Consider the following 50293-nt stretch of genomic DNA (forward strand, 5'->3'; position numbering starts at 1 on the left):
GGGCCCCCGCCCCGGGCCCCCCGCTCCCCCAAGTCCCTTCGGGGGGGCCCCCAATCTTGTGGCGGGGGGCGTAGCTGCCCGGGCCGGATCATCTGCGCCACTGCCATACTCGCGTCGACGGTGACGCGTTAGGGCTCGCAGAGAATCAAGGTGTTGCTTCGCGTGATTCGGCTGGTTGTTGTGCCGCGAGCGCCGCTGATGGGATTCGTGGCCAACCTGCTTTGAGGTTTCGGGTGTTGTTCACACATCTGGGCGAGTGACAGCGGCGGTTGATCACGGAGGCCGAGGCCCTGATTCTGGGGTCCGGCGGAATCCGGGCGGACGCGCGGGTGGCTCCGGTCAGCGAGACGACGGTCCGCAAGAGCATGGACGAGTTGGAGACCGGCGAGGGAACTCTGGGCCGGGTGCGCAGGCCTGGCGATGGTCGGAAGAAGCGCGTGAAACCTTGATCCGAGACTGCGACCCGCACTGCTGGCCCTGGCGGCTGGAGTCCGCCATTGGCAGACCGGTTGCTCATACCGGGGAGACCGAGGCGGACTCGCCAATTTTGATCAGGTACGCCGACAATGTGGTGGCTCTCTGTCACAGCCGTGGCAAGGCCGAGCAGGTCAAGGCTCGGCCTCGCCACGGCTGGCGCCGGGGCTGGTCTTCAACGAGAACAAGGCGCACAGCGCACCTTGATGACGGCTACGACTTCCTGGGGTTCAACGACTGTCAGCGGCTGATCTGCCTCACCACACCGGGCATGCTCTCAGTTGTGTTCAGCGTGTGTTCCTCGCCTTTCGAGAGCGGGAGATCCGGGAGCTGGTGAACGCGTCGATGCTGCCCGCGCCCTTTCCAGGTTGGCTGTCCCAGCTACGGATGCGGTCAGCCAGCGCTTCAAGGCGCCGATCGCCTGGTGGGGTGGCGATGTGGAAGTGGGACTGCTTGAGCGGGTCGAGCTCCCCGCCCCACGCTACGACCTCGCCCACGTCCGCGAGGATGTCCTCCACCACCGTCACCGCCAGCTCGCTCATGCCATTGGCGGCCGTGCCGCCCAGCGGGTAGAGCATGGGTTGAATCGCCACGGCTGTACCGGAAAGGTAGTTCGACTCAAATGCCGCTCCCACCTCGCGGTCGGTGGTGTGTCCGGTCAGCTCTTCGGGCCGGAGCATGTCGATCTCGTAGGCGTAGCGGCGCACCACGTAGAGCAGCACGGTCGCGGCCGGACCCTCCGCGAGCTTCACGGTGAGCCTTTGTGTGCCCTGGACCCGGTGCTCGGTGGCCTCGGCCAGGATGGCCCAGCCGTTCGCGGAAGTCCGTCCGGACCATCTTTTGTCTTCCGGTAGCTCTGTCTGCTTGGCCTTCGGCAGTGGCTTCGGCCGGGCCGCCGCCCGCGCGGGGCTCACGGCGGTGGCGAGAGCTAAACCGGCAGCGGTAGCCGCGCCCGCTCCGAGCAGACTCCTACGGCTGGTTATACCGCTCACGAGGAGACCAACTCCTTTCTGTGGAGGATCGCAGAAGCGATCCGGAAGAGGGCAAGAACAAGAGCGCCGATGGCGAGGACAGCGAGAATGAGGATCGCTGGATTCACCCATGCCGGCACGAGACTGACATGCTCGTTGCACGCATCGGACAACGGGAAGTACGACGTGCCATCCGCACCTGTACGGTCCCGCCACGCCTGGTCGTAGGTGGTGTGGAGGGTGAGCTCACAGGTTTCCTGAACGTCCAGACCGCCCGAGAAGACGCCGAAGCCCCACACCATGGCCGCGAGACTCCCGGAGATCAGAGCGGCACCGAGGAGTGCGACAGGCTGCCTGTGCCACGGTGGAGGCCGCTTCGCGCCACGGCGCAGCATCAGCAGCCCCGCCGGGATAGCCAGGACAAGACCTGTGAAGACGAGGTTGAACATCAGGACTCGGCGCCGACTCTTGCGACGATTGCGTCGGTGAACCCCTGACAGAAGTTCTGCAGCTTGTCGAATCCGCCGATTTCGTTCGACACCGCTATTGGGCTCTTCGCGCCCGCGGCTACGATCAGCACACCGCGCGCGGTATCGAACTTCGGGTGCTGAACCGTCAGATCGTTGTACGCCTGGTCCTTGCAGTCTGCTGCGGTGGAAAAGCGCTTGTTGAAATACTGCGTGAACCGGGTGAGATGGCCGCCACCATTTCCGTAATGCTCCCGCACGATCTGGTTGATCGGGGTTCCGGCAGCGCATGCGCGGGCGATCAGGTAGCCATCGGCATCCTCGATCAGGTCGGTGAATCCGAAGGAAGAGGGCACACCCGGTTTGGCGAGTTTCGCGTCGCAGTACGCCTTGCCGGACGCGTACTTTTCCTCGTCGTTACACCAGTTGGCGTAGAAAGTCATCCAGTCGCCGCCCCATCCAGCGATGTCCCCGCTGTTCACGGACTTGGGGTTCGTGGGCTGGGTGATGAGCAGGTGCCCGTTAGCGGTGGCCATCAGGTGCTCGGCGCCGAGCTCGTAGCCGGAGTTGGGGTCGGTAAACCCTTTCTTCACCGTGTGGCCCTTGCTCTTGGCATAGGCAACCCAGTCCTTGTCATAGGAACCGATCAAGATTTTCCAGTCAACGCCACCGTACTTTGCGTGGCGAACGAACTCCATCACCAACTGGGACGGGCTGCTACTGGTGGAGTGAGAAGCAATATAGTCCTGAGCGGTGCCATATAGCTGGTCAATGTAGACCATGAAGTCCGCCGCAGGCGACGCAACGGCGGTCAGGGAGGACACGCCGGGATCGCTGTCCGGGCGCCACACGTCGTGGTCCAGGTCGATCTTCCCTCCCTCTCCGCCGATCTCGATGCCGCTGATCTCCTTGATCTGGTTCAACGACCAGTTCGCCGGCAGGGGGAAGCCGAGGTTCCCGGAGAAGCCCCAGGACATACCGGAGACGAACGAGTACCGGGCGTAGGTCTTCTCGGTGGCGTTGATGCACACATTCCGCGACCCATACACGCCGTGGATGTACTTCTTGCCCTGGTCCGCGAGGCCGGCCACCACACCGTTGAAGTACTTCACGATGTAGGGGTCCATCTGGTCCTGGGTGGCGTCGTAGTCCACCGCAAAGTAGATTACCGACCCACGCGGAATACCGAACTTGGTCGCCTGATCATGCGCTATCAGAGCGTGCTGGAAACCGGTGGTGTAGTTGTACTCGGTCACGTCCCGGCCATGAACCTGCATAATCGGGAAGAAATTCAGGCCAGCGGCGAGAATGGTCTCGAGCTCGCCGGGCTTGATCTCCTTCTCAAAGTTGGGGTCCGGGCTGTACAGGTACCGGCCGACGATCTCGCAGCGGTTGTTCTTGAGCCACTTGGCGCGGTCGGCGTTGATGACGAACCGAGTGTCAGCGCCGGTCACATCACGGTCGGGGTTGCCCATGGACACAAGCAGCTGGCACCAGGTGTCGTAGTCGCCCTTGCCCGCTTTTTGAGGGAGATACGAGAACTCCTGGAACAGCTTCACGTATTCGGTGATGTTCGAACTGAAGGTGGAGGTGAAGGTGGTACGTACCCCGTCACCGAAAGGCACCGGTTCATTGAACACGCACGCGGCGGTGAACAGGTTCACCATGATGCCAGTCGCACCCTCGGCGAGCGTGTGGTTCTTCAAGGCGGCTTGGGTGCCGGGCCCGAATTGGCCGTTCGGAGAGGCGATGCCCATCTCGTACTGGAGGGCGATCACCAAAGACTTCTGCACATCGCGTGAGTACAGGCCGTCGCACGGGCCTATGTAGTAGGCCGACTTTTCCCAGTAACGGCCGTTGAGCCATTGCTGAATTCCGCGGACCTTCTCCGTACCGCCGGCAATCACGACATAGGCGTCCATCGTGAGCAGGGCCTTGAACACCTTGGCCTGCACCGATCTGTTCCAAGCGTCCTGGCCAGTTTGCCAGATACCCATGTTCTGCTTCATCGATTCAAGCGCGTCGGCATTGAAGGTGTCCCCGGATTCACCCCAGTAGCCCTTGCAGAACAGGCCATAGCGGATGATGTCGCGAATGTTCTTGTTCTGGTCCGCGTCCGATATGCTCTTGTACGCCTCAAGCTTGCTCATGGTCGTCTCCCCGAATGAGGCGACCACGGGACTGATTCCCAGCTCGTGCTGCAGACCCATGATGAACGAGTACATGGTCGACCAGCCGGTCTGCCCATTCTCTGGGCACTTCACGTACCCCGACACCCCGGCATATTTGGCATTGACCCACTTCTGGCCCTCGAGAACCTTCGCATCAGCCACGAACACCCACCCCCTAAACCTTATTCGAATGAATACTCGTACGCCGCGGTCGACAATGGCGAGCGGCCCGACGACCCGGTGACCGTAACTGCTGTGGCCCACGCCGAGCCAGACCGAAGATGGCCAATCTGAACCACCTTGGCCGAAATCAAACCATGGGACTCGGATCTCGATATTCCAGGAATGGACGCCCCGTGGTCATGCAGCACTACTGAAATTGCATATGTGATTTCGGCCCGGTCACGGGCAGTCGTCCGCAGGCAGGCCAGGGCGATCGGGTCGTAGTCCCGCCTGTATTCCTGGACAAATCGAAGTCCGACCAATGCGACCCCAGGTCATAGCCCGCGACGGCCCCCAGGACCAACCAGCCCCTCATCGCACTCGATCGCCCGAGCCAATGGGCACGAACACGCACAAGGCACCTCGGGCGCAATTCGCCAAGCAGGCCTGGCGTGGGTGGACCAATGCCTTCCCGCTCCGAAGCACCGAAACGACCCGTCGCAGAATCCGTCGGACCATCACGAAATTTTGAGGCCGGAGCCCCAAGTGGCGCCGACCGGGTACCGGCGAAGGGGGTCAATCGGGAAGCCGGGCACACCCAAGACGGACTACGAGGCAACGTCGATCCATTCACCAATCAAGAGGAGAGGCTGGGCGCCTGCCAGGACGGCCACTGCGGCTGTATACAGCTGGGGCAGCAGTGAATACTGCCCCCAGCAAGCCGCGCGAATCGCGCACCAAGGCAAGGAAGTGTCACGGATCAGCAGTGCCCCGAGCAGTGATTCAGAACTCGGGAGGGCCCAGAGACACAACCGCCTCGCACACGAGGCAGGCAAACCGAACGAATCACCACTACGCAATAACCCTGGCCATGCTCGGACCTGACGAAAAGACTACGGACACTTCTTGGCCACGTAGAATTTCATCGACCCTGCCACATCAAGTTTCGTTCCACCTTCCGGGTTCTGCGCACACACCCGCCAGTTTGCCAGCGGCCGAGGAGGGACCGACTTCGAGGAATCTCCGATTTTGAATACCTGAAGGCGCTTCGGGTAGTACCCACTCAGCAGAGCCTCGAGGAGGGACTCCTCAACACGTCCCCCGGTGAGATCGGGGGCTTTAGGCACTGAGACGGATACCCCCGGACGAGCAGGGCACCTCTCTGTCACGGGAACGACATATATGTCCACAGCCCGGAACTCAGGAACCTCCTTTTCGAAGCATGCCGAATAATGCTGCACTCGGCCCTCGTATATGTATCTCCCGAGGCTCGTGGCATCCTTCAGGCTGAACCCCTTCCCAGCATCAGCCGTTTCCTTCATGACGGTCATGAGCTCCCTCCCCCCGAGGGAGAAAGTACCTTTTCCGCCATCGCTTGCCGCGCCGACACTGCCCGCATCATGCCCCTCGCCAGGGGCACACGAAACCATCATTACTGCCACCGCAGCGGTAACAGCCAATCTGGCCACAATACGTAATTCACCCATAAATCCCCCGCTCCAGAATAACTGAACAGCAAACCCCGTAAAGGACATCTCCACCGAAACGGGATCCAGTAAGCCCCTCACTAAGCCGTCGCCGCGAAAAGGAACAGTACCTTCCGCGAACACACAATGTTACCATCCGAATGCACAACGATTCGATAGGGAGAATGCCGCATGAGATTACTCGTACGTGCTGCCATCATCGGTACCACGGCCGCAGTGCTCGCCACTACCGCGTCCACGAGCGCCATGGCCGAGGATGCAACCGTTTATTCGGCCGGCCTAGGCGCAAAAGTCAAGTGGGTGGCATATGGGGACCATTTGTACATCACCGATCAGGTAGCGGACGGGAGCTCCGCCGTCGCGACCTACCAGATGGGCTCTGGCACCCAGTACTTCTACTGGAATTCAAAAGGAAAAGGTACTACCCGGCACGTCGACCTCGACGTTCCTGAGAACCGCCTCATAGCGGTCGGAGCCATGTCGGGTGAATGGCAAGGCACACCCACTGGCGGACTGGACTGGAACAGCATTAGCACCACTACTGTCTCGACCTCATAGACGCTGGGAACCAATGAGGTGTTCCTCCATTCAGAAATGGAGATCGAAGGCACCGCAACGCTGGTGGGCAAGGTCCTGGACGACACGGCCCGCGAGCGGATAGTGGGGAGCATTTCGGCCATCTGCTGGACGGTGTGAGCGCCTCGGTCCTGGAGCACGCGCTGTAGCACTGGCACAACGTGGGCAAGGGCCTCGGCGACGAAGTCGCCAAGAAGGTCAACGGCAACTGACCCACAGGAAAGAGGTCAGGGGCGGTGCCGGCCGGCACCGCCCCTGACCCATGTGTTCATCGTCGGCTCAGGCGCTCAGCGCGCGGGTGGAGCGTTGTCGACGATGTTGTTCTCGTTGCCGTCCCCCGGCTTGCCGGCGCCACCGCCGCCCGGCAGCCCCGGGGACTGGCTCGGCGGCGGTACGTCCGGGGACTGGCTCGGCGGCGGTACGTCCGGCGACTGGCTCGGCGGCACGTCGGGCGAGTGGGACTGGCTCTGCGAGGGCTTGTCCGGCGTCTGCGACGGGGTCGTGTCGGTGCTCGCCGACTGCGAGGGCGTCGTCGACGGCGTGGTCGGCACGGTGACCTCGCCGCGCTCGACGTCCTCCAGGTCGAACTGGGCACTGGAGCCGCCGCCCAGCGCACCGAGCGTGTAGTCCGCCCAGATCTGCGCCGGGAAGCCGCCACCGTTGGCCCGGCCGGAGTTGGCCGTGCCGGTCAGGCTGACCTGGGCGCCGCCGGCCGGGGCCTCACCGAAGAGTGCGACGACCGTCGTCAGGTCTGGGGTGTAGGCGGCGAACCAGGCTGACTTGTTGTTCTCCGACGTACCCGTCTTGCCCGCTGCTTCGTACGCCGAGGTATTGGCGGCCTGGCCGGATCCGCTGTCCACGACGCCTGTCAGGACGGAGGTCACGGTGTCGGCGGACTTGCGGCTGATCACCTGGCTGCCGATGCCCTCGACCGGCTCGACCGTCCGCTCACGGTGCTTGGCCGACTTCACGATGAACGGGGTGACCTTCTTGCCGTGGTTGTCGAGCGTGGCGTACGCGCCCGCCATGTCCCAGGTCGAGGCGTTCATGGTGCCGAGCGTGATGGCGGGGCGCTCGGGGAAGTTCTTGTCCGGTACGCCGAGAGCCAGTGCGGTCTTCTTCACCACGGGCGGGCCGACGTCGACGACCATCTGCGCGAAGGCCGAGTTGATCGACGCGTTCATCGCCTTCTGCACGGTGACGTTGCCATAGCTCTGGTTGTCCTCGTTCTCCGGGGCGAACGGGGTGTCGCTGCCCACTACGGGCCGCTTGCTGGTGCCGTCGTAGCGGGTGTTGACGCCGATCAGGTGGCCGTCCTGGGTCTTCGAACCGTTCTCCAGCGCAGAGGCAAGTACCAGCGGCTTGAAGGTGGAAGCAGGCTGGTAGTCCTGGCGGGTGGCGTTGGACCGGTAGTGCTCGACGTAATCCACCCCGCCGTACATCGCGACGACGGCGCCGGTCTTCGGGTCGACGGAGGTGGCGCCCGCCTGGACGGTCGCGTCGACCTTGTTGCTCTTGCGGTCCAGCTTGGACTCCAGCTGGCGGTCGACGGACTGCTCCAGCTGCTTCTGCCGCTTCTTGTCGATGTTGAGCGTGAAGGTCCAGCCGCCGGCCTCCCGCATTCCCGCGGTGATGCCCTGCTTCTCCAGCTCCTGGTTGGCCGCCTCGACGAGGTAGCCGGTCTGGCCCTCCATGCCCTTGGCGGGCTTGGGATTGTCCGGAACCTGGAACTTGAGCTTGTCGCGCTCGGCCTGGTCGAGCCAGTGCATCTCGACCATGTTGTCGAGGGTGTAGGCCCAGCGGTCCTTGACCAGCTTCCTGCCGGTCTCGCTCGCGGTCTGCCAGTCGTACTGGCTGGGGGCCTGGAGCACGGAGGCCAGGTAGGCGCCCTGGGAGACGTTGAGGTCCTTGGCGTCGACCCCGTAGTAGGCCTGCGCGGCGGCCTGGATGCCGCTCGCGCCGCGCCCGTAGTACGCGGTGTTGATGTACCCGGCGAGGATGAATTCCTTGCTCTTCTTGCTGTCGACCTTGAGGGAGATCACCAGCTCCTTGAGCTTCCGGCTGACCGTCGGGTCCTGCGTCAGGTAGTAGTTCTTCACGTACTGCTGGGTGATGGTCGAGCCGCCCTGCTTGCCCTTGCCGCTGAGGGTGTTGAGGATGCCCCGGGTCGTGCCCTTCAGGTCGACGCCCTTGTCGTCGTAGAACGACTTGTTCTCGGCGGCGACGAAGGTGTGCTGCACCTCCAGGGGCACCTCGGCCAGATCCACGATCTGGCGGTTGACCCCCTTGCCGGTCCGGGTCAGCAGCGACCCGTCGCTGTACTGGTAGACGTTGCTCTGCCGCTCGGCCAGGGCGTTGGCCTTCGGGACGTCCACGTACATGTAGAGCGCGACGAAGGCGCCCATGATCAGCAGGCAGAGTCCGAAGAAGGCGCCCAGCATCTTCTTCCAGGTGAAGAGTCTGCGTATGCCGCCGCTCTTCGCGGCCCGCCGCGCTCCGCGCCGCTGGGCTCGTCGCGCATCCGCTCGACCCATCGCTGTGTTGCTCCCGTTTCTCTGCTCGACCAGATCAGCTCAGCCCAGCCAGCTAACACCGTCGGCAAGGACAAAAAGCGAGCGATGCGGTCTTTTACGGACGTGACAATCAGCACCCGTTCCCAAGGGAACCGACTCATGAAGGGCGCCCAAGGTTGCGAACACAGGTAATGTGTAATCACATTGCTAGCACCGAGTCAGTCTTTCGAAACGGGGGATCCCATGTCCGACCACGACATTCCGCACGCCGCGACCACCCTTGCCGCCGACCTCACGCCCGACACGCCGCAGATGCCCGAACCGCAGGTGAGAGAGGTGACGGCGCACAGCATCCCCGGCGGTCTCGGCCTGCTGCTGACCGTGGTCGGTGTGATCGCCGGCATCGGCCTCGCGATCATCGGCGGCGTCGTCGGCTCGAACGGCAACAACGGCCTGGGCATCCCGGTCTGCATCTTCGGGGTGCTGCTCGTCATCGTCTCGTTCTTCTGCATGACGGGTGTGAAGATGGTCGCACCGGGCGAGGCCCGGGTGATCCAGCTCTTCGGCCGGTACGTCGGCACGATCCGCGCCGACGGGCTCCGCTGGATCAACCCGCTCACCAGCAGCCGGAAGATCTCCACCCGGGTCCGCAACCACGAGACCGCGGTCCTGAAGGTCAACGACGCCTACGGCAACCCGATCGAGCTCGCCGCGATCGTCGTCTGGAAGGTCGAGGACACCGCCCAGGCGCTCTTCGAGGTCGACGACTTCCTGGAGTTCGTCGCCACCCAGACCGAGGCGGCCGTCCGGCACATCGCGATCGAGTACCCGTACGACGCCCACGAGGAGGGCGGCCTCTCGCTGCGCGGCAACGCCGAGGAGATCACCGAGAAGCTGGCCGTGGAGCTCACCGCCCGGGTGCAGGCCGCCGGCGTACGGATCATCGAGTCCCGCTTCAGCCACCTCGCGTACGCCCCCGAGATCGCCTCCGCGATGCTCCAGCGCCAGCAGGCCGGCGCGGTGGTCGCGGCCCGGCAGCAGATCGTCGAGGGTGCGGTCGGCATGGTCGAGATGGCGCTCACCCGGATCGCCGAGCAGGACATCGTCGAGCTCGACGCGGAGCGCAAGGCGTCCATGGTCAGCAATCTGATGGTGGTGCTGTGCGGTGACCGAGCGGCGCAGCCGGTCCTGAACACGGGCACTCTTTACCAGTGACCGAACAGACTCCGCCGGCCCGCAGGACCCCGCCGCAGCGCAAGCAGATGCTGCTGCGGCTGGATCCCGCGGTGCACGACGCGCTGGCCCGCTGGGCCTCCGACGAGCTGCGCAGCGCGAACGCCCAGATCGAGTTCCTGCTGCGCAGGGCGCTGGCGGAGGCGGGCCGTCTGCCCGGCTCGGCGGGTCCGATCCGCCGCCGGGGGCGGCCCCCGAAGGACGCTCCGGGCCCGCCCGGAACCTGAGGTCCGGGGTTACGGAGGCCGGGGTTACGGAGGCCGGGGTTACGGAGGCCGGGGTTCCGAGGACGGAGCCCCGGTATACACCGGAGGTATACACGCCGTGTACAGTGCTCGGCATGTCAATCGGTCACACCCTGCTCGGACTCCTGGAGTCCGGCCCCCGCCACGGCTACGACCTCAAGCGGACGTTCGACGAGAAGTTCGGTCACGACCGCCCCCTGCACTACGGACAGGTCTACTCGACCATGTCCCGGCTGCTCAAGAACGGCCTCGTCGAGGTCGACGGCGTCGAGAGCGGCGGCGGCCCGGAACGCAAGCGGTACGCCATCACCGAGGCCGGGATCACCGATGTCAGCTCCTGGCTCGCGCAGCCGGAGAAGCCCGAGCCGTACCTCCAGTCGACGCTCTACACCAAGGTCGTCCTGGCCCTGCTCACCGGCCGCAGCGCCGAGGCCCTGCTGGACACCCAGCGCACCGAGCACCTGCGCCTGATGCGGATACTCACCGACCGCAAGCGCAAGGGCGACCTCGCAGATCAGCTGATCTGCGACCACGCCCTCTTCCACCTCGAAGCCGATCTGCGCTGGCTGGAACTGACCGCCGCCCGGCTCGACCGGCTCGCCGCGGAGGTGGCCGCGTGATCCCCGACGGCTCCCTGCTCAGCGCCGACGGCCTGCACAAGGCGTACGGCCGGACGCCCGCGCTCGACGGCGCGTCGTTCTCCATCCACCCCGGTGAGGTCGTCGCCGTGATGGGCCCCTCCGGCTCCGGCAAGTCGACCCTGCTGCACTGCCTCGCCGGCATCGTCACTCCCGACCGGGGCACGATCACCTACGCGGGCCGTGAGCTCTCCGCGATGTCGGACGCCGAACGCAGCGCCCTGCGCCGTACCGAGTTCGGCTTCGTCTTCCAGTTCGGCCAGCTCGTCCCGGAGCTGACCTGCGTGGAGAACGTCGCCCTGCCGATCCGGCTCAACGGCGCCAAGCGCAAGGATGCCGAGCGCACCGCCCGCCACTGGCTGGAGCGCCTGGAGGTCGAGGCCGTGGGCGCCAAGCGTCCCGGCGAGGTCTCCGGCGGGCAGGGGCAGCGCGTCGCCGTGGCCCGCGCGCTGGCCGCCTCGCCCAAGGTGATCTTCGCCGACGAGCCGACCGGCGCCCTGGACTCCCTCAACGGCGAACGGGTCATGGAGCTGCTCACCGAGGCGGCCCGGTCGGCCAATGTCGCCGTGGTCCTGGTGACCCACGAGGCCCGGGTCGCCGCGTACTCCGACCGTGACGTCACCGTCCGAGACGGCCGGACCCGCGACCTGGAGCACACCGTATGACCCTGCTCGACCGCAAGAGCGCACCGGCCGCCGCCCCGCCGGGGCCCACCCCGCCCACCGGCATCGCCGCCTGGTTCCGCGACCTCGGCCTCGGCATCCGGCTCGCCGCCGGCGGCGGACGCGAGGGCTGGATCCGCACCGCACTGACCGCCGTCGGCGTCGGCCTCGGGGTGGCACTGCTGCTGACCGCCGCCTCCGTACCGCATCTGCTGGAGGAGCGTTCCGCGCGCGACCAGGCCCGCGTCGAGAGCCGCATCCCCGGCGGACCCGACGCACAGGCCGAGAAGTCCGACACCTCGGTACTCCGGATCAGCAGGGAGACCGAGTACCACGGCCGCGCCGTCAGCGGCTATCTGATGCGCGCGGACGGCACGCACCCGGTCGTCCCGCCGGGCGTCGCACGCTTCCCCGGCGCCGACGAGATGGCGGTCTCCCCCGCGCTGAAGAAGCTGCTGGACTCCCCGGAGGGGCGTCTCCTCAAGGAGCGGGTGCCGTACCGGATCACCGGCACGATCGCCGACTCCGGCCTGGTCTCGCCCGGGGACCTGCTCTTCTACGCGGGCAGCGACACCCTGACGTCCGCCGACGGCGGTCACCGGATCGCCGCCTACGGCAACCCGGACGGCGGCAAGGAGATGCCGCCCGTCCTCATCGTGCTGATCATCATGATCTGCGTGGTGCTGCTGGTGCCGGTCGCGATCTTCATCGCGACGGCGGTGCGGTTCGGCGGCGACCGCCGCGACCGCCGCCTCGCCGCACTGCGCCTGGTCGGCACGGACATCCGGATGACCCGCCGGATCGCGGCCGGCGAGGCCCTGTTCGGGGCGGTCCTCGGCCTGCTGATCGGTGGGGCGCTCTTCCTGGTGGGGCGTGGCTTCGTCGGTCACATCGAGATCTGGAACGTGAGCGTCTTCCCGTCCGACCTGGTGCCCTCCGCCGGGCTGACGGCACTGGTCGTCGTCTCCGTTCCGGCGGCTGCGGTGCTGGTCACGCTGGCCGCCCTGCGCTCGGTGGTGATCGAGCCCCTCGGCGTCGTACGGGGCGGCCGCAACCGCAGGCGCCGGTTCTGGTGGCGGCTGCTGATGCCGGTCGCGGGTCTGGTGGTGCTCCTGCTGAGCGACAAGGTCGAGCCGTACGCCCCGGTCAACCCGTACCCGATCGCGGGCGGTGCCGTGCTGGTCCTGGTCGGGCTCGCGCTGCTGCTGCCCTGGCTGGTCGAGGCGTGCGTGAACCGGCTGCACGGCGGTCCGGTGCCCTGGCAGCTGGCCACCCGCAGGCTCCAGCTGAGCAGCAGCGCGGCCTCCCGCGCGGTCAGCGGAATCACCGTCGCGGTCGCGGGCGCGGTGGCGCTGCAGATGCTGTTCGCCGCGGTGGGCGACGAGTTCAACAGGTTGACCGGGCAGGACCCTTCGCGGGCCCAGTTCTACACGTTCTCCGAGAAGGTCGACCCGGAGGCGGCCACCCGGACCATCCAGGAGTTCAAGGCCACCAAGGGAGTGACGGCCGTCATCGGCAAGGTCGAGGTGTACGTCACCCGGCCCGGCAAGTACACCGAGGAAGAGGTCCAGCCGACGACCAGCCTCATCGTCGGCGACTGCGGAACCCTGCGCGAACTGGCCCGGATCGGCTCCTGCACGGATGGCGACACCTTTGTGGTCCACCCCAGGAACGACAAGGAGATGTCCGACTGGGTGGACCGGACGGCCCGCAAGGGCAAGGAGGTCGAGATCGACCCGGGCGCCGGGCGGAAACCGATGCGGTGGACGCTGCCCGCCGACTCCCGGACGGTCGTCGCCCGCCACGATCCGCTGGGCGAGGACTCCTGGGGCATCATGGCCACCACCGGCGCGGTCGACCCGAGCACGCTGCCGGGCGCGACGACCCAGACGCAGATCCGGGTCGACGAGAGCGTCGAGGACGTCGCGGAGTACGTACGGAACACCGCGGCCCGGATCGACCCCGGGATGCGGGTGGCGTCCCTCAAGTCGGTGGCCCGTGACGAGAAGTACGCCAGCGTGCAGCGCGGCCTCCAGGTCGGTGCGACCGCGACGCTGCTGCTGATCGCCGCCGCGATGGTGGTCTCGCAGCTGGAGCAGCTGCGCGAACGCAGGCGGCTGCTGTCGGTGCTGGTCGCCTTCGGCACCCGGCGGTCCACCCTCGCCTGGTCGGTGCTCTGGCAGACCGCCGTGCCGGTGGTCATCGGGCTGATGGTGGCCGTGGCGGGCGGACTCGGTCTGGGTACGGCGCTGATCGCCATGCTCGGCAAGAAGGTCACCGACTGGTGGCTGTTCCTGCCGATGACCGGCGCGGGCGCGGCGCTGATCCTGCTGGTCACGCTGGTGTCGCTGCCGCCGTTGTGGCGCATGATGCGCCCGGACGGCCTGCGCACGGAGTGACGGGGACGAAGAGGCTCTGAAGGGGTGCGGTCCTGCGGGACCGCGCCCCTTCAGTCGTTCTGCCGGCCGTCCGTCACCCGTACCGGCAGCACCCGCATCGCCTCCCGCAGCGCCGCCGCGAACTCCTCGAACTCCTCGTGCCGCGCCGCCCCGGTCCGCATCCCCAGCGCCACCCGCCTCGACGGTGCCGGCTCCGCGAAGTACCCGGTGGCCAGCGCCTCGTTGCGGCCGGTCTCCACCGTCACCGCGGTGCGCGGCAGCAGCGTCACCCCGAGCCCGCCGGCGACCAGCTGGACCAGTGTGGAGAGCCCGGCCGCGGTCGTGGTGACCGGCGCGCCCTCGGTGCGTCCCGCCTCCCGGCAGATGTCCAGGGCCTGGTCGCGCAGGCAGTGCCCCTCGTCGAGCAGCAGCAGCGGCAGCTCGCGCAGCGCCTCGCGCGGGATGTCGGCGCGCCCGCCCAGCCAGTGGTCCTGCTCCATCACCAGCACGAAGTCCTCGTCGAAGAGCGGGAGTTCGGTGACCCCCGGCACCCCGAGCGGCACGGCGAGCAGCAGCAGATCGAGCCTTCCCGCGGCCAGCCCCTCCAGCAGCGAGGAGGTCTGCTCCTCGTGCACCTGGAGGTCGAGCTCCGGGTAGCGCTCGTGGACCAGCCGCAGCACCGTCGGCAGCAGATACGGGGCGACGGTCGGGATCACGCCGAGCCTGAGCACCCCGGTGAACGGCGCCCGGACCGCCTCGGCCTCCTCCATCAGCTCACCGACGGCCTCCAGCACCGCCCGCGCCCGCACCGCGAGCCGCTCCCCGGCCGGCGAGAGCAGCACCTTGCGCGTCGTACGCTCGATGAGCTGGACACCCAGTGCCTCCTCCAGGGTCGACACGGCCCCGGACAGCGCCGGCTGACTCATCCCGATTGCTGCCGCCGCGTCCCTGAAGTGGAGATATTCGGCGACGGCCACGAAGGCGCGAAGCTGCGACAGGCTGGGTTGTTTGGGGCGACTGCCCTGATTGCCCTGAGCCACTGATAGGCACCTCCGATCATCACGGCCGAGTGTAGCTATTTCCGTGATCAATGCACTCTGTGCCAAGGTGGACTCCGTCCAACCCTCAGGAAATCCCCCATAAGGGAATTCCTACGCTACAAGGAGAGCGCGTGCTCACTGTCGGTGACAAGTTCCCCGAGTTCGACCTGACTGCTTGTGTCTCGCTGGAGAGCGGCAAGGAGTTCGAGCAGATCAACCACAAGACCTACGAGGGCAAGTGGAAGATCGTCTTCGCGTGGCCGAAGGACTTCACCTTCGTGTGCCCCACCGAGATCGCCGCCTTCGGCAAGCTGAACGAAGAGTTCGCCGACCGTGACGCCCAGATCCTCGGCTTCTCCGGCGACTCCGAGTTCGTGCACCACGCCTGGCGCAAGGACCACCCGGACCTGACCGACCTGCCGTTCCCGATGATGGCCGACTCGAAGCACGAGCTCATGCGTGACCTCGGCATCGAGGGCGAGGACGGCTTCGCCCAGCGCGCCGTCTTCATCGTCGACCAGAACAACGAGATCCAGTTCACGATGGTGACCGCCGGTTCCGTGGGCCGTAACCCCAAGGAGGTCCTGCGGGTCCTGGACGCCCTGCAGACCGACGAGCTGTGCCCGTGCAACTGGACCAAGGGCGAGAACACCCTCGACCCGGTCGCGCTCCTCTCGGGCGAGTGAGCTGACAGCGACATGGCACTCGACGAACTGAAGGCCGCCGTTCCGGACTTCGCCAAGGACCTGAAGCTGAACCTCGGCTCGGTCATCGGCAACAGCGAGCTCCCGCAGCAGCAGCTGTGGGGCACCGTCCTCGCCTGCGCGATCGCCTCGCGCTCGCCGAAGGTGCTGCGCGAGCTGGAGCCGGAGGCGAAGGCCAATCTCTCCGCGGAGGCGTACACCGCCGCGAAGTCGGCCGCCGCCATCATGGCGATGAACAACGTCTTCTACCGGACCCGGCACCTGCTGTCGGACCCCGAGTACGGGACGCTCCGTGCGGGTCTGCGGATGAACGTCATCGGCAAGCCCGGCGTGGAGAAGATCGACTTCGAGCTGTGGTCGCTCGCCGTCTCCGCGATCAACGGCTGCGGCCAGTGCCTGGACTCCCACGAGCAGGTGCTGCGCAAGGCGGGCGTGGACCGTGAGACCATTCAGGAAGCCGTCAAGATCGCCTCGGTGATCCAGGCGGTCGGCGTGACCCTCGATGCCGAGGCCGTGCTCGCCGAGTAGGACCAGCAGTACCCCCTGTACGAGAAGGGCCCCGTGGACGACCGACCGTCCCCGGGGTCCTTCTCCCTTTGTGCCCGTGGCCCTAGGAGGAGCCGGCCTTCGTACCGCCGCCGTCCTCGCCGTCGCCGTGGTCGCCGTTCTCGGGCGGCGAGCCCGGCGCCGGGGTCGGAGCGACGTCGACCGCGGTCGCCCCGCGCGGGGGCGGCGCGTATCTCAGGGCCTGTTCCTGCCCGTACGTGCGCAGATAGCCGACCACCGTGTTGGTGACCGCGACCAGCGGCACCGCGACGACCGCACCGCCGATGCCCGCGATCATGCCGCCCGCGGCGACCGAGAGGACGACGGCGAGCGGATGCACCCGCACCGCGCGTCCCAGGATGAACGGCTGGAGCACATGGCCCTCGATCTGCTGCACGGCGAGGACCACCGCCAGCACCATCAGGGCGGTGAACACGCCCTGAGTGACCAGCGCCACGACCACCGCCAGCGCCCCGGAGATCACGGCACCGACCAGCGGGATGAAGGCGAAGAGGAAGATGAAGACGGCCAGCGGCACCGCCATCGGCACATCGAGGAAGAAGATCCCGAGCCCGATGAAGATCGCGTCGATCAGCGCCACTATGACGGTGCCGCGCACATAGGCGGTCAGCGTCCGCCAGGCGCGCGGACCGGCGCCCGCGACCCCCGGCCGGGCCTGGGCCGGCACCAGCTTCAGCACCCAGTGCCAGATGCGCCTTCCGTCGTACAGCAGGAAGAGCGTCGAGAACATCGCCAGCAGTATCCCGGTGAGGACCTCCACCATCACGGTGACGCCCTCCAGTCCGGCGGAGGTGATCTGCTCGGTGTTGGTGCCGATGGTGTCGCTGAGGTTCTTCGCGATGTCGTTGATCTGCTGCTCGGTGACATGGAAGGGGCTGTCGAGCAGCCAGCGCTTCAACTCCTCGATACCGTCCCGCACCTTGTCGGAGAGGGTGTCGATGTTGTCCATGACCTGCCAGACCACGAACCAGCCGACCAGGCCCATGATGACGAAGCCCAGGATCGCCGTGACGGCGGTGGCCAGGCCGCGCGGCAGCCCGTAGCCGCGCAGCCGCGCGACGGTCGGCTGGAGCATCGCGGTGACGAGCAGCGCGGCGACGAACGCCAGCACCACCAGCTGTACGGCGCTGATGACCCGCATCAGCACCCAGAGGGTGCCCGCCAGGACCAGCAGCCGCCAGCCCGCCTCGGCCGCGACGCGCATCCCCCAGGGGATCGCCGCGACCGGATCGGGCCGCGCGGCGACGGAGGGGGCGTACGAGGGCGGCGGCGGCACATGGTCGGCCGGGGCACCGCGCCGCTCGCCCGCGTCCCGCACGGCTCCGGCCGGAACGTCCGCGGCGGCCGTGGCGGAGGCGGGCACGTCCGCGGCCGGCCCGGCGTCACCGGACCCCGGCAGCCCGGCCGGCCCGGTTCCGTGGCCGACGGCCTCGTCCCTGCGCTGCTCCAGCCGGTCGCCCAGCTCGGTCAGTTCGGCGCCCAGCCGGCCGAGCCACCCCGGAAGTTTCGACATGATCGTTCCTCTTCCCCCGTCTTCTCTCCCCACCGCTCCCCCACTGGACGGTTCGGACCGACCGTACACGCGCGAAGCCCCCCACCGTAGGACGGCGGGGGGCTCTGCGCGAGAGGAACGCGAACCTCGGGAGGTGCCGGGTTCTAGTACCAGTGGTTGGCCTGCCAGAAGGACCAGGCACCGCACGGGCTGCCGTAGCGGCTGTCCATGTAGTTGAGGCCCCACTTGATCTGGGTGGCCGGGTTGGTCTGCCAGTCGGCACCGGCGGACGCCATCTTGGAACCGGGCAGCGCCTGGACGAGGCCGTAGGCACCGGAAGACGGGTTGCTCGCCCGGTAGTTCCAGGTCGACTCGTGGTTCACGATGTTGCTGAAGCACTGGAACTGGTCGCCAGGAACCATCTGACGCGCCATCGCCTGGACCTCGGCGACGGTGTACGAGCTCTGCGTGGCGAAGGCGGAGGCGCTGCGGACGGAGGAGCGGCTCGCGCGCTCGGCGCGGTCCTTCTTCTCCTGGCGCTCCTTCTCCAGCCTGTCCTCGGCCGCCGCCTTCTTCGACTTGGCGTCCTTGGCGGCCTGGATGCGGGCCGCTTCCTCCACGGACTTCTTCGCGGCAGCATCGGCCGCGGAGGCCTGGGCATCGGCCTGCTGCGTCAGCGAGGCGGTCTGCACCTGGGCCTGCTGGCCCGCGGGGATGTCTGCGAGCAGCGTGGTGTCGGCTGCGGTCGCCTCGAAGTTGTTGTCGTCGACAGCAGGGGTGCTGCCCGATGCAACGCCTACGACGGCGCCAACGGTGGTCACGGCAGTGGCAGATGCCACGGCGAACCCCCGGACCGAGATCCGGCTCACACGGTGTCCTTCCAGCATCGCCCGCTTAGGTGACCTCGCGGACGCAATCGTGCCCCTGGCGCTGGCCTCCCTACTGCTTGGGTCACGGGAGGCACGGGCCCGGTGGGCGACTCCCCGGAGGGAGCGCCGCGTGGTGCTCGCGGGCGGCATACGGACGGCGTTTGTTGAGTTGTGTGGTGCGTGGCACCTCTGGAGGTGCGGGTGTGCCGTATGCGGGGCCTGACGGAAGCAAGACTCTGCCGGAACGGCACACCGGGAAGCAATTCTCTGTTGCGTGTGAAAGCTCACACCTCGTTTGGAGCAAGTGATTTACGGAAATGGTGCCGCAGCACAGTGCCGCCCGGCTAAGCTGCTTCGCTCGCCGGGCGGCACCAACTGTCGTATCCCGTATCAGATCTGGCCTTCCTCCAGCATTTCGGTCACCAGTGCGGCGATCTGCGAGCGCTCGGAGCGGGTGAGGGTGACATGCGCGAAGAGCGGATGGCCCTTCAGCTTCTCGACCACGGCGACGACTCCGTCGTACCGGCCGACCCTGAGGTTGTCCCGCTGCGCCACGTCATGCGTGAGCACCACCCGGGAATTCGCCCCGATCCGGGACAACACGGTCAGCAGTACGTTCCGTTCGAGCGACTGTGCCTCGTCGACGATCACGAAGGCATCGTGCAGCGAGCGGCCCCGGATGTGGGTGAGCGGCAGGATCTCCAGCATCCCGCGCCCCAGCACCTCCTCGATGATCTCGCGCCCGGCCACCGCCGAGAGCGTGTCGAAGACGGCCTGAGCCCAGGGGCTCATCTTCTCGGCCTCGGTGCCGGGGAGGTAGCCCAGTTCCTGCCCGCCGACCGCGTACAGCGGGCGGAAGACCATCACCTTCTGGTGCTGTCTGCGCTCCAGGACGGCTTCGAGGCCGGCGCAGAGCGCCAGCGCCGACTTGCCGGTGCCGGCCCGGCCGCCCAGCGACACGATGCCGACGTCCTGGTCGAGGAGCAGATCGAGGGCGATGCGCTGCTCGGCGCTGCGGCCGTGGATGCCGAAGGCCTCCCGGTCGCCGCGGACCAGACGCACATTGCCCTCGGCGGTGACCCGGCCGAGCGCCTTGCCGCGCTCGGACTGGAGGACCAGTCCGGTGTGCACGGGCAGTTCGGCGGCCTCGGGGACGTACAGCGTCTCCTCTCCGTAGAGCAGGTCGACCTGCTCGCCGGAGAGCGGGACCTCCGACATGCCGGTCCAGCCGGAGTCGGTGATGGCGAGTTCGGCGCGGTACTCCTCCGCGAGGAGGCCGACCGAGGACGCCTTGATGCGCAGGGGCAGATCCTTGGAGACGACGGTGACGTCGTACCCCTCGGCCTGGAGATTGCGCGCGACCGCGAGAATCCGTGAGTCGTTGTCCCCCAACCGGTAGCCGGCTGGCAGTACGCCGGGGTCGGAATGGTTGAGTTCGACGCGCAGCGTCCCGCCCAGATCCCCGAGCGGGATCGGGGCGTCCAGCCGGCCGTAGCGGACCCGGAAGTCGTCCAGCAGGCGCAGGGCCTGCCGGGCGAAGTAGCCGAGCTCCGGATGGTGCCGTTTGGCCTCCAGTTCCGTGACCACGACGATCGGGAGCACCACTTCGTGCTCGTCGAACCGGGCCATGGCGTTGGGATCGGCCAGCAGGACGCTGGTGTCGAGAACATAGGTGCGCCTGTCGGGCATGCGGCGCTTTGTGCTGGTCACCACGGAAGGACGTACCCCCTCGGACGAGGTTGGGGTGCGACGGTGTCGCGGAGCATCCCAATGGGAGAGGACGGGCCGGGTTCGGGCCCCGAAGCACGGGCCGGGTACCGGCCCTCCGCGTCGGCCGCGTTGTTCGTACGGTCCTTCGTGTGCAAAGGGCCTCCCGGGCGAGCGGACTCCATGCCGCTCACTTGGACACGACGTCCGCCTGGTTTTTGACCGGACGTCGACCTGTCAGGGGTATTCCCTCGAACACGCGAAGCCATGCCGCCCGGGGCGGGCGGGGTGAGCTGGGATTTGTGCCCCGGGGCACGTGGGTTCGGGCGTGCCACCCGTCCGGTTCGGTCCTCGAACGCCGGACGGGCCGGGAGCGGTCGCCGGACGGACCGCGCGCCTGCGGGGAGTCAGCCGCCGTAGCGGCGGCCGCGGGCCGCGTAGTCGCGCAGTGCGCGCAGGAAGTCGACCTTGCGGAAGGCCGGCCAGAAGACTTCGCAGAAGTAGTACTCGGAGTGCGCCGTCTGCCAGAGCATGAAGCCGGACAGCCGCTGCTCGCCGCTGGTGCGGATGACGAGGTCAGGGTCGGGCTGGCCCCGGGTGTAGAGGTGCTCGGAGATCATGTCGGTGGAGACGATCTCCGCCAGGTCCTCGAACGAGGTCCCCTTGGCGGAGTGGTCCAGCAGCAGCGAGCGGACCGCGTCGGCGATCTCCTGTCGGCCGCCGTAGCCGACGGCGACGTTGACCAGTATCCCGTCGATACCGACCGTGGCCTGCTCGGCCTCCTTGAGCACCGTCTGGGTGTGGGCGGGCAGCAGGTCGAGCGTGCCGACGTGGTGGACCCGCCAGCGGCCGTCCGCCGCGAGGTCGCGCACGGTGTTCTCGATGATCCCGAGGAGCGGCTTCAGCTCGGACTCGGGCCGGTCGAAATTGTCCGTGGAGAGCAGCCAGAGCGTGACGACTTCCACATCCGTCTCACTGCACCAGCCGAGAAGTTCCTTGATCTTGTCCGCGCCGGCCTGGTGCCCCTGCGCGGCCGTGCCGCCGGACGCCTTCGCCCAGCGCCGGTTGCCGTCGAGGATGACACCGATGTGCTTGGGCACCTGGGTGTGGTCGAGGCGGGCCTCCACCCGGCGCGCGTAGAGCCCGTACACCAGGTCGCGCAAGTTCACTGAGTTCACCTCTCGGTTCCGTGCGGGCCCGCCCGCCCCTTTGCCCGGGGTCCGGGGTCGTCCCCCTGGGGATCGCCGCACAGGTCCACAGAGTCCGTCGCCCCGCCGTGCCGTGGCAGTCCCCGAAGCCGCCACATTACTGCGCAGGCGGCTTACCGGCCCAACCCGGCCTGTCACAAGTCCGTGATAAGGAGAGAAACGTGACTGATTCTCCTCTCTACTACCAGGCCGACCCTTCGCGCTACGACTCGATGGAGTACCGCCGCACCGGCCGCAGCGGCCTCAAGCTCCCCGCCGTCTCCCTCGGCCTCTGGCACAACTTCGGCGACGACCGCACGCTGGACTCCCAGCGGGCGATCCTGCGCCGCGCCTTCGATCTCGGTGTGACCCACTTCGATCTGGCCAACAACTACGGGCCGCCGCCCGGCTCCGCCGAGCTCAATTTCGGCAAGCTCTTCCGCCAGGACTTCGCCCCGTACCGGGACGAGCTGATCATCTCCACCAAGGCCGGTTACGAGATGCACCCCGGCCCGTACGGCGAATGGGGCTCCCGCAAGTATCTGCTGTCGTCGCTCGACGCCTCGCTGAAGCGGATGAGGCTGGACTACGTCGACATCTTCTACTCCCACCGCTTCGACCCGGAGACCCCGCTGGAGGAGACGATGGGGGCGCTGGCCTCCGCCGTCCGGCAGGGCAAGGCGCTGTACGTGGGGGTGTCCTCGTACAACGCGGAGCAGACCGCCGAGGCGGCCGGGCTGCTGCGGGATATGGGCGTACCGGCGCTGATCCACCAGCCGTCCTACTCGATGATCAACCGCTGGATCGAGGACGACGACCTGCTCGACACCCTGGAGACAGCCGGCATGGGCTGCATCTCCTTCGTGCCGCTCGCCCAGGGCCTGCTCACCGGGAAGTACCTGACGGGCATCCCGGAGGGTTCCCGCGCCACCCAGGGCAAGTCCCTGGATCCCGGTCTGCTCTCGGACGAGGTGGTGCGCCGGCTGAACGGGCTGAACGACATCGCCCGCCGGCGCGGTCAGTCGCTCGCCCAGCTGGCGCTCTCCTGGGTGCTGCGCGACAGCCGGATGACGTCCGCGCTGATCGGCGCGTCGAGCGTGAAGCAGCTGGAGGAGAACGTCGCGGCGCTCGCCGGACCGCCGCTGTCCGCCGAGGAGTTGAAGGAGATCGACGTCTTCGCCGTGGACACCGCGGGCACCAACATCTGGGCCGGGCGGAGCTGACGCACGGGCGGCCCCCCGGGGCCGCCGCGGGCCCGGCACCGTGGCCCGGACGAAAAACGGGCCGGTCCGTGGGGGGGGATACGGACCGGCCCGAGGGGGGGTTTCCACCATAACCCTTCGTAAGTGATGCTGGGCGCCACGCCACTCCACAATCACTCTCCGGATTCACCGGACTCCGTTGCGCACATCACCGGGTTGACGTCTCAGTGCCCGCCGACCGGCTTCACACAGCCGGTTCCTTCGAGGTATTTGCCGTGCGCCTCGGCCGTGACCAGGCCGTTGACCATGCCGTCCAGCGAGCCTTCGACGCAGATGTTGCCGAGGTCGAGCACGAAGGTGTTGCGGTGCGGACCGAAGGTGCCGGTGGTGATGGCGCCGGAGCTGTAGCCCAGGCCGGCGAGGACCGCCCGGATCCGGGGCTCGGTGGTCCTGCGGCCCTCCGCCGGCCCGGCCAGAGCGGCCTTGACCTTCTCCACCTCGGCGTCGCCCCTGGCCCGGTCGGCCGGGGACAGTTCGGCGGTGGACTGGAAGGCGTGGTTCTCCCGGTATTTCGAGGCGTCGCTGCCGTCGACCGAGGAGTCCCCCCGGACCGGCGGGCCGCCGTCGGCGCTGGGGGTCGCGTCCCCGGCACCGGTTCCGGCCCGCTCGGTGCCGCAGCCGGCCAGTGCGGGAGTGAGGGCGAGCGCCGCCACTGCGGCGAGTATCCGGGCTGTACGTCTCGCAGAGGTCATGGGCCGAGTATGGGACAGGACCTGACCTGATGGGCCGATAGTTTTCCCGCCATGACGAGCCGAACCGCAACCGTGACCTGGACCGCCGCGAACGCCCGCCGGACGGCGCGCCAGGGGCTCACGTCCCCCGGCCGCCGCACCCCCGCCGAAGTGGTGGCCACGCTGCCGGCCGCGCACGCCCAGGTCCTCTCGGCCGCCGAGCTCTCCGTCGGGCTGCGGGCCACGGAACTGACCCGTACCGATGTGCGCGGCGCGCTGTGGAAGGACCGCACGCTGGTCAAGACGTTCGGGCCGCGTGGCACCGTCCATCTGCTGCCGATGGACGAACTCCCGCTGTGGACAGGAGCGTTGTCCGCGCTGCCGGCCGGGCGCACCCCGTTCGCCAAGGACGCCCGGATGACGCCGGAGCAGACCGAGACCGTGCTCGCCGCGATCGAGGACGCGCTGACCGGGACCGAGCTGACCGTCGACGAACTGTCCGGGGCGGTGGTGGAGCGGGCCGGGTCGTGGGCGGGGGATCCGGTGATGCCGGCGTTCCAGGGCATGTGGCCGCGCTGGCGGCAGGTGATGCATCTGGCGGGTCACCGCGGGGTGCTGTGCTTCGCGCCGGATCGCGGCCGCAAGGTCACCTACACCTGCCCCGGCGTCGTACCGCTCGACGGCCCCGAGGCGCTCGCCGGTCTCGTGCGCCGCTATCTGCACGCGTACGGACCCGCGACGCCCGCGCACTTCGCGAAGTGGCTGGCGGCGGCTCCGGGTTGGGCCGGGGAGCTGTTCGCGGGGGCGGCGGCGCGCGGGGAGATCGAGCGGGTGACGTACGAGGGCGGCCCGGCCTGGGTGGTGGCGGGCGACACCGACTTCTCGGCGGAGCCGGTCCGCGGGGTGCGGCTGCTCCCCTACTTCGACGCCTTCCTCATCGCCTCCCAGCCGCGCGAGAGGCTCTTCCCCGGCGCGGCGTACACGCGAGCGCTGGCGGGCGGCCAGGCGGGGAACTTCCCGGTGCTGCTGGTCGACGGCACGGCCGCCGGGGTGTGGCACCAGCGGCGTTCGGGCCGCCGGATCGCGGTGACCGTGGAACCGCTGGCACCGCTGACGGCCGGGCAGCTGCGGGAGCTGGAGGCGGAGGTGGCGCGGGTGGGGGCGGTGCTGGAGGGGAACGCGGAACTGACGGTGGGCAAGGTGACGGTAGGGGCCCACGCGTAGGGCGCTCGGGCGGTGGCCGGGGGCGCCCCTCCGGTGACTGCGGTGAGGCGGGGCGGGTGCGGGGGAGGGCGTTCAGGTGGTGGCCGGGGAGCACTCGTCCGGTGGCCGCCGATGAAGCAGGGCGGTGCGGGGGCGTTCAGGCGGTGGCCGGGAGCGCCCTCCCGCGTGGCCACGGGTGAAGCAGGACGGTGCGGGGGCGTTCAGGTGGTGGCCGGGGCGCCCTCCCGCGTGGCCACCGATGAAGCAGGACGGTGCGGGGGCGTTCAGGTGGTGGCCGGGAGCGCCCTTCCGCGTGGCCACGGGTGAAGCAGGGCGGTGCGGGGCGTTCAGGTGGTGGCCGGGGCGCCCTCCCGCGTGGCCACCGATGAAGCAGGACGGTGCGGGGGCGTTCAGGTGGTGGCCGGGGCGCCGCGGTGGCCGCGGGTGAAGCGGATCGCGACGGTGTCGCCGCCGATCACCACGAAGCTGCCGCCCTCGCAGCGGATGACGGCCTCGCGGACCTGGCCGTTCTCGTCCCCGCGTTCCTCGGTGCGGGTCACCGTCCAGCCGCCGTCGGGCGGCTCCGGCAGGGTCGACACGGTGGCGAACTCCCACTGCCCCGACGGTACGCACCAGTCGGGCAGCCGCGGCCAGGCGCCGGGGCCGACGCGCAGGGTCCAGTCGGAGGCGCAGGTCAGGAGCACCGACTGGCCGTCGGCCAGCAGGAATTCGACGGCTTCCGGCTCGCCCAGCCGTCCCTCCGGCCGGTAGAAGACACCGGCCACCCCGATGATCCGCGCGCCCCTGAGCCAGTCGGCCCTCCCCTGTCGCGGGACGCGCGGTGCTTCCTCTTCGTTCCCCACCCTCATGGTCAAGTCCTTCCCCAGGCGCTCACCGTCCAGGGTCGCATCCCCGGGCCGGGAGCGGCGGGGGCGTCTCAGACCTTGGCATCCGGCTTGCGGGCCTCGATCAGGAATCGGGTGGTGTGGGCGACGAACGGCCCCTCGGTCTCGATCCGGTGGTGCAGTTCGGCCAGTCGCGGCCGGTACTCCTCGACGGTGAAGCCCGGCACCATCCAGATCACCTTGCGCAGGAAGTAGACGACGGCGCCGATGTCGAGGAATTCGGTGCGCAGTCGTTCCGTCCGCAGATCGACGACCTCCAGGCCGGCCGCCTCGGCCGCCTCCCGGGCCTTCCCTGGGTCGCGGGCGGTACGGATGGCCGGGGGCTGCGGACCGAGGAAGAACTCGACGAGCTCGAAGACGCTGGCCGGGCCGACCTGTTGCGAGAAGTAGGTACCGCCGGGGGTGAGCACCCGCGCGATCTCCTCCCACCAGGTGGTCACCGGATGCCGGCTGACCACCAGGTCGAAGGCGTTGTCGCCGAACGGCAGCGGCGGCTCGTCCGGGTCGGCGACCACCGCCGCGCCGAGCGGGTGCAGGAGCGCGGTGGCGCGGGCGACGTTCGGCGGCCAGGACTCGGTGGCGACGGTGAGCGGCGGCAGCTTCGGTGCGGAGGCGAGGACCTCGCCGCCGCCGGTCTGGATGTCGAGCGCGGCCCGCGCCCGCCCCATCCGGTCCGCCATGGCGCGGGCGTACCCCCAGGAGGGTCGCTCCTCGGTGGCCCGGCCGTCGAGCCAGGAGAAGTCCCAGCCGTCGACGGAGACGGCGGCCGCCTCCCGGACAAGGGCTTCGAATCGTGCGCGCTCTGCTTCGGCTGCCGCTTCTTCGGTGGTTCCGGACATACGGGAATGGTGTCAGCCGGGTGCCGGGTGGCGCGACTTCAATACGGCGGGGCCGCAGGTACGACGGGGTCAGGCGGCCAGTGCGCCCAGCAGCATGCCGAGCAGCGCGCCCGTGATCATGAACGGGCCGAACGGGATGCCGGTCTTGCGTCCGGCCCGTTTGAGGACCATCAGCCCGAACCCGTACACCGCACCGAGCAGGAACCCGGCGAAGCCCCCGGCGAACACCACGGCCCAGCCGTACCAGCCCAGCGCCATGCCCAGCGACAGGGCGAGCTTGACGTCGCCGAAGCCCATTCCGTTCGGGTTGATGAGGAAGAGCAGGAAGTAGAAGCCCCCGAGCGCGGCTCCGCCGAGCAGCGCGGAGGTCCAGGATCCGCCGTGCTCGGGAAGGAGCGCGGCGGCGCCGAGGAGCACGGCGACGGCCCCGGCGGCGGGCAGGGTCAGCCGGTCGGGCAGCCGGTGGACGCGGCGGTCGATGGTCGCCAGGAGTACCGCGACGGGTGCCACCAGCAGCCAGACGGCCAGTTCGGGGCGGAGCCCGGTGGCCGCCGCGAGGACCGCGCAGGAGAGCGCGGTGACGACGGGGACGAGGACGCCGGGGGCGTAACGCGCGGCGAGCCGCGGGCGGTCCGCCTCTTCGCCCCGGTCTTCCGGCTCGGCGCCCGCGGTCGTGGGCACCGGCACGGCCGCGCACCGCGCGCACCGGGTGGAGCCGAGCCAGCCGCGGGCGGCCCCGGTCAGGGCGTGCCCCTCGGGGCAGGCGTCCCGCCAGGGGTCCTCCGGTTCGACGGAGAACCGGTAGGCGGCGCGCGGGACCAGCAGTCCGGCCGCTGCGCCCCAGAGTGCGGCGAGCACTGTCAGCATGGCGTCCACGGCCCGACCCTAGGCGGGTGCCGGGCCCGGGTCATGGGTCCTGGGGCCCACTGCCCACCGTCAGGGGCCCATGGGCCGTCACCTGCCGCTACCTTCATGGCCATGGCTCAATGGCGCAATGGCACAGGTACGTTGACGGTCACCGACGCACAGGGAGGGCAGGAGAAGGCGATACCGCTGCGGATCGCGGCCTCCTACCGGGCCCGGAGTCGCGGGCTGCTGGGGCAGGACGGGATCGACGGCGCCCTGCTGATCACCCCGTGCGGGAGTGTGCACAGCTTCCGGATGCGGTTCACCATCGATGTGGCTTACCTGGACCGGAAGTTCAAGGTGGTGGCGGTCCACACGATGAAGCCCGGCCGGCTGGGGATGCCCCGGCTGCGGGCCCGGCATGTGATCGAGGCGGAGGCCGGGGCGATGGAGAAGTGGGGGATCCGGCCGGGGGCACGGGTGACGATCGTCCAGAGCGGGACCGACGGGAAGTGAGCGGCCGGGCCCGCGCGCACCACCGGGGTCTTTCGTTCGTACCGGGCCGGATCGGGGAGCGGGGTCCGGTGTAGTGGATCGCAAGGCGCAGGAGGGAGTCAGGGCGGCGCCCTGACGATTGGCGACAACGCTGCGAGGTGCGGCACCGGGGCGCGCGGGCTCAACCTGGGGCGAAAGACCCTGGAACCCGCTCCCCTCGCTCCAGGGCCCTACGGCCGGAGCTTCGTGCGGGAGCGGGGCAGGGCGGGGGCGATCGACCAGAGGACCTCGGCCTCGTCCTCTCCTGGGTTGTCCCAGGCGTGCGCGGCCCGCGCCGAGAACGTCGTGGAGTCGCCGGCCTCCAGGAAGCGTGGCTCGCCGTCCACGCTCAGCCGCAGCGTGCCGCGGACCAGATACGCGAAGACCGTCTCGGCCTCCAGGCTGTACGCGCCGCCGGAGCCGCCGCCGGGCCGCAGGATCGTCCGCATGACCTGGACGTGCCGTTCCTCGGCGGGCGTCAGCAGGAACTCCTCGATGCCGTGGCCGCCCATCTCCAGCTTGGCGCCCACGCCGCCCCTGACGACGTCCTGGTCCGGGTAGTCGAAGAGCGTGGCGATGCCGGTGCCCAGGGCCTCGCAGATGCGGATCAGGGTCGGGACTGAGACCGAGGTCTTGCCGCGCTCGGCGAGGCTGACGAACCCCTTCGTCACGCCCGCCGCCTCGGCCACCTGGGCGAGCGTCAGGCCCTGCGCCAGGCGGAGCTCACGCAGCCTCGGGCCGATCGTGGACATGTGGCTGTCGGGAGCTTCGGGCATGGCGGACACGCTACCTGTCGGCGGGGTCACGGGCGGTGGCCGGGGGAAGACGCAGGTCGGAAGGGTTACCAGAAGGGTCTTTACCCACCGAGTTTAGTGCTGTAAAACTTGACGAAAGTTTAATGGCGCTAAACAAGGCGCCCCGGCGGACCGCTGTGCCGCCCCGCGGCCGTGCCGCACTCCCCCACCCCTTCCGCACCACCCGAGGAGTAAGCCGATGAGCTCCCCGTCCTTCCAAGAGAGCACCGCGCGCACCGTGCGCGGCGTCGTCTTCCGCTCCCCGGGCCAGGAGGTGACCGTCGCCGACATCACCCTGGCCCCGCCCGGCCCCGGTGAGGTCGAAGTGGCCGTGACGGCGGCCGGGGTCTGCCACTCCGACCTCCATGTCATCCGCGGCGAGTGGGACCACCCCACCCCGGTCGTGATGGGGCACGAGGGCTCCGGCGTGGTCACCGCGCTCGGCGCGGGCGTCACCGGGCTGGAGATCGGCGACCACGTCGTACTGTCCTGGGTTCCCTCCTGCGGCACCTGCCGCTTCTGCCTGGCCGGCCGCCCCGCCGCGTGCAGCCTGGTCGCCGAGGTCGTGGCGCCCGGCGGGGTGCTGTACGACGGCACCAGCCGGCTCTCGGTCGACGGCGAGCCGGCCCACCACTACCTGGGCGTCTCCTCGTTCGCCGAGCGCGTCGTGGTCCCCGCCTCCGGCGCGATCAAGGTCCGCGAGGACGCGCCCCTCGATGTCATCGCCCTGGTCGGCTGCGCCATCGCCACCGGGGTCGGCGCGGTCCGCAACACGGCGGGTGTCGAGGCCGGGGCCACCGTCGCCGTCATCGGCTGCGGCGGCGTGGGCCTGTCCTGCGTACAGGGGGCCCGGCTGGCGGAGGCCGGCCGCATCGTCGCCGTGGACGTCGTCCCGGAGAAGCTGGAGCTGGCCCGCCGGCTCGGCGCGACGGACGCGGTCGACGCCCGGGACGGCGATGTCGTCGAGGCGCTGCGCGCCCTGGTCCCGGAGGGCCTGGACTACGTGTTCGACGCCATCGGCAAGATCGAGACCACCGAGCAGTCCATCGCGGCCCTCGGCCAGGGCGGCGCCGCCGTCATCGTCGGCCTCCCGCCCACCGGCCGCACCGCGCGCTTCGACCCGCTGGCGCTCGCCGAGGCCGACCAGCGCATCCTCGGCTCCAACTACGGCTCCGTCGACGCCGCCCGGGACATCCCGGCACTGGTGGACCTCGTGGTGTCGGGCGAGCTCGACGTGGAATCGATGATCTCGGCACGGCGTCCGCTGGACGAGGCGGGCGACGCACTGGCCGACCTCGCCGCCGGCCACGCCCTGCGTCAGCTGCTGATGATGGAGGACCGGACATGAGCACCGCCGGAAAGCAGTCCACCGCCGAGAAGCCGGCCGACGGCCTGGCGCACCGCTCCGTCTCCACGTTCGAGGTCGGCGCGCAGAGCGTCGCCAACGTCGCGCCCAGCGCCGTCATCGCGTTCGCCCCCGCCAGCATGGCGGCGTCCGCGGGCAACGGCGCCTGGTTCTCGTTCTTCCTGGCCATGGCCGCCGTCCTCGCCATCGCGTACTGCATCTGCGTCTTCGCCCGCAGGCGCGCCGGGGTCGGTTCGCTGTACGCCTTCTCCCGGCTCTCGCTCGGGGCCCCGGGCTCGTTCGTGACCGGCTGGGCGCTGCTCATCGGTGCGGTCTGCATCGGCTCGGGCTCGCTCGCCGGGGCCGGCTACTACACGGCACGCGCCCTGGACCAGATCGGCATCGGGCTCTTCACCGGCGTCCCCGGCCAGATCCTGCTCGATGTACTGCTGGCCGCCGTCGCGATCCGGCTGACCATCGCCAGTGTGCGGACGGCGGCCCGGGTCGCCTCCGTCCTGGAGGTCGTGTCGATCGTCCTCATCGTCGTCGTGCTGGTCCCGGCCTTCTTCAAGAGCGGGAACATCATCGACACCGAGCAGCTGAGCCTCAGCGGCTCCACTCTCGACGGTGTCGTCTTCGCCGTGGTGCTGGGTGTGCTCGGTTTCGTCGGCTTCGAGGGCGCCGCGTCGCTGGGCGCCGAGGCCACCGATCCGTACAGGGCGATCCCCCGCTCGGTGATGGGCAGCGCGGTGCTGGCCGGTGTGCTGTACATGTTCGCCACCTACGCACAGGTCGCCGGGTTCGGCGGGGCGGACGCGCTGGCCAGGAGCACCGACCCGATGGACGAACTGGCGGAGTTGTCCGGACTCGGCTTCCTCAAGTTCTTCCTGCACGCGGGCTTCGCGGCATCGTTCGTGGCCGTGGTGATGGCCTGCGTCACCGTCGCCGCCCGGCTGCTGTTCGGCATGGCGAAGGAGGGAGTGATGCCGGCCCGGCTCGGCGTCGCCCACCCCCGCCACCGGACCCCGTCCGCGGCCATCTGGGCCGTCGCCCCGTTCGTCGCCCTGCCCGCGGTGCTCGTGGTCGGCGCCGGGACCGAACCGCTGAACGCGACGACGTACATCGACACCATCGGTGTCTTCGGCTACATGCTCAGCTACACCCTGGTGTGTCTGGCCGCGCCGCTGTTCGTACGCCGGATCGGGGCCCGCGGCCTGCTGCTCACCTGGGGCCTGGGGCTGATCGGCGCCGCGGCGATGGTCTACGTCTTCTACCGCAACCTGTGGCCCGCCCCGGCCTGGCCGCTGAACGTGCTGCCGTACGTGTTCGTCGGCGCGCTGGTCGTCGGCGTCGTCGGCTTCGCCGTCCTGCGGGTCCGCAGACCGGAAGTCGCCGAGCGCGCCGGAACGTTCGCGGACGACCTGGACTGACCCGGCCGCGCCCCGCTCCCGATGCCCCGCTCCCCCGCACCTCGCGGCGGGGCGGGGCATCTCCCCATTGGGCCCGACTTTGGGGCCAAGGGCCCAGGTCACCCGGCTCGTACATCCGTACGCTCACGTCCACACCCGAATGCAGAACTGCGGGCACAGGCATGGCAAGTGGGCGTCGGAGAGGAAGAACCGTGACTGGTGGCGGGGGCTGGGGAAGCGGAGGCGCGGGCCACATACCGCCGGGGAACCGGGGCAGATCCGGCGCGAGCGGCGGCGTGTTCTTCGCGCTGACCCGCAGCTGGGCCGCCGGCGCCCTGGTGTACATCGCCGCCGGGTATCTGGTCTCGCGCGGACTGGTCGAGCTGCTGGCCACCGACGAGCGGCTCACCAGCTTCGGCTGGCGCCTGGCCCTGCTGCACGTCCCCAACGTCATCACGACCATCCTCACGGTGCTGGCCGCCGCCCGCGTACTGCCCGACGAGCACCGCGAGTCCCGTCCGCTGACGCTGCTCGCCTCGCTCGGTGTCCCGGTCGCCGCGCTGGTGTACGGACTGGTCGTGTCCTGGCATCTCGTGGGCTTCGAGGGCACGTTGATGCCGATCGTCTCGCTGGTGACCGGTGCGACCGCGGGGCTCGCCGTCGACCGGCTGCTGGACGACCGCGCGGACGAGCCGGAGCCCGCTCCGTACCGGCCGTACTCCTGGCGGGACGGCGGCGCCACCGCCATGGAGTACCTCGGGGTGGTCGTCCTCGTCGTGACGCTGATCGGCGCGATGTCGATGGCGGGTGTCGGCGGTCAGATCGGCGAGCGCATCCGCTGCGCGATCAGCGCCATGGGCGGCGGCGGTGGCAGCTGCTCCACCGGCGGCGGGGAAACCACCGCGAAGCCGAAGACGGACGCCGACTACGAGCCCAAGATGTGCCAGGTCTCCAGCATCTCCGACACCGTCGGCGACAAGGTCAAGATCGGCTGGTTCGAGTGGGGCAACGAGTACGGCTTCCAGCAGAAGGTCAGCCAGGCCAAGACCGATGTGAACGAGGACGGCAAGGTCGACGAGAACGACAAGCTGGTCTACATGACGTTCACCGACGCCGCCTCGGCCGGCGCCACCGCCAGCACCCCCGGCGTGAAGCTCGGCAAGCTGGGCAAGGCCGATGTGGACGTCGGCGGCGGCATCAAGATCACCAACGGTGACACCTGGGTCTTCAAGAGCGAGGAAGAGGCCAAGAAGATGCGGGACGACATCGAAGAAATGAAGATGTGGGAGACCTCCACGAAGTACAGCGGCGGCTACGGCGGCGGCTGGTACTCCGGGATGAAGTGGGCCGACAAGAAGAAGGACGTCGAGAGCAAGATCGGCGACAAGAAGATCTCGTACTCGACCATCGGTCTCAACGCGTACGCGGACGGCGGCCTCTCCATCAGCGCGGGCGACGAGTCCAAGCTCGGCGCGAAGCTCGGCGGCAAGGCCAAGTTCTCCCCCGAGGTGACCATCACCAAGGACGACGTCAACGGCAACGAGTCGTACACGTACACCGCCAAGCTGGAGCTGGAGGGCAAGGTCAGCGGTTCGGCCGGCCCGCTGGGCGGCGCGGCCTCCGCGAAGGACAACCGGACCGGGGCGGTCACCGTCACCCGCGACCAGAAGACCGGCAAGATCGTCCGGATCGACATGACCCAGACCATCGAGAACGGCTCGACGTCCAACAAGGGCGACATCAGCGGTGACAACGGCGAGAAGGGCAAGGACAAGCGGGGCGGCAAGGTCAGCGGCTCCGACTCCTCCGGCGAGACCGGCATCGAGGTCCTGACCAACTCGATCGTCTTCGGCAAGGACACCGACAAGGCCACCGAGGACAAGCGCGCCATCGCCGAGCAGTGGCTGGACGGCTCCGGCAACAACACCGCCCCGTTCGAGTACATGTTCGGCGACCACTCCCTGCAGGACAAGCCCACCGGGACCGACCCCTTCGACCAGCTGATGTACGAGGACGGTCTGTCCAGCAAGATGAACTACAACGGTCAGACGGACGCCCAGGAGTTCGGCTTCGAGGTCTCGCTCGGGATGAGTCTGGGATTCTCCATCTCCGACGAGCACAAGAAGGAGACACTGACGGACGCGCAGTTCCTCGGGGCTCCGCAGGGCGACAAGCGCTCGTACCTTCCGTACAGCTACTGCGCGAAGTAGCCGTACGGAAAGCACCGACCGAGCACGACGAAGAGGCGATAGGCGATGACGACGAAGAAGACGTACCGGACGATCGGCGCGACCGCTGCCGCCGCCATCGGCCTCGCCCTGCTCACCGGATGCGGCGGGGAGAGTGCCGCGCTCCCGCAGGGCTGGGAGAAGCTCGACACCAAGAGCCTCTCCGTCGGCTACCCCGGGAAGAAGGGCTACAAGGAACAGCCCGCGGCCGACCGGGCGAAGGCCAACGCGGCCGTCGCGCTGAAGGAGGAGGGCGGGCTGCGCACCGGCATGGTCTCGGTGCAGCTCGACTTCGCCACGGGTGTGGACGACGCCGACGAGGCGGCGTCCGCGGCGGGCGCCGGCATCGGTCTCGGGGCGACCCGCAAGGGGACCGAGGAGGTGCGGCTCGCGGGTGCGGAGAGCGCCCGTGAGGCGCGCCGGATCGACTACGAGTTCACATCGAACGGCGACGACCGGACGCCGGCGCAGGGCACCCGGATGACGGGGGTCGTGGTGGCGGGCGTCGATTCGAAGGATGTGCCGTTCGCGGTCCGGATCAATGCGGTGAAGGGCTCGCTGAGCTCGCAGGACCTCGACGCGTTCGTCGATTCGATCACGGTCAAGTAGCGGACCGGGAGCGCTCGTTCATGCAGATCCTGCCCGGCGGCACGGCCACGTTCCTGCTGCTGCTCGGCCTGCTCCTCGGCGCGTTCGCGGTCCGCTCCGCACTGCGGCTGAACCGGGTGCTGCGGCTGGTGCGGCACGGCGAACACGCCGAGGGGCGGTGCTCGGACCGCCGGACGGTCGACCGGGGGCCTGGCTCGGACCGGGGTTACGCCACCGAGTACGTCTTCGCGTTCCGTACCCGCGACGGCCGCGACATCGAGTTCACCGACCATGCCCCGGGCCCGTTCGGCTTCGAGGTCGGGGCGGCGGTCCGGGTCAGCTACGACCCGGCCGACCCGGAGAAGAAGGCGACGGTGGCCGGGCCGGGGGCGTGGGGCCCGGTACTGATGCCCGCGGTGCTCGCGCTCGGGCTCGGGGTGTTCGCGGCGGGGCTGCTGCTGGGGTTCGTGGCGATGCGGGGCTGGGTCTGAGGGACGCGCCCCGCGCACGGGCGTACGGAGATCAGAGCGTGGCCCGGTCGAACGGCACCGGGAGCTTTTCCAGCGCCCCGGCCGCCCGCAGCCGGGTGTTCGCCTCGATGACCGTCTCGATGCCCGGAGACTCCGCACCGCCACGGGTGAGGTCGATGACCAGTCCCCCGTGCGCGGTGCGGACGTACGTCCCGGGCAGTTCCCCGGGGGCGAGGGCGGCGCGGCCGGCGGAGAGATAGACCGCACGGCCGCAGCGGGGGTCGCTGTTCGCCAGGTCGAACCGCTCGGCCACCGCCCGGTACTGGGGCCTGTCGTACACCTGCCCGGCGTCGAACTCCCAGTGCTCCGCGAGGAGGCGCAGGATCTCCGGAGCGCGCCGGATCACCTCCGCCGTCTCGTCCACCTCGCGCGACCGGAAGGCGAGCGAGACGGAGTTCACCGCGTACTGCGAGGTGCTGCCCGCGTGAATCGCCATGGACACGTGCGCCGCCGCGGGGTTCCGCGCCCACAGCGACGCCGTGTAGCCCACCACGTCGAGGTCGGGGCCCGTGTTCTTCCGCTCGATGTACTGCGCCAGTGCGGGGGCCGAGGGCTCCAGCACGGGATCGGACGGGAGGTCGTCACCGGCCTCGTGCCATACGTCGAACGTCGGGCCGTCGATCTCCCCCAGCGCGGTGAGCGTACCGGCCCAGCGTTCGGCGACGGCCGGTACGGATTCCCCGCGGAGGCCCCAGAAACCGTTGACTACGACGTTCAGCACGACACGTTCTCCTCGGGCTCCGGTCTGCGGTTCCACACCCCGTCCGGCGGTCAGCCGGTCACGTCCCCCGGGGTGTGGATCACCTTAACCGGGATGCCCCGGTCCTCGAACATCTCTCGCGCCGCCTCGGCGACGTCCGGGTCGGACAGGTGCCACTCGACCGGCTTGCCGCGTGCCGCGTCGACCTGCCGGGTTGCCTGGTCGGCCCACCGGTCGGCGACCTTCGGGGTGAGCGTCCCGGTGTCGGCGTTGTAGAAGTCCTTGCCCTTGTACCCGTACTTCGCCTCCAGGTAGGTGCCCCGCGAGGCGTCCCAGCCGTCGAAGTCGACCGGCTTCCCCGTGAGCTTGTCGAGCGGAACCCGGTACTCCTTGCCGCGGCCCACCTTGGAGATCTGCTCCTGGTAGCGGGCACCCATTTCGGTGGGGTAGTTCCAGACGCCGGGCTTGATCTCCTGCCAGTTGCCCTCGCCGCCGTCCTTGGCCCCGGCCGGCGGGTCCTTGAGGTCCTTGTACCAGGCCGGCTTCGGCTGGTTCTTGGCGTCCTCCAGGGCCTTCCGGCGCTTGGCCGCGTCCGCGGCCTTCTTCGCCTCGTCGGCCAGGCGCTGGGCCTCGTCGGCGGCGGCCTTCTTCTCCGGGTCGACCTCGTCGCACTTCCCGGCGAGGAACCCGACGGGCACGGATGTGCGCGCCCCGGCCATGACGCCGGTACCGGAGCCGGGCAGTCCGACGCCCGCACCGCTGCCGTACGGGACACGTACACGACCGCCCATGCCGACGGTGCAGCCCTTGAGGCCGGCCTGCTCGGCGGCGTCGTCGGCGTGCTGCTGCGCTTCCTTGGCGGCCTTCTCCGCGGCCGTGATGTCGCCCGCCTTGGCGGCCTTCTTCGCCTTGTTCGCGGCCTCCCCGGCCTTCTCGGCGACCTCGCCGAGCTTGCCGAGCTTCCCGAACTTGCCCAGCTTTCCGAACTTGCCGACGAGCTTGGCCTCGCCGTAGCCCGGGATGAACAGCGAGCCGATGTTCCAGAGACCGGTGCCGATCGCCTGGCCCTCGTTGCCGTTCTTCCACATGTCCCGGACCTCGTCGCCGATGAACATGTCGTCGAGGACCTTGAGGCCGGTGCCGCCGGACGCCTTGGTCCAGTCCCAGACCGCGCCGAGGTAGTCGCCGTCGGACCACTTGTCCCCGGCGCCCTTGGAGTCCTGGCTCCACTTGTCGCCGAGGCTCTTGCCGTAGTCCATCAGGCCGTCCCAGGCCTTGATGGGGTGGAAGATCGTGTCGATCGTGCCGGTGATGTCGCCCCACAGCCCGTCGCCGATCAGGCCCTTGAAGAACCCGCCGGTCTGGTGCGCGGCGCAGGAGAAGAACGCGCCGACCCCCGAGGTGCAGCTCTCGCCGGGCTTCTCCTCGTCGCCGCCGGAGCCGTCGTCCTGGTCGTCGCCGCCGTCCGGCTCGCCGGAAGTGTCCACATCGTCGCCACCGTCGTCGACCTGGATGACGGTGTCGTCCCCGCCGGAGCTTCCCGAGCTGCCCGAACCGTTGCCCGCCGAACCATTGCCCGCCGAGCCGGTTCCGCCGGCCGTGTCGGTCCCGCCGGCCGCGTTGGAGCCCCCGGCCGTGTCCGACCCGCCGGAGCCGGAACCGGACCCCGCCGGCCCGTTGCCCCCGGAGTCCGTGCCGCCGGTGGCCACCGATCCGCCCGCGTCCGCACCGCCGGCGTCCTTGCCGCCGGACGTGGTCGACCCGCCGGAGTCCTTGCCGGGCCCGGCCTCCACATTGCTGCCGGGTGCGGGGCAGGCGCTCCCGGTGAGCCGGCAGATCGCGTCCTGGAGCCCGCCGGTCAGCTGGGCGCCGATCCCCGTGACGACGAGTCCGCCGATGAGGGCCACGACCACCAGGACCATGCCCAGGTATTCCATCGCGGTCTGACCGGCGTCGTCCCGGCGCCACTTGATCATCCGCGCGATGCTGAACCGCCGGTGCGGCAGGCGCTGTTCGAGCGGCAGCTCGAACCATGCGCGGGAGCTCGCCCGGAACAGCAGCACGACGACGGCGACCGGCATCACCAGCTGGGTGACACCGCGCCCGCCGCCGTCCTGGCCGAGGGTCGCCAGCGCGCCGAGGGTGAGCCAGACGTGTACGGCCAGCAGTCCGCGCCAGACCCAGACACCGCCGGTGCGCAGATACAGCGAGAGCACGAACCCGATCACGCCCGGCAGCGCCGCGTACAGCAGCAGCCCGAACAGCTGGCCGTCGACCTCGTCGACCGCCGATGCCACGGTCATCACACCGACGCCGCCGACAACCGCGGCGGCGAAGAGGAGCCGTACGAGGATCAGCACCGCCTGCAACGGGCGCGGCAGGGACTGTCTGCCCCGTCCACCCACGGCGACGCCCCCGCCCGCGCCACCCGAAACCGCAAATCCGCCTATGCCAGACACGACGAGTCCCCCACCTTGCCGGTGTACGGCCACAGTTCAGCCACTCCACGCATCGGACCACACCGGCACCCATCGGGGCATGGGCCTCAGGACCCAATGCAAGGCTCAAAGTCGGCGCTACCGGGCGGGAATCCCGCTACCGGACGGGTACCTCGCTGCCGAAGAGCATCCAGGGCGACTGGTCGAACGAGGCCACCCCGGCCAACTGCGGCTGCATGGCGGCTATCTCGTGCCGCACGGCCAGGGTGTCCGGCCAACTGTCGAAGAACGTGGTGCCGTTGATGACGACACCGCTCCAGTCCGTCGCCACCGAGGCGCCCTCGCGGTCGACGACGAAGCCGATGCAGAGCACCGATGCCCGCCCTATCGCCTCCCTGATCGCCCTGGCGGCGACCTCCTGCTCGTCCCGGGTCAGCCGGCCGAAGCCGAATTCGAGCGCGACGACTCCGTCCCTCATCCGACGGATACGTGCGGGTACTTCGGTTCCGCTGTTCATCCACAGTACGAAGTCGACGCTGTCGAGCCGCTGGAGTCCGGCGAGGAGCACGAGCTGCTCCCTGGTCACCCACGACGGAGTGCCGTGCGGGCCGGGCCCCGGGCCGAGCAGTGTGACCCGTCTGGTGACCGGGTGGCTGAGCCGGAGCCCCGCCGCGTCGAGATCATTGAAGAGCGACTCGGAGTCCGGTCGGCTCCAGCCGAGGTGGTACGAGTAGAAGAAACCGTCACTCATCGACACATCACCCCATGCGAGACAGGTGGAGCGTGCAGTTCCAGATATCTGCGGGCACGCCGGACAGGCGCTCGTGGCGGGCGCCGGTCGGGTGGCTCACAGTTGGTCGTGCACGAGCGTAATGAGGCCGGATCGCCGGGGCGTGGGCCCACGGACCCAGGGGCGGGCCCCATTGGACAATGCGGTGGACAGGGGACGGCCCGTCGCACATCGTGTACGACGATGACACGTACCGATTCGCCTCCCGCCTGGGACGAGCGCACTCAGCTGGCCACTTTTCTCGACTATGTCCGCGACACCGCACGCGCGAAGTGCGAGGGCGTCTCGCCTCAGGACGCCCGCAGGGCGCCGCTTCCCGGCTCGCCCCTGATGACGATCGCCGGCCTGATCAACCACCTGAGCTGGGTGGAGTACCACTGGTTCGAGGTGATCTTCCTCGGCGGCCCGGACGAGGGTCCGTGGACCGACGAGGACCCGGACCGCGAGATGCGCATCGCGGTGGACATGCCGCTCGCCGATGTACTTTCGCTCTACCGGGAACGGACCACCCGCTACAGCGAGTTGGTCGCCGCCACCGACCTGGACACCCCGGCCGCGCAACCGCGCCGCGACGGCAGGCATCCGGATCTGCGCTGGATCGTCCTGCATCTGATCGAGGAGACCGCCCGGCACAACGGGCACCTCGACATGATCCGGGAGATCGTGGACGGCACCACCGGCGTGTAGGCCCGCCCGTTCCGACATGGCGCGTGGCGCACCCGCCGGTGGCTATCCGATCCCGGCGACGGCGGGTGCGATGCGTTCGGCGATCTGATGGGTGAAGCTGACCGGGTGCCGGTCGGGCAGCACCTGGATCTCGCTGATGCCCAGGCCCGCGTACGCCTCCGCGTCGGCGAGGAACGCGGCCGGCTTGTCCAGCACCGGGCCGCCGTACATCACGGTCTTCGTGATGGCGTCGTAGTCACGGTCCTCCGCCTCGCAGTGCGCCCGCAGCACATCGAGCTTGTGGGCCACTTCCTCCTGGCCGGTGGCGAAGAGGTTGCACGCGTCCCCGTAGCGGGCCACCAGGAGCAGGGTCTTCCGCTCGCCCCCGCCGCCGATCATGATCGGTGGGTGCCCGCCGATCGGCTCGGGTACGCACAGCGTCTCCGTGAGCCGGTAGTGCCGGCCCCGGAAGGGGCCGTTGTCGTCGCTCCACATCTGGAGACAGATGCGGATGGTCTCCTCCAGCCGCTCGAACCGCTCGGCGACCGGGACCACCGGCACGCCGAGCCCGTACTGCTCGCGCTCGTACCAGGAGGCGCCGATGCCCAGCCTGGCCCTGCCGCCGGACAGCACGTCGAGGCTGCTGACGATCTTCGCCAGCAGTCCGGGGTGCCGGTACACCACACCCGTGACCAACAGGCCGAGGGTCATCCGTTCGCTCACCGCGGCCACGTACCCGAGGGTGGTGTACCCCTCCAGCATCGGTTCGTCGGCGACGCTCTGCCCGGTCTCCATCTGGAAGTAGTGGTCCATCGCACTGAAGGACGCGATCCCGGCCTGGTCGGCGACCCGCACCGATTCCGCGAGGGTGGGGGCGATGAGCGCCGGGTCGGCCGGTGTCGAGTAGTTCCAGTAGTGCAGGCCGAGTTTCATGTCCGCCCTCCGAAGGCCGAGGGGGCTCGGGCGCGGGACTGTGGCGCCGTCGCGGCCGGGGATTTCACGCTACGCGCGGCGGGACTCATCGGCATGTCGAGCGGGCGGGCGCCGTCGAAGCCGGTCACGGCGTACGGCGTCATTGCCACGCGATCACGGCGTGGCGTTATGGCATGGCCGCCGGTGCCGCCGGAACCGCCTCGGGAGCGAGGACCGGAGCTTACTACGATTTCAAAATATCCGAATCGGAACTACTGCTCCTATGCTGGAGCCATGGAGACCACCCGCGAGCCGGCCCCCGGCAGCGACTCGATCGACCGGCACATCGCCCGATGGCGTCGGGAGGTCCCCGACCTGGATCCGCTGGTCGAGGGTGCCGTCACCCGGATGCAGATGCTGGTCCAGTACCTCCAGGGCCGCAAGGAGGCCGGGCTCGCACGGCGCAGGCTGAAGATGTGGGAGTACGAGATCCTCTGGCGGCTGCGCTCCGCCGGCGAGCCGTACCGGATGACACCGACGCAACTGGCCGAGGGCCTGGGCACCCATCCGGCAACGCTGACGAACCGGGTGGACCGCCTGGCGAAGTCCGGCTACGTGACCAGGCAGCCCGCGCCGGAGGACCGCCGGAGCCTGCTCGTCGTGCTGACCGACAAGGGGTGCGACGCCTGGTCTTCCACGATCGGCGAGCAGATGGAGACCGAGCGCGCCCTCCTGGCCCCGCTGGACGAGGCGGAGCGGGAGCAACTCGTGGTCCTGCTGCGCAAGATCGCCTCGGCGGCGGAGTCCGACGGCCCGCCGCTCATGCCGTCTCCCGACCGGGCGGACGCTCCGCAACGACGAAACGGCTGATGCCGAGAGGAAACGCCCGCGTACACCCACGGCTCATCGCGACTCGGCACCACGGGTTGGATACCTCAACTATCTTGCTGCCGTGGACCAGTTGACCGCAGAAGATCCGACGCACATCGGCCCCTACCGCCTGATAGCCCGACTGGGCGCGGGCGGCATGGGGCTGGTGTATCTCGGCCGTTCCGAAGCCGGACGGACCGTGGCCGTGAAGGTGGTGCAGGCCGAGCACGCCCAGCACCCCGAATTCCGCAGGCGGTTCACGCGTGAGGTGGCAGCGGCCCGCCGGGTGGGCGGGACCTGGACGGCGGCCGTGCTCGACGCCGACACCGAGGCGCAGGTGCCCTGGGTCGCGACCCAGTACATCCCCGGGCCCGATCTGACCACCGTGGTCGCCAAGGACTTCGGACCGCTGCCCGAGCACTCGGTCCGCACCCTCGCCAACCGTCTGGCCACGGCCCTGGAGTCGGTGCACGGCGCGGGCCTGATCCACCGCGACCTCAAGCCGTCCAATGTGCTGGTGACGGTGGACGGACCGCGGGTGATCGACTTCGGGATCGCGCGGGCCATGGACAGCCTCGCCGGGGACAGCCTGCACACCCGCACCGGAATGCTGATCGGCTCCCCCGGGTTCATGTCTCCCGAGCAGGTGCGCGGCCTCGAACTCACCCCGGCCAGCGATGTGTTCTGCCTGGGTGCCGTCCTCGTCCACGCCGCCACCGGCCGCCTCCTCTTCGGCGCCACGGAGACCGGTCTGAACGCGCACCTCTTCCGGATCGCGGAGGAGGAGGCGGACCTGACCGGTGTACCGGAGTCGCTCGTCGACCTCGTACGCGCCTGTCTGCACAAGGACCCGGCGCAGCGGCCCACGCCCGCCGAGGTGGTCGCCCGTACGGCCGGTGACCAGGGCGGTGAGTGGCTGCCCGGTTCGGTGCTGGCCCAACTCGGGCGCCATGCGGCACAGTTGCTGGACTTCGCCCCGGAGACGCGGGCCCCGCGGCCGGATCCGCGCGTGCCGGTTCAGGCCCGGCCGGTTCCGGCGCAGCCCGCGTACAGCCCGACGACCCCGGTGGGCCACCACCCGTCACCGGGGTTCGCGCCGACCGTGGGCGCGGCGCCCGGCGGCATGCCGGTGCCCACCGTCCCGCCGGGTGCGCCTGCTCCGAATCCGAGGCGGTGGTGGGGGCTGGCCGTGGCCGCGTCGGCGCAGCTGCTGATACTGACCGGCACGGGGGTCACGAACGCCGCGCTGCCGTCCGTCCACGCCGACCTGGGCATCGCCGCCGACGACCTGGGCGGTACCTACACCGCCTATGTGCTGGCCTTCGGTGTGACGCTGCTGCTCAGCGGGCACATCACCGATCTGTTGGGCCGCAAAAGGGTGTTGATCACCGGCCTGGCCGGATTCGCGGTCGCCTTCGCACTCGGCGGCCTGGCCCCCTCGTCCGCCCTGCTCACCGGCTCGGGTGTCCTCCAGGGCGTGACCGCCGCGCTGATCTCGTCGTCCGCGCTGTCCCTGGTGGTCAACGGCTTCACCGAGCCGAAGGAGCGCGGCAGGGCCTTCGGTGTCTACGGTGCGACGGCCGCCGGTGGTGTCGCGTTCGGGGTGTTCGCGGGCAGCCTGCTGACCGAGAACCTGAGCTGGCGGGTGGGCATGTACGCCGTCACCGCGCTCGCCGTGATCACCGCGATCTGCGCGGCGGGCCTGGTGCACGACCGCTCGAACCGCGCCCCTGCCCGTCTCGACGTACCGGGCCTGCTGCTCGGCTCCGCCGGGTTCGCCGCACTGGTCCTCGGCTTCCGGGCGGCCGAGACCGCCGGCGCGTCCGGGTCCGGCGGCTGGACCACTCCCCGGACCCTGATCCTGCTCGTCGGCGGGATCCTCCTGCTGCTGGCCTTCGTGTGGTGGCAGACCAGGTCCCGCGACCCGCTCCTTCCGCCGTACGTCTTCAGGGACCGCAACCGTGTCGGTTCCTTCCTCGCCCTGGCCTCCATCGGTCTGGTGCTGATCGTCACGTTCATGATCCTGACCAGGTATCTGCAGGGCGTCCGCGGTTACCCCATGGGCCGGTCCGGTCTGGCCCTGCTGCCCATGGCCGGCGCGGGTGTCGTCGCCGCCACCCAGGTCTCCGCCCGCCTGTACCACCGGCTGGCGCCCCGCAATCTGATCGTGCCGGGCCTGTTGCTCGCGGCGGTCGGCCTGGCGATCCTGGCCGGGATCGACGCCGAAAGCTCGTACGCCGCCCAGGTACTGCCCGGCACGCTGCTCATCGGCTTCGGTGCCGGTATGGCCTTCACCCCGCTCTTCGCCACCGCGACCGAGCGGGTCGCCCCGCGGGATTCCGGCGGGACCTCGGCGGTGGTCAGCGCGGCCCAGAATCTGGGCGACTGGGCCGGTGCGCCGCTGTTCGGCAGCATCCTCGCCTCCGCGATCTCCGCGCGGCTGGCCCATGCGTCGGACGTTCCCGCCCCGCTGGTCGAGGCGGCCGGAAACGGCTTCGTCATCAGCCCGCATAATCTCCCGCCGGCACTGTCGGGCACTGTGGACAACGTCAACACCGCGGTCATGGGCGGATACTCCGTCGCCTTCTGGTGGGCAGTCGGTTTCACCGTACTGGGGAGCCTGCTCGCCGGCCTGCTGATCACGGCCAGGGCCCCGAAGGGGTGAGCCGGGGGCCGCACCGGCGATCACCCCGGTGCGCCAACGATCAACCCCCGGGGCCGAGTTACGCGTCACAGGCACCGCAGGGGGGCGACACCACGCCCCCTCGGTGACCCGGAGGCAAAACGTATGAGGCAACGGACCGCGCGTATCTCCTCGCTCGCCCTGGCGGTGGCCGCGACCGTGGGAGCGGCCGCATTCGCCCCTTCCGCACAAGCGGCCCCCGCGTTCACGGCACCCGGGCACGAGGCGACCCGTGCCGCGTTGCGGGCCGTGGTGGAGAAGGGCGAGCTGCCCGGCGTGGCCGCCATGACACGGGACGGCAAGGGGAGTTGGTACGGAGCGGCCGGCTACGCCGACACCGCGACCGGCCGCGAGCGCTCGCCCGGCGACCACTTCCGCGGGGCCAGCATCACCAAGACGTTCATCGCGACCGTCCTGCTCCAGCTGGAGGCGGAGGGGCGGCTGAGCCTCGACGACACGGTCGAGCACTGGCTGCCCGGCCTGGTGCGGGGCAACGGGTACGACGGAGACCGGATCACCCTGCGCGGGCTCCTCAACCACACCAGCGGAATCGCCGACCACGCCTCGGACCCCGCGTTCGTGCACGACGCCGCGGGCCCCGGCTTCCCGGAGCACCGGTACGACACCCATACGCCCGAGGAGCTGGTGGCGGTCGCGCTGAAGCACCCGCCGGTCCCCGACCCGGAGAGGACGCCGCTGTACTCGAACACCAACTACGTCATAGCCGGGATGGTCATCGAGAAGGCGACGGGCCGTTCGTACGCGCAGGAGACCACCCTCCGCATCATCCGGCCGCTGAAGCTGCGCGGGACGTCGTTCCCCGGCACGGCGCCGCAGATGCCCGCCCCGCATCCCGTCGGCTACTCCCGTTTCCACCAGGAGGCCCCCGACGCCGAGATCCATGACGCCACCGAACAGAACATGACCTGGCTGGGCGCGTCCGGCGACGTCATCTCCACCGGAGGCGACCTCAACCGCTTCCAACGCGCCCTGATGGGCGGCAGGTTGCTGCCGCCCGCGCAGATGGCGGAGATGCTCGACGAGGTACCGCTGGGCGACGGGACCGGGTACGGACTCGGCGTCGAGTTCGCGCGGCTGTCCTGCGGTGTGAAGGTGGTGGGCAAGAGCGGCCGTACGAACGGTTCCCTGTCCGCGATGGTCGGCACTCAGGACGGGAAGCACCAGCTGACGTTCAACATCAACGGTGACTGGTTGCGGAGCGGGGCGGTCTACGTCGATGTGATCGAGGCGGAGTTCTGCGGCAAGACCCCGACGCCGTAGGACCCGCGGCGGTCGCCGCTACTCGCCTGGGACGTCCTTGACGAACACGATCCCGTCGCTGTCCGCCAGACGGGCCGGGTCGAGCGGAGCGTAGCCGAACCAGGGCGACACGCGGGCAGCGGGCGGCGTATCGCCGAGCGCGGCGGCCAGCCGGCCGGCGTCGAGGACGTACCGGTCCTCCGGGAGCGCGTACAGGAGTCCTTCGACGCTGTCCGGCGGCGGGGTGTCCACCCCCTGGTGCCGGATCGTGCCGAGGGCCGTCGCCACGAAGGCGTACTCCTCCCCCAGCCGGGCACTCACCAGCGCGCCGGCGCCCCACCACTCCAGCGGCGCCCCGCCCATCCGCATCGTGCTCCTCCCCCGCTGGAGATGAGAGTTGTGGGCGTGGACGAGTACGGGGCCGCGTTCGGCGAGGGCGAGGAGGTTGCGGGCCATCATCTGGTCCCGCAGACCCACCAGCCGAGTCAGGCGGGCCGGCGAGGGGTCGGCCATCCAGTGGTGGTAGCGCAGCAGGCCGATCGCGGTACGCCCGTACAGGTGCGCCCGGTCCCGGTCGTCCCGGGAGTCCGTCGCGATCAGGTGCGGTGTCTGCGCGTCGAGCAGCGCCACCAGGTCGTCGGCGAGCAGCCGCAGCCGGCCGGCCTCGGCCGACTGTCCCACGGACCGGGAGGGGTCCATCATCGCGGCGGGCTCGGTCCACCGGTCGTCTGCGCCGAGCAGGTCGTCGAGCGTCTCCGCGGTGCAGGGGAGCAGGTCCGCGTCCACCCTGGCCGCGAGGTGACCGTGGAGTGCGGTGAGGGCCTGCCGGGGGCTCGCGGCGTGGGTGATCTCCAGCGGGCCGTCGAACCCGGCGAAGCGGAGCCGCTCGGACGCGGGCCGGCCGTCGTCGTCGGCGCGGATGTTGTGGGCGCGCATCCGGCGCACCAGTTCGCGGTTGCCCTCGGCGGCGCCCCAGCCGTGGCTGAAGCCGTGCTCCATGACCTCGTCGAGTGTGCCCGTGCCCGAGGTGACGTAGTCGTCCACGATCCGGCCCATCAGGCAGTCGCTCTCGATCGCGACGGTCCGGTAGCCCTCCTCCTCGACGAGCTGCCGGAAGAGCTCGTTGCGCACATCGAGCAGGGTGTCCTCACCGTGGGTGGGCTCGCCCAGGGCGAGCAGCCGGGGCCGTCCCGGGAGCATCCCCATGACGGCGGCGGCCTCGACGGCCCGGGCGATGTCCTTGATGTCGGTAGCCATGCCTTCAACGCTATCGTTGAACCTTCGGTTGAAACTTTCCCGCGATACCGGCAGGACCATGGGGCTGAACCTTAAAAACGGCGATCGGCTCAGGCCGGTCGATCTGGCGCGCGAGCACGGTCTGTCCACGCAGGCGGTCAGGAACTACGAGGAGGCCGGCATCCTCCCGGCCGCGGATCGCACCCCCCACGGCTACCGCGCCTACACCTCGCTGCACGCGGGGGCCCTGCGCGCCTTCCTCGCCCTGGTCCCCGGCCACGGCCACCGGACGGCGACGTCGATCATGCGGGCGGTGAACCGGGGCGCGGTGGACGAGGCGCTGCATCTCGTCGACGAGAGCCACGCCCAGCTCCTCGACGACCGCCAGACCCTCCGTGCCGTGGAGCGCGCCCTCCGGGACCTGGGCGGCGCAGCGGCGCCCGGCCCGCCTGCGGCATCCGGGCCGGGGCCCGTTCCCGCCACCGGGCCCGTTCCTGCCACCGGATCCGTTCCCACGGCCGGGTCCGGCGGGACCTTCATCGGGCCGCTGGCCGGGAAGCTCGGAATCCGGCCCGCAACGCTGCGCAAGTGGGAACGGGCCGGACTGGTTCACCCGCGCCGCGACCCGGGGACCGGCTACCGCGTCTACGACGAGGCAGCCGTACGGGACGCCAGGATGACCCACCAACTCCGCCGGGGTGGCTACCCGTTGGAGCAGATCGCCCCGCTGATCGCCCAGGTGCGTGCGGCGGGCGGGCCGGAACCGCTGGAGTCCGCCCTGCGCGACTGGCACGCCCGGCTGTCGGCCCGGGGGCGCGCGATGCTGTCCGGGGCCGCCGGGCTGGATGCGTACCTCCACGAAACGGCATCCCCGAGCCGGACCGAACCGGACTGGACCGGACCGGACCGGACCGGACCGAGCCGGGCGGGCACGGGCCGGCCAGGAGGACAACGGCAGGTAGGGCGGGTCCGGCGGATGCCCTGTGATGTGATTGTCCCGTGAACCGCGCCGTGGAGGAGACCAACCGCCGCATGCTCCGGGCGCGGGACGCGATGGACCGCGCCTATGCCCAGCCGCTGGACGTGCCGGCCCTGGCCAGGATCGCGCATGTGTCCCAGGCCCACTTCACCCGTACGTTCCGGGCCACGTTCGGTGAGACACCCCACCGCTACCTGCAGCGCCGCCGCGTCGAGCGGGCGATGTTCCTGCTGCGGGAGACCGACCGCAGCGTGACGGACATCTGCTACGAGGTCGGATTCGGCAGCCCGGGGACGTTCAGCCGTACGTTCCACGACATCGTCGGCCGCTCGCCCAGGACGTACCGCAAGGAAGCGACGGCCACGGGCGTCCCGACGTGCTTCACCATGACGTGGATGCGCCCGAGCAGCTGAGCAGTTCTGGATAAGTTTTTTTCGAGCGCGCCCCGTAGCGTGATGCACATGTTCAACGCCATCACGCAATCGCAGATTTACGTCCTCGACCAGGACGAGGCCCTCGACTTCTACGTCGGCAAGCTCGGCCTGGAGGTCAGCGCCGATGTGAGCCTGGGCTTCATGCGCTGGCTGACCGTCAGCGTCCCCGGCCACCCCGAACGCCAGATCTTGCTGGAGAAGCCGGGCGCCCCGGCCATGTCCGAGGAAACGGCCCAGCAGGTACGCGAGTTGGTGACCAAGGGGGCGATGGGCGGCTGGCTCATCCTCACCACGGACGACTGCCGCAAGACGTACGAGACGCTGCTGGCCCAGGGTGTCGAGTTCACCGAGGAGCCCACCGACCGCCCGTACGGAACCGACTGCGGCCTGCGCGACCCCTTCGGCAACCGCATCCGCTTCACCCAGCCGAAGGGCTGAACACCTTCCCGATCGCGCAGTGGGGGCCGGAGCGGGAACGCACCGGCCCCCGCGTGCGTGTGACGGGCGCAGGCGCGGACGTCCACCACTACGGCCTCGCACGGGGCACCGGCCGATCCGCTCACCGGACAGCTCAACGAGGCAACTCGACCCACGACTTGATGCCTCGCTGCGGCGGCTCGGCCTCGCCGCATCCCCATTCCCCGCCCCAGTCGTCCACAACGGCCGCGAGCAGCCAGAGCGCCCGCCGACGCCGAGTTTCACAGAGCGTGGCCAGGTCGGGTTCCGCGTGATGCGGATGCTGATCCCAGACGAGGAGCCGGACCGCGTCGTCCCGGTGGCGCAGGGATACGTAGAGCTCCTTCCCCGGGCTCATTCCGGCGGTGACCGCGACCAGTTCGCCCACGGCATGCGTGGCGGGCCAGACGTACGGGGCGAGCCCGTGCGCCTCCAGGGCAGTGGCCACCACGGTCCGGCCGATGAACGCGCTACGGGCGTCACCGGGGAGCGTGAAACTCAGCGAGACCCCACGCCCAGGATGGCCGTTGGAACGCAGACAGGGCCGGGAGTGCGCCTGCGCGGGGTCGGAGCGGAGGGCGAGATGGGGATGCGGGGTGGCCTGCGGACCTGTCCCGGCGGTGACGGCCGGACAGAGCGCGGCGAAGGCGGATACGTGCATGACTGACTCCCCTGGTGCGGATGGCGAGTTGGCGGCGTCTCTCTTTCGCGTGGGCGCGCACGAGTGGCTCACGTTGTTGTGTTGTGGACGAGCAGTGGCCTGTCTCCCTGACGCGGCACCGCCCCTCCCAGGGCAGGAGGCTGAGGGCAGGACCGCGTGATGCACTTCCGGCTCGTCGGCGCTGTGTGAGCGGTGCGTCACCCAAGGTAGTGCAGCGATGGCACTCATGTCACACGCTTGGAGGCAATTGCCTCCCGCTTGTTGGACTGGGCGACCCGTGCAGCGGCAGACTGTGCACACAGTCCGCGGAAGAGAGGGCCCATGCCGAGCAGCGCCACTCCGACAGAACGCCAGAAGCGACTCGGTGCCGAACTGCGCAAGATGCGCGTAGCAGCCGAGGCAACCACCGCCTACGCGGCAGGACTGCTGGGCGTCGACCGTACGAAGATCTCGAACATGGAGGTCGGCGTTCGCCCGATCACTCCTGCACGCATCCGCACCTTGGCCTGCAACTACGCCTGCGCAGAACCACCTTACGTGGATGCCCTCGTCGAGATGGCCGAGCAATGTGAGCGCGGCTGGTGGGAGCAGTACAGAGGCACACTTCCCCCGGGCCTTCTGGACATCGCCGAACTCGAATGGCACGCCACACGCATCCGCACGGCCCAGACCGTCCATCTACCCGGCCTGCTTCACACTGATGGATATGCCCGCGCGGTGTTCGGCGCTGTCCTGCCCGAACTGTCCCGCCTGGAGATCGAGTTGCGAGTGGCGCAGCGGATGGAGCGGCAGCAGGTACTCGACCGCGAAATTCCCGTCGCCTACGTGGGGTACGTACATGAAGCCGCCCTACGCATGCAGTTCGGCGGCCGGGAGGTCACCCGTGAACAGTTGCACCACCTGTGCGAGATGTCGGAGCGCGAGCACATCGATGTACGGGTGATCCCGGTCGACCGAGGAGCATTCCCCGGAGCCGGGCACGCACTGCTCTACGCCCACGGCGTCGTACCCCAACTCGACACCGTGCAGCTCGATTCGGCTCACGGACCCGAGTTCATGCACGCTGACGCTCAGCTGACCAAGTACCGCGCGCACCTGGACTGGATGGAGGACGCGTCACTGTCCTCCGTCGCGTCCAGAGACTTCATCCACGCCATCTCCGGCCAACTCTAGGGACGTTCAGCATGTCGGACATCAACTGGGAAGAACCCAACTGCGGCGAAGGAAACAACTGCTTCAGGCTCGGCACAGACACCGAAGGCCACGGCTACATAGCTGTCGCCGGCGCGGAGGAGAACTGCCTCACCGACAGCCGCGAAGCACTCCAGCAACTGATCCGCGACATCAAGGCGGGCAAGGCGGACCACCTGCTGTAGCCGCACAACGACAGGGGCCCGGGGCCCCGGAGGGGGCGCGGGTGGCGGGCCCCAGGGGGGGGGGGATCCGAACGAAGTAGGGCCCCGCGGGGAGGGGAACCCCCCCCCCCCGGGGTTGTGGGGGGGCCCGTACCG

General features: G+C 69.5%; 46 protein-coding genes and 1 pseudogene. 26 read left to right on the plus strand and 21 right to left on the minus strand.

Going from position 1 to position 50293, the window contains the following annotated elements; translation table 11 throughout:
* Positions 1-272: 272 nt before the first annotated feature.
* Positions 273-480: pseudogene (locus ACFVH0_RS08960) on the plus strand (ISAzo13 family transposase); the annotation flags it as partial.
* 281 nt (positions 481-761) lie between these two features.
* Here the strand turns inward: ACFVH0_RS08960 and ACFVH0_RS08965 are convergent.
* From ACFVH0_RS08965 to ACFVH0_RS08980, 4 genes are all read right to left on the minus strand, one after another.
* Positions 762-1466, minus strand: a complete 705-nt coding sequence (locus tag ACFVH0_RS08965; protein ID WP_385818910.1) for a hypothetical protein — start codon at positions 1464-1466, stop codon at positions 762-764.
* Positions 1463-1894, minus strand: a complete 432-nt coding sequence (locus ACFVH0_RS08970; protein ID WP_385818911.1) for a hypothetical protein — start codon at positions 1892-1894, stop codon at positions 1463-1465. The genes ACFVH0_RS08965 and ACFVH0_RS08970 overlap by 4 nt, the downstream gene beginning before the upstream one ends.
* Positions 1894-4245, minus strand: coding sequence for a glycoside hydrolase domain-containing protein (locus ACFVH0_RS08975; protein ID WP_385818912.1), 2352 nt, complete (start codon positions 4243-4245; stop codon positions 1894-1896). The genes ACFVH0_RS08970 and ACFVH0_RS08975 overlap by 1 nt, the downstream gene beginning before the upstream one ends.
* 893 nt (positions 4246-5138) lie before the next feature.
* Positions 5139-5576, minus strand: a complete 438-nt coding sequence (locus tag ACFVH0_RS08980) for a hypothetical protein (protein WP_385818913.1) — start codon at positions 5574-5576, stop codon at positions 5139-5141.
* 327 nt (positions 5577-5903) lie between these two features.
* Here ACFVH0_RS08980 and ACFVH0_RS08985 point away from each other — a divergent pair, with 327 nt between their 5' ends.
* Positions 5904-6290, plus strand: coding sequence for a hypothetical protein (locus ACFVH0_RS08985; RefSeq protein ID WP_385818914.1), 387 nt, complete (start codon positions 5904-5906; stop codon positions 6288-6290).
* 305 nt (positions 6291-6595) lie between these two features.
* Here ACFVH0_RS08985 and ACFVH0_RS08990 read toward each other — a convergent pair whose 3' ends face one another.
* Entirely contained in the window at positions 6596-8842 is a 2247-nt protein-coding gene (locus tag ACFVH0_RS08990; RefSeq protein WP_385818915.1) for a transglycosylase domain-containing protein, read from the minus strand.
* Positions 8843-9064: 222 nt separating this feature from the next.
* Between ACFVH0_RS08990 and ACFVH0_RS08995 the strand changes: the two genes are divergently transcribed.
* The 5 genes from ACFVH0_RS08995 to ACFVH0_RS09015 all read left to right on the plus strand — a co-directional run bounded on the left by ACFVH0_RS08995 (position 9065) and on the right by ACFVH0_RS09015 (position 13998).
* On the plus strand, positions 9065-10036 hold the full coding sequence (locus tag ACFVH0_RS08995) for an SPFH domain-containing protein (protein ID WP_385818916.1): 972 nt from the start codon (positions 9065-9067) through the stop codon (positions 10034-10036).
* The gene (locus tag ACFVH0_RS09000) at positions 10033-10281 is read left to right on the plus strand and encodes a hypothetical protein (RefSeq protein ID WP_385818917.1); all 249 of its coding nucleotides are present in this window, start codon (positions 10033-10035) and stop codon (positions 10279-10281) included. The genes ACFVH0_RS08995 and ACFVH0_RS09000 overlap by 4 nt, the downstream gene beginning before the upstream one ends.
* 113 nt (positions 10282-10394) lie before the next feature.
* The gene (locus ACFVH0_RS09005; RefSeq protein WP_385818918.1) at positions 10395-10919 is read left to right on the plus strand and encodes a PadR family transcriptional regulator; all 525 of its coding nucleotides are present in this window, start codon (positions 10395-10397) and stop codon (positions 10917-10919) included.
* Positions 10916-11602 carry an ABC transporter ATP-binding protein gene (locus ACFVH0_RS09010; protein WP_385818919.1) on the plus strand — a complete coding sequence of 229 codons (687 nt, stop codon included), beginning with the start codon at positions 10916-10918 and terminating at the stop codon, positions 11600-11602. Before ACFVH0_RS09005 ends, ACFVH0_RS09010 begins: the two co-directional genes overlap by 4 nt.
* Entirely contained in the window at positions 11599-13998 is a 2400-nt protein-coding gene (locus ACFVH0_RS09015) for an FtsX-like permease family protein (protein ID WP_385818920.1), read from the plus strand. Before ACFVH0_RS09010 ends, ACFVH0_RS09015 begins: the two co-directional genes overlap by 4 nt.
* Positions 13999-14048: 50 nt before the next feature.
* Here the strand turns inward: ACFVH0_RS09015 and ACFVH0_RS09020 are convergent, their stop codons facing one another.
* Entirely contained in the window at positions 14049-15017 is a 969-nt protein-coding gene (locus ACFVH0_RS09020; RefSeq protein ID WP_385818921.1) for a hydrogen peroxide-inducible genes activator, read from the minus strand.
* Positions 15018-15148: 131 nt separating this feature from the next.
* On the opposite strand from ACFVH0_RS09020, the gene ACFVH0_RS09025 reads away from it, so the two are divergent.
* Positions 15149-15703 (plus strand): peroxiredoxin, encoded by a 555-nt coding sequence (locus ACFVH0_RS09025; RefSeq protein ID WP_259934020.1) that lies wholly within the window; start codon positions 15149-15151, stop codon positions 15701-15703.
* 12 nt (positions 15704-15715) lie between these two features.
* Positions 15716-16249: an alkyl hydroperoxide reductase gene (locus ACFVH0_RS09030; protein ID WP_072483998.1), complete on the plus strand. Its 534-nt coding sequence runs from the start codon at positions 15716-15718 to the stop codon at positions 16247-16249.
* Between the two features lie 82 nt (positions 16250-16331).
* Here the strand turns inward: ACFVH0_RS09030 and ACFVH0_RS09035 are convergent, their stop codons facing one another.
* From ACFVH0_RS09035 to ACFVH0_RS09050, 4 genes are all read right to left on the minus strand, one after another.
* Positions 16332-17801: an AI-2E family transporter gene (locus ACFVH0_RS09035; RefSeq protein ID WP_385818922.1), complete on the minus strand. Its 1470-nt coding sequence runs from the start codon at positions 17799-17801 to the stop codon at positions 16332-16334.
* Positions 17802-17944: 143 nt separating this feature from the next.
* Complete coding sequence (locus tag ACFVH0_RS09040; protein ID WP_376424645.1) at positions 17945-18649, minus strand: transglycosylase SLT domain-containing protein; 705 nt, start codon at positions 18647-18649, stop codon at positions 17945-17947.
* Positions 18650-19039: 390 nt separating this feature from the next.
* Entirely contained in the window at positions 19040-20362 is a 1323-nt protein-coding gene (locus ACFVH0_RS09045) for a PhoH family protein (RefSeq protein WP_124716654.1), read from the minus strand.
* Between the two features lie 401 nt (positions 20363-20763).
* Positions 20764-21525: an isoprenyl transferase gene (locus tag ACFVH0_RS09050; protein WP_385819020.1), complete on the minus strand. Its 762-nt coding sequence runs from the start codon at positions 21523-21525 to the stop codon at positions 20764-20766.
* A 200-nt stretch (positions 21526-21725) separates the two neighbouring features.
* On the opposite strand from ACFVH0_RS09050, the gene mgrA reads away from it, so the two are divergent.
* Entirely contained in the window at positions 21726-22766 is a 1041-nt protein-coding gene (mgrA, locus tag ACFVH0_RS09055; RefSeq protein WP_385818923.1) for an L-glyceraldehyde 3-phosphate reductase, read from the plus strand.
* Positions 22767-22969: 203 nt separating this feature from the next.
* Here the strand turns inward: mgrA and ACFVH0_RS09060 are convergent, their stop codons facing one another.
* Positions 22970-23497, minus strand: coding sequence for a hypothetical protein (locus ACFVH0_RS09060; RefSeq protein WP_385818924.1), 528 nt, complete (start codon positions 23495-23497; stop codon positions 22970-22972).
* A gap of 51 nt (positions 23498-23548) precedes the next feature.
* On the opposite strand from ACFVH0_RS09060, the gene ACFVH0_RS09065 reads away from it, so the two are divergent.
* Entirely contained in the window at positions 23549-24700 is a 1152-nt protein-coding gene (locus ACFVH0_RS09065) for a winged helix DNA-binding domain-containing protein (protein ID WP_385818925.1), read from the plus strand.
* A gap of 389 nt (positions 24701-25089) precedes the next feature.
* Here ACFVH0_RS09065 and ACFVH0_RS09070 read toward each other — a convergent pair whose 3' ends face one another.
* The 3 genes from ACFVH0_RS09070 to ACFVH0_RS09080 form a co-directional block, all read right to left on the minus strand.
* Complete coding sequence (locus ACFVH0_RS09070; protein ID WP_385818926.1) at positions 25090-25548, minus strand: hypothetical protein; 459 nt, start codon at positions 25546-25548, stop codon at positions 25090-25092.
* 68 nt (positions 25549-25616) lie between these two features.
* Complete coding sequence (locus ACFVH0_RS09075; protein ID WP_385818927.1) at positions 25617-26423, minus strand: class I SAM-dependent methyltransferase; 807 nt, start codon at positions 26421-26423, stop codon at positions 25617-25619.
* A 69-nt stretch (positions 26424-26492) separates the two neighbouring features.
* Positions 26493-27299, minus strand: coding sequence for a prepilin peptidase (locus ACFVH0_RS09080; protein ID WP_385818928.1), 807 nt, complete (start codon positions 27297-27299; stop codon positions 26493-26495).
* A gap of 102 nt (positions 27300-27401) precedes the next feature.
* Between ACFVH0_RS09080 and ACFVH0_RS09085 the strand changes: the two genes are divergently transcribed.
* Entirely contained in the window at positions 27402-27785 is a 384-nt protein-coding gene (locus ACFVH0_RS09085) for a DUF192 domain-containing protein (protein ID WP_385818929.1), read from the plus strand.
* A 209-nt stretch (positions 27786-27994) separates the two neighbouring features.
* On the opposite strand, the gene ACFVH0_RS09090 is transcribed toward ACFVH0_RS09085, so the two are convergent.
* Positions 27995-28579, minus strand: coding sequence for a helix-turn-helix domain-containing protein (locus ACFVH0_RS09090; RefSeq protein ID WP_266912747.1), 585 nt, complete (start codon positions 28577-28579; stop codon positions 27995-27997).
* A gap of 217 nt (positions 28580-28796) precedes the next feature.
* Between ACFVH0_RS09090 and ACFVH0_RS09095 the strand changes: the two genes are divergently transcribed.
* From ACFVH0_RS09095 to ACFVH0_RS09115, 5 genes are all read left to right on the plus strand, one after another.
* Positions 28797-29945: a Zn-dependent alcohol dehydrogenase gene (locus ACFVH0_RS09095; protein ID WP_385818930.1), complete on the plus strand. Its 1149-nt coding sequence runs from the start codon at positions 28797-28799 to the stop codon at positions 29943-29945.
* Positions 29942-31372 carry an APC family permease gene (locus ACFVH0_RS09100; RefSeq protein ID WP_385818931.1) on the plus strand — a complete coding sequence of 477 codons (1431 nt, stop codon included), beginning with the start codon at positions 29942-29944 and terminating at the stop codon, positions 31370-31372. The genes ACFVH0_RS09095 and ACFVH0_RS09100 overlap by 4 nt, the downstream gene beginning before the upstream one ends.
* A 191-nt stretch (positions 31373-31563) precedes the next feature.
* Positions 31564-33561 carry a hypothetical protein gene (locus ACFVH0_RS09105; protein ID WP_385818932.1) on the plus strand — a complete coding sequence of 666 codons (1998 nt, stop codon included), beginning with the start codon at positions 31564-31566 and terminating at the stop codon, positions 33559-33561.
* Positions 33562-33606: 45 nt separating this feature from the next.
* Positions 33607-34188 carry a hypothetical protein gene (locus tag ACFVH0_RS09110; protein ID WP_385818933.1) on the plus strand — a complete coding sequence of 194 codons (582 nt, stop codon included), beginning with the start codon at positions 33607-33609 and terminating at the stop codon, positions 34186-34188.
* Between the two features lie 20 nt (positions 34189-34208).
* Positions 34209-34658 carry a DUF3592 domain-containing protein gene (locus ACFVH0_RS09115; RefSeq protein WP_385818934.1) on the plus strand — a complete coding sequence of 150 codons (450 nt, stop codon included), beginning with the start codon at positions 34209-34211 and terminating at the stop codon, positions 34656-34658.
* Positions 34659-34689: 31 nt separating this feature from the next.
* Here the strand turns inward: ACFVH0_RS09115 and ACFVH0_RS09120 are convergent, their stop codons facing one another.
* The 3 genes from ACFVH0_RS09120 to ACFVH0_RS09130 all read right to left on the minus strand — a co-directional run bounded on the left by ACFVH0_RS09120 (position 34690) and on the right by ACFVH0_RS09130 (position 38586).
* On the minus strand, positions 34690-35418 hold the full coding sequence (locus tag ACFVH0_RS09120; RefSeq protein WP_385818935.1) for an Imm52 family immunity protein: 729 nt from the start codon (positions 35416-35418) through the stop codon (positions 34690-34692).
* A 50-nt stretch (positions 35419-35468) separates the two neighbouring features.
* Positions 35469-37802 carry a Tox-REase-5 domain-containing protein gene (locus ACFVH0_RS09125; protein WP_385818936.1) on the minus strand — a complete coding sequence of 778 codons (2334 nt, stop codon included), beginning with the start codon at positions 37800-37802 and terminating at the stop codon, positions 35469-35471.
* 190 nt (positions 37803-37992) lie between these two features.
* On the minus strand, positions 37993-38586 hold the full coding sequence (locus ACFVH0_RS09130) for a hypothetical protein (protein ID WP_360541892.1): 594 nt from the start codon (positions 38584-38586) through the stop codon (positions 37993-37995).
* Between the two features lie 222 nt (positions 38587-38808).
* Between ACFVH0_RS09130 and ACFVH0_RS09135 the strand changes: the two genes are divergently transcribed.
* A complete protein-coding gene (locus tag ACFVH0_RS09135) occupies positions 38809-39312 on the plus strand; it encodes a DinB family protein (RefSeq protein ID WP_385818937.1) in 504 nt (167 codons plus the stop codon).
* Positions 39313-39354: 42 nt separating this feature from the next.
* Here ACFVH0_RS09135 and ACFVH0_RS09140 read toward each other — a convergent pair whose 3' ends face one another.
* Positions 39355-40224 carry an LLM class F420-dependent oxidoreductase gene (locus tag ACFVH0_RS09140; protein WP_385818938.1) on the minus strand — a complete coding sequence of 290 codons (870 nt, stop codon included), beginning with the start codon at positions 40222-40224 and terminating at the stop codon, positions 39355-39357.
* A 273-nt stretch (positions 40225-40497) separates the two neighbouring features.
* Between ACFVH0_RS09140 and ACFVH0_RS09145 the strand changes: the two genes are divergently transcribed.
* The 3 genes from ACFVH0_RS09145 to ACFVH0_RS09155 all read left to right on the plus strand — a co-directional run bounded on the left by ACFVH0_RS09145 (position 40498) and on the right by ACFVH0_RS09155 (position 45037).
* Positions 40498-41073 carry a MarR family winged helix-turn-helix transcriptional regulator gene (locus ACFVH0_RS09145; RefSeq protein WP_385818939.1) on the plus strand — a complete coding sequence of 192 codons (576 nt, stop codon included), beginning with the start codon at positions 40498-40500 and terminating at the stop codon, positions 41071-41073.
* 82 nt (positions 41074-41155) lie between these two features.
* Positions 41156-43738 (plus strand): MFS transporter, encoded by a 2583-nt coding sequence (locus ACFVH0_RS09150; protein WP_385818940.1) that lies wholly within the window; start codon positions 41156-41158, stop codon positions 43736-43738.
* 123 nt (positions 43739-43861) lie between these two features.
* Positions 43862-45037, plus strand: a complete 1176-nt coding sequence (locus ACFVH0_RS09155) for a serine hydrolase domain-containing protein (protein ID WP_385818941.1) — start codon at positions 43862-43864, stop codon at positions 45035-45037.
* An 18-nt stretch (positions 45038-45055) separates the two neighbouring features.
* Here ACFVH0_RS09155 and ACFVH0_RS09160 read toward each other — a convergent pair whose 3' ends face one another.
* Complete coding sequence (locus ACFVH0_RS09160) at positions 45056-46273, minus strand: erythromycin esterase family protein (protein WP_385818942.1); 1218 nt, start codon at positions 46271-46273, stop codon at positions 45056-45058.
* A 58-nt stretch (positions 46274-46331) separates the two neighbouring features.
* On the opposite strand from ACFVH0_RS09160, the gene ACFVH0_RS09165 reads away from it, so the two are divergent.
* The 3 genes from ACFVH0_RS09165 to ACFVH0_RS09175 are packed head-to-tail and all read left to right on the plus strand — an operon-like array spanning position 46332 to position 48103.
* Positions 46332-47255, plus strand: coding sequence for a TioE family transcriptional regulator (locus tag ACFVH0_RS09165; protein WP_385818943.1), 924 nt, complete (start codon positions 46332-46334; stop codon positions 47253-47255).
* Positions 47252-47644: a helix-turn-helix domain-containing protein gene (locus ACFVH0_RS09170; protein ID WP_385818944.1), complete on the plus strand. Its 393-nt coding sequence runs from the start codon at positions 47252-47254 to the stop codon at positions 47642-47644. The genes ACFVH0_RS09165 and ACFVH0_RS09170 overlap by 4 nt, the downstream gene beginning before the upstream one ends.
* A gap of 48 nt (positions 47645-47692) precedes the next feature.
* Positions 47693-48103 carry a VOC family protein gene (locus ACFVH0_RS09175; protein WP_385818945.1) on the plus strand — a complete coding sequence of 137 codons (411 nt, stop codon included), beginning with the start codon at positions 47693-47695 and terminating at the stop codon, positions 48101-48103.
* Between the two features lie 133 nt (positions 48104-48236).
* Here ACFVH0_RS09175 and ACFVH0_RS09180 read toward each other — a convergent pair whose 3' ends face one another.
* The gene (locus ACFVH0_RS09180) at positions 48237-48782 is read right to left on the minus strand and encodes an ATP-binding protein (protein WP_385818946.1); all 546 of its coding nucleotides are present in this window, start codon (positions 48780-48782) and stop codon (positions 48237-48239) included.
* Positions 48783-49103: 321 nt separating this feature from the next.
* On the opposite strand from ACFVH0_RS09180, the gene ACFVH0_RS09185 reads away from it, so the two are divergent.
* Positions 49104-49955 carry a DUF5753 domain-containing protein gene (locus ACFVH0_RS09185; protein ID WP_385818947.1) on the plus strand — a complete coding sequence of 284 codons (852 nt, stop codon included), beginning with the start codon at positions 49104-49106 and terminating at the stop codon, positions 49953-49955.
* An 11-nt stretch (positions 49956-49966) separates the two neighbouring features.
* A complete protein-coding gene (locus tag ACFVH0_RS09190; protein WP_385818948.1) occupies positions 49967-50158 on the plus strand; it encodes a hypothetical protein in 192 nt (63 codons plus the stop codon).
* The last annotated feature ends 135 nt before the right edge of the window (positions 50159-50293 follow it).

The sequence above is a fragment of the Streptomyces sp. NPDC127117 genome, from assembly GCF_042677325.1.
Classification (GTDB): domain Bacteria; phylum Actinomycetota; class Actinomycetes; order Streptomycetales; family Streptomycetaceae; genus Streptomyces.

Bases quoted from the DNA above. Each gene is read 5' to 3' on its own strand.
- ACFVH0_RS08970 (WP_385818911.1), bottom strand. From the start codon at position 1,894: ATGTTCAACCTCGTCTTCACAGGTCTTGTCCTGGCTATCCCGGCGGGG.
- ACFVH0_RS08980 (WP_385818913.1), bottom strand. From the start codon at position 5,576: ATGACCGTCATGAAGGAAACGGCTGATGCTGGGAAGGGGTTCAGCCTG.
- ACFVH0_RS08985 (WP_385818914.1), top strand. From the start codon at position 5,904: ATGAGATTACTCGTACGTGCTGCCATCATCGGTACCACGGCCGCAGTG.
- ACFVH0_RS08990 (WP_385818915.1), bottom strand. From the start codon at position 8,842: ATGGGTCGAGCGGATGCGCGACGAGCCCAGCGGCGCGGAGCGCGGCGG.
- ACFVH0_RS08995 (WP_385818916.1), top strand. From the start codon at position 9,065: ATGTCCGACCACGACATTCCGCACGCCGCGACCACCCTTGCCGCCGAC.
- ACFVH0_RS09005 (WP_385818918.1), top strand. From the start codon at position 10,395: ATGTCAATCGGTCACACCCTGCTCGGACTCCTGGAGTCCGGCCCCCGC.
- ACFVH0_RS09015 (WP_385818920.1), top strand. From the start codon at position 11,599: ATGACCCTGCTCGACCGCAAGAGCGCACCGGCCGCCGCCCCGCCGGGG.
- ACFVH0_RS09030 (WP_072483998.1), top strand. From the start codon at position 15,716: ATGGCACTCGACGAACTGAAGGCCGCCGTTCCGGACTTCGCCAAGGAC.
- ACFVH0_RS09035 (WP_385818922.1), bottom strand. From the start codon at position 17,801: ATGTCGAAACTTCCGGGGTGGCTCGGCCGGCTGGGCGCCGAACTGACC.
- ACFVH0_RS09060 (WP_385818924.1), bottom strand. From the start codon at position 23,497: ATGACCTCTGCGAGACGTACAGCCCGGATACTCGCCGCAGTGGCGGCG.
- ACFVH0_RS09065 (WP_385818925.1), top strand. From the start codon at position 23,549: ATGACGAGCCGAACCGCAACCGTGACCTGGACCGCCGCGAACGCCCGC.
- ACFVH0_RS09070 (WP_385818926.1), bottom strand. From the start codon at position 25,548: ATGAGGGTGGGGAACGAAGAGGAAGCACCGCGCGTCCCGCGACAGGGG.
- ACFVH0_RS09075 (WP_385818927.1), bottom strand. From the start codon at position 26,423: ATGTCCGGAACCACCGAAGAAGCGGCAGCCGAAGCAGAGCGCGCACGA.
- ACFVH0_RS09085 (WP_385818929.1), top strand. From the start codon at position 27,402: ATGGCTCAATGGCGCAATGGCACAGGTACGTTGACGGTCACCGACGCA.
- ACFVH0_RS09090 (WP_266912747.1), bottom strand. From the start codon at position 28,579: ATGCCCGAAGCTCCCGACAGCCACATGTCCACGATCGGCCCGAGGCTG.
- ACFVH0_RS09095 (WP_385818930.1), top strand. From the start codon at position 28,797: ATGAGCTCCCCGTCCTTCCAAGAGAGCACCGCGCGCACCGTGCGCGGC.
- ACFVH0_RS09100 (WP_385818931.1), top strand. From the start codon at position 29,942: ATGAGCACCGCCGGAAAGCAGTCCACCGCCGAGAAGCCGGCCGACGGC.
- ACFVH0_RS09110 (WP_385818933.1), top strand. From the start codon at position 33,607: ATGACGACGAAGAAGACGTACCGGACGATCGGCGCGACCGCTGCCGCC.
- ACFVH0_RS09115 (WP_385818934.1), top strand. From the start codon at position 34,209: ATGCAGATCCTGCCCGGCGGCACGGCCACGTTCCTGCTGCTGCTCGGC.
- ACFVH0_RS09130 (WP_360541892.1), bottom strand. From the start codon at position 38,586: ATGAGTGACGGTTTCTTCTACTCGTACCACCTCGGCTGGAGCCGACCG.
- ACFVH0_RS09135 (WP_385818937.1), top strand. From the start codon at position 38,809: ATGACACGTACCGATTCGCCTCCCGCCTGGGACGAGCGCACTCAGCTG.
- ACFVH0_RS09140 (WP_385818938.1), bottom strand. From the start codon at position 40,224: ATGAAACTCGGCCTGCACTACTGGAACTACTCGACACCGGCCGACCCG.
- ACFVH0_RS09145 (WP_385818939.1), top strand. From the start codon at position 40,498: ATGGAGACCACCCGCGAGCCGGCCCCCGGCAGCGACTCGATCGACCGG.
- ACFVH0_RS09155 (WP_385818941.1), top strand. From the start codon at position 43,862: ATGAGGCAACGGACCGCGCGTATCTCCTCGCTCGCCCTGGCGGTGGCC.
- ACFVH0_RS09160 (WP_385818942.1), bottom strand. From the start codon at position 46,273: ATGGCTACCGACATCAAGGACATCGCCCGGGCCGTCGAGGCCGCCGCC.
- ACFVH0_RS09165 (WP_385818943.1), top strand. From the start codon at position 46,332: ATGGGGCTGAACCTTAAAAACGGCGATCGGCTCAGGCCGGTCGATCTG.
- ACFVH0_RS09175 (WP_385818945.1), top strand. From the start codon at position 47,693: ATGTTCAACGCCATCACGCAATCGCAGATTTACGTCCTCGACCAGGAC.
- ACFVH0_RS09180 (WP_385818946.1), bottom strand. From the start codon at position 48,782: ATGCACGTATCCGCCTTCGCCGCGCTCTGTCCGGCCGTCACCGCCGGG.
- ACFVH0_RS09185 (WP_385818947.1), top strand. From the start codon at position 49,104: ATGCCGAGCAGCGCCACTCCGACAGAACGCCAGAAGCGACTCGGTGCC.
- ACFVH0_RS09190 (WP_385818948.1), top strand. From the start codon at position 49,967: ATGTCGGACATCAACTGGGAAGAACCCAACTGCGGCGAAGGAAACAAC.